A 56,199-nucleotide genomic window follows, 5' to 3' on the forward strand; every position below is an offset into this window, starting at 1 on the left:
CATTCTGAGCCGGGTCGAGCGCGACTTCGGCGGCCGCGTCATCGAGGTCGAACTCGAGCGCGACGACGGCGAACTTGTTTACGAGCTCGAACTTCTGCTGCCCGACGGCCGGGTCATCGAGCTCGAGTTCGACGCGCGCACCGGCGAACTCGTCAAGCTCGAAGGCGCGCGCCTGGAAACCGTCTTCAAGTTGCGCCCCGGCGCCGGAGCTGCGTCGCGATGAGGGTCCTGGTGGTCGAGGACGACGCTGCATTGCGCACGCAGATCGCCGACGCGCTGCGGGCCAGCGACCACGCGGTCGACAGCGCCGCCAGCGGCATCGACGGTGAGCATCTCGGCCGGGTGGAGCCCTTCGACGCGGTGGTGCTCGACCTGGGCCTGCCCGGCCGCGATGGCCTGGCGGTGCTGCGCGGCTGGCGTGCGGCCGGCGTGGCCACACCGGTGCTGCTGCTCACCGCGCGCAGCAGTTGGCAGGAGAAGGTGCTCGGCATCGACGCCGGTGCCGACGACTACCTCGCCAAGCCCTTCCAGATGGAGGAGCTGCTGGCTCGGTTGCGTGCGCTGATCCGCCGCTCGGGTGGCCATGCGCAGGCGGAACTCCGCTGCGGCCCCGTGCAGCTCGACACGCGTAGCTGTCAGGTCAGCGTGGCCGGCAGCGTCGTCAACCTGACCGGACATGAATACCGCGTGCTCGCATTCCTGATGCACCACGCCGAACGCGTGGTGTCGCGCACCGAGCTGGCCGAGCACCTGTACGCCCGGGACGCGGACCGCGACAGCAACACGATCGATGTCTTCATCGCCCGACTGCGCCGCAAGTTGCCCGAGAACTTCATCGTCACGGTGCGCGGCTTGGGCTTCCGTGTGGGAGGCAGCGCATGAAGGCCGGCTCGCTCCAACGGCGCTTGCTCCTGGCAGCGCTGGCGTGGATCGCAGCCGCGCTGGCCGCCGCGGCCTTCGTGCTCGGCGGGTTGTTCCGCGAGCATGTGGAGGCGGAGTTGGCCACGCGCATGCAAGGCCACCTCGAGGAGCTGATTGCCGCGCTGGTGCGCGGCGAAGATGGTGGGGTGAGTCTGGACCGCGAACTGTCCGAGCCGCTGTTCCGCCAACCGTACGGCGGCTTCTACTGGATCGTGCAGCGGGGCGACACGGTGCTGCTGCGATCGCGCTCGCTGTGGGATCACACGCTCGCGTTGCCCGCTGGCACCGCATCCACGACAGGCGTGCAGCGCATCGAAGCCGAGGGCCCGCGCGATCAGCCGCTGGTGCTGTGGTCGCGCAGCGTGCAGTTGCCGAATGACAGCGCGGCGCTGCGCGTGGCGGCGGGCGCGGACGTGAGCAACCTCGACGCCATGACACGCTCCTTCGCACGCACGCTGACCGTCTCGCTCGCCGTCGTGGCGGCGGCGCTCATGGCCGCGGCGGTGCTGCAGGTACGTCTGGGCCTTGCGCCACTCGGCCGCCTGCGCAAGGCTTTGCTCGCACTGCGCGCCAGCCGCGCGACGCGCGTCGAAGGGCGTTTCCCGAACGAGGTGCAGCCGCTGATCGACGACCTGCACGGGCTGCTCGACGAGAACACCGCCATCGTCGAACGCGCTCGCACCCAGACCGGCAACCTCGCGCATGCGCTGAAGACGCCGCTGGCGGTGATCACCAATGCGTCCGCGCAGCTGCCCGGCCCCGAGGGCGAACTGATCCGCGCGCAGGCCGGGCGCATGGCGCGCCAGGTCGAGCTGCAGCTGATGCGCGCCCGCGCCGCGGCCACGGCGCGCCAGCGCGGGCCGGGCAGCACGGTGCGGCTCGCCGTCGATGACCTGCAGCGCGCGCTCGAGCAGCTCTACCGCGAGCGAGGACTCGAGTTCACCGTGCGGCAGGAGGGGGCACCCGTGTTCAGCGGCGAGCAGCAGGACCTGCACGAGATGCTCGGCAACCTGCTCGACAACGCCGCGAAGTGGGCGCGCCGCCGCGTGCAGATCAGCTTGAGCGCGCCGCTGCGCCAGATCGTCTGCGAGATCGAGGACGACGGTCCGGGCATCGCAGCGGCCGAGCGTGCCGTGGTGCTGCAGCGTGGCAGGCGGCTCGACGAATCGCAGCCCGGCTCGGGCCTGGGGCTGACCATCGTCGACGACCTAGCGCGGCTGCACGGTGGCAGCCTGACTCTCGGCGAGAGCCGTCTCGGCGGCCTGCTCGCCCGCCTGGAACTGCCGGCGGCCGGCCACGCCAGTGCTTGACTTCATTTGCCGCTTTTCCCATCCTTTACTCATCCAGCAGGAGATACACCATGGCAAACACCGTTCGCATCGATACCGCATCACCGGACAGAGGAGGCGGTCTGTCGACGGCTGTCTGGGTCGCGGGGCTGGCCGTCTTGCTGCTGTGGTCGCTGACGGCCTGGGCGATGGCCCTGCTACTCACCGGCGGCGGTGAGTTCGCGGCGTCGCAAGCCGCGGCCTGGGCGCCGTTCTATCCGGAGGTCGAGCTCGCGCTCTCCACAACCTCGGCCTGGTTGAGCCAGTTCGGCACGGCGGCGCTGTGGATCGTGTGGGGGTTCGGTGCGGTGCTGATCGTCTTCGGCACATGGCTGGCGGCGCGCTGCGTGCGGGCACTGGAGCGAGGTTTCGACCGCTTGGCGCCGCAGGCTTCAGCCGCCTGGGGCGGCGCGCGCCATCGTCTCGAATCACGCACCGGTGCCGCTTCGTCCGCGCCATCGGCCGACGGGTCGCGGCCGGCCGGCTCATAGCACACCGGCACCGCGCCGCAGGGGCGGGGGCGCCGCACCCGCTCCCTAAAATGGCCGGATGAAACCCGCCTTCGTCCACCTGCGCAGCCACACCGAGTACTCCGTCGTCGATGGCACCTTGCGCATCGACGACATGGTGGCCGCGGCGGCGGCCGATGGTCAGCCGGCGCTGGCGATCACCGACCTCGGCAACCTGTTCGGGGCCGTCAAGTTCTACAGCGCGGCTCGCGGACAAGGTGTGCAGCCCCTCGTCGGTGCAGAGATCTGGCTGGAACCCGAAGTCGGCTCGACCCCCGGCGACCGGCAGGCCAGCCGCCTGCTGCTGCTCGCGCAGAACGGTAGCGGCTACTTGAACCTGTGCACGCTGATTTCGCATGCGTGGACGGAGAACGTGCAGCGCCACCAGGCCTGCGTCGCCTGGGCACGGCTGGCTGAACACAGCGAAGGTTTGATCGCGTTGTCAGGTGCTGATCTCGGCGGCATCGGACAGGCGCTGCTCGCCGGCGATGCGGCGCGCGCCGAGGCTTTGGCGCTGCGCCTGGCCGCCGTCTTTCCGCAGCGCTTTTATCTCGAACTCCACCGCGCCGGCCAGCCGGGCAACGAAGAGCAGGTCCGTGCCGCCGTGCCGCTGGCGGCCAAGCTCGGTCTGCCGGTGGTCGCCACGCATCCGCTGCAGTTCCTCGCACCCGACGATCACGAGGCGCACGAGGCGCGGGTCTGCATCGCGGAGGGCGAGTTGCTGTCCAACCCGAGGCGCATCAAGCGCTTCACGCGCGAGCAGTATTTCAAGAGCGCGGCGCAGATGCACGAGCTGTTCGCGGATCTGCCTTCGGCGCTGGCCAACACGCTGGCCATCGCGCGGCGCTGCCACCTCACGCTGACGCTGGGCAAGCCGCAACTGCCCGACTTCCCGATCCCCGAAGTGGGCGGCGAGCGCATGGCGCCCGAGGCCTACTTCCGGCATACCTCGCACGAGGGCCTGGAGCGCCGGCTGCGCCAGCTCTATGCCGACGAGGCGGCGCGCGAATGCGAACGCCCGCGCTATGCCGAGCGGCTGGAATTCGAAATCGCAACCATCGTGAAGATGGGCTTTCCCGGCTACTTCCTGATCGTGGGCGACTTCATCAACTGGGCTCGCGCCAATGGCTGCCCGGTGGGTCCGGGCCGCGGGTCGGGCGCCGGATCGCTGGTGGCCTATGCGCTGGGCATCACCGACCTCGACCCGCTCGCCTACAACCTGCTGTTCGAGCGGTTTCTCAACCCGGAGCGGGTGTCGATGCCCGACTTCGACATCGACTTCTGCCAGGCCAACCGCGACCGCGTGATCGACTACGTCAAGCAGAAATACGGCCGCGACGCCGTGAGCCAGATCGCCACCTTCGGCACCATGGCGGCGAAGGCAGCGCTGCGCGACGTGGGCCGTGTGCTCGGCATGGGCTACGGCCATGTGGACAGCATCGCAAAGCTGGTCCCGGCGCCGCCGGGCAAGAGCGTGACGCTCAAGCGCCCGCCGCCGGACTACAAGCCGGACGGGAGCGGCCCGATCTACGCGCGCCGCGAAGCGCCCGAGATCGAGGAGCGCGAGAAGCGGGAAGAAGAGGTCGCCGAGCTGCTGGCGTTGGCCGAGCGCCTGGAAGGTACGGTGCGCAACGTCGGCATGCACGCCGGCGGTGTGCTGATCGCGCCCGGGCGGATCACCGATTTCTGCCCGCTCTATCAGCAGCCCGGCAGTGTCGCGGCGGTGAGCCAGTTCGACAAGGACGACGTCGAGGCGATCGGCCTGGTCAAGTTCGACTTCCTGGGCCTGGCCACGCTGACCATCCTGGAAATGGCGAAGGACTTCATCGTCGCACGCCACCCGCACCGCGCCGACTTCAGCTACGAGGCCTTGCCGCTCGACGATCCGAAGGTTTACAAGCTCTTTTCCGACGGGCTGACCGAGTCGGTCTTCCAGTTCGAATCCGGCGGCATGCAGCGCATGCTGAAAGACGCCAAGCCGAGCCGCATCGAGGATCTGTTCGCACTCAACGCGATGTTCCGGCCGGGACCGATGGAGATGATCCCGACCTTCTGCGCGCGCAAGCACGGCCGCGAGGAGGTGACCTATCCGCATCCGCTGCTCGAGTCGGTGCTGGGCGAGACCTACGGCGTGATGGTCTACCAGGAACAGGTGATGCAGGCCGCGCAGGTGCTGGGCGGCTATTCGCTCGGCGGCGCCGACCTGTTGCGCCGCGCGATGGGCAAGAAGAAGGCCGAGGAGATGGCCAAGCACCGCGCCATCTTCCGCGAGGGTGCCGCGAAGAAGGGTATCGGGCAAGCCAAGGCCGATGAAGTGTTCGACCTGATGGAGAAGTTCGCCGGCTACGGCTTCAACAAGAGCCATGCCGCTGCCTACTCGCTGCTCGCGTACCACACCGCCTGGCTCAAGGTGCACCACCCGGCCGAGTTCTTCGCGGCCAACATGACGATCGAGATGGACGACGCCGACAAGCTGCGCGTCCTGATCCGCGACGCCCGGCAGTTCAGTATTGCCTTCGATGCGCCCGACATCAACGTGGGCGGCTGGCGTTTCGAGCCGACCTCCGACCGGCGCGTGCGCTACGGCCTGGGCGCCATCAAGGGCACGGGGCAGGGCGCGATCGAGGCCATCGTCGAAGCGCGCCGAGGCCACGAAGGCGGCCTGGACGATTCGGCAGGCCATCCCTTCAAGAGCCTGTTCGACTTCTGCGCCCGCGTGGACCGCAGCCGCGTCAACAAGCGCGTGGTGGATGCGCTGATCAAGGGCGGCGCCTTCGATGCGCTCGGCCCTGACCGCGCGCAGCTGATGGCCAGCGTGCAACTGGCCTTCGACTATGCCGACAGCCAGGCCGCGCATGCGGAGCAGAGCGGCCTGTTCGACTTCGGCGCCGACGACGAGGACCAGCATGCCGCCTCGACCAAGGAGCCTGAACTCATCGCGGCCGAGCCGTGGAGCATCCGGCAGCGGCTCATGCTGGAGAAGCAGGCGCTCGGCTTTTACCTGTCAGGACACCTGTTCGACGAGAGCGCAGAGGAGGTGCGGCGCTTTTGCAAGCGCCGCATCGACGACCTGCTCGACAGCCGCGAGCCGCAGTTGCTGGCCGGCATCGTCACCGAATTGCGCGTCGTCAACGGCCAGCGCGGCCGTGTGGCGATCTTCAAGCTCGACGACAAGAGCGACCAGATCGAGGCGGTGGTCGCCGAAGATCTGCTGAGCGCGAACCGCGAATTGCTGGCCGAGGACGAACTCGTCATCGTGCAGGGCAAGGTACAGCCCGACCGCTTCTCGGGCGGCGTGCGGCTCAACGTTCAGCAGGTGTGGAGCCTGGCGGCCGCACGCTGCAAGTTCGCGCGCTTCTTGCGTGTGGCAGTCAATGGCAGCGCGCCCGCATTGAGCGAGCTGCTGCGCGAGTTTCCGCCGCGCAGTGTTCGCACGGAGCAGGGTTCGCTCACCGAGGGCCTGGCCGTGCGCCTGCTGTTGCAGCGGCACAGTATCCAGGGCGAGGTCGACCTCGGCGACGACGGTCGGTTCTTTCCGTCCGATGCCGCTTTGGCTCGCTGGAAATCGAGCGCAGCGCAGGCGGTCGTGATCTACGACTGAATTTCGCGACTGCTTCGTCGCCTACGCCCCTAGAGCGAAGGCGCGCGCGGCACACTGGCCGCGCTTGTTTGCGTGCAGTCCGTCTGCCGCAACGGGGACTGCACCAACGGAGCTTGAACATGAAACATCTTTTCGTCGCCACGCTGATGGTTGCCTTTGCCGCTTCACCGGCCTTCGCCGCAGATGTCGGCGTGTCGGTCAGCATCGGTCAGCCGGGCTTTTACGGCCGCATCGACATCGGCAACGGATATCCGCCGCCGCGAGTGATCTATGCGGAGCCGGTCGTCGTGGTCGAGCGGCCGGTCGCGGTGATCCAGCGGCCGATCTATCTGCGTGTGCCGCCCGGTCATGCCCGGGACTGGCGCAAGCACTGCGGCCGCTACGACGCTTGCGGCCAACGCGTCTATTTCGTGCAGGACGGCTGGTACCAGCAGGAATACGCGTCGCGCCATCGCGGGGGTGACCGTGACCGCGATGACGACCGCGACTACGGCAAGCGGCACAAGCACGACCACAAGCACGCCGGCAAGCGCCGGGGGCGCGACCGCGACGACTGAAACAAGCGGCCTGCGAGCGGCCCGCCGCCGTTACGCTTGGACCGACCGATAAGCACTGCGCCCCCGCCGCGTTTGCGCAGATCGCAGACCGCACGCCGCCGACTATCCTGCCCCGCGTGGCACCCATCACTGGCCTCATCCTCACCGGCGGCGGCGCTCGCGCGGCCTATCAGGTGGGTGTGCTGGCCGGGCTGAGCCGCCTGCGCCGCGAGGCCGGCGAGCTGCCCGGCAACCCCTTTCCCGTGATTGCCGGAACCTCGGCCGGCGCGATCAATGCAGCGGCGCTGGCTTGCGGCGCCGACGACTTCGATACTGCGGTGGCCTTGCTCAACCGCGTGTGGCGCAACTTCCACGCCGAGCAGGTCTACCGCGCCGACGCTTTCGGCGTGATCCGCAGCGGCGCCCGCTGGCTGTCCTTGTTCACTCTGGGCTGGGCGCTGACGCGATGGCGCCGCGCTCGGCCGCGTTCGCTGCTCGACAACTCGCCGCTCGAAGACTTGCTGCGCGAGTTGCTGCCGCTCGATCGACTGCGAGGCCACCTGCAGGCCGGTCATTTGCGCGCCCTGGCCATCACCGGGTCAAGCTATAGCACCGGCGAGCACCTGACTTTCTACGAGGCGGTGGATGAGATCGCGCCCTGGACGCGCTCGCAACGCGTTGCCGTGCGCGCCCGTTTGACGCATGAGCACCTGATGGCCTCGTCGGCGATTCCCTTCATTTTCCCGGCGGTGCCCCTGTCGGTCCTGGGACGCCGCGATCACGTGGGCGACGGCTCGATGCGGCAGTCGGCACCAATCTCGCCCGCCGTGCACCTTGGCGCGGACCGCATCCTCGTCGTCGGCGCCGGGCGGCTGAACGAGCCGGTGGGCGCACGGGCGGCAGTCAGTGGCTATCCGAGCCTGGCGCAGATTGCCGGGCACGCGCTGTCGAACATCTTTCTGGATGCGCTGGCCGTTGACATCGAACGGCTGCAGCGCGTCAACCACACGCTGTCGCTGCTTGGACCCGAAGCACTCTCTCGCACTTCGCTGCGGCCGATCGAGCTGCTGGTGATCGCGCCGAGCCAGCGACTGGACGACATTGCCGCGCGCCACCTGCACTCGCTACCGACACCCGTGCGCGCCATGCTGCGAGCCGTTGGTGTTTCCGCCGGCGAGGTGCCATGCCAGAGCGGCGGCGATCGTGGCGCGGCGCTGGCCAGCTACCTGCTTTTCGAGGCGCCGTACACGCGCGAGCTGATTGCGCTGGGCGAGGCCGACACGCTGGCACGCCGAGAAGACGTGCTGCGCTTTTTCGGCTGGGGCCGCGCACGGAGCGGGCTGTCCGCGGCGGCGTAAGACGATCGACCGTTTCAGCGGGTGCTTGCTTGCGGTTTGGCGATTTTCTGTGCTGCCGTTGTCGCCTTGGGGGAAGCCGCCGTCTTGCTCGCCGTCTTGGCTGCGGTAGACGCAGCGCCGGCATAGCTCGCGTCGTTGACGGTCAGCCCTGCAGCCGAAAAGCGCGCCGCATTGCCTGAGCCCACACCGGAGACGCGGTCGATCAGATCGTTCCAGTCCTTGAAGTTGCCTTTCTTGCGTTCGTCGAGCAGCTTGGTGGCGAGTGCCGGACCGATGCCTTTGACGCTATCGAGCGCGGCCATGTCGGCCTTGTTGACATCGACCGCGGCGAAGGCAGCAGCGGCAAACAGCGCGAGCACGGCGCCGAACAAAGTCTTGAGCATGTTTTTCTCCTGGGGTTGAAGGACTGCAGCGCTTTCGAGCCTGCAGACAAATCCTAGGCGGCTGCGTCACGGCTGCCGACCCCAAGAGGAGGGCGTCACGATGGGGGCTGGGCAGCCGCGTTGCGGCGCGGCGGGCCTCGGCAAGCGCGACGACTGTTGCAAGCAAGGCGCCGGAGCAAGAGGAAGAGCGGGGCACGGGTGCCTCGCTTCACCACGGCCGCCGCGACTGCGACGCCTTCAGGATTCAGCGAAACAGCTCGTTGTAGCTCACGCTGGCCGTGCCGAACTTACCGACCACCAGCCCGCCGGCCCGATTGGCGATCGGCATGGCGTCGCGCGCCGTCATGCCGCAGGCCAGCAGCGTGGCCATGGCCGCAATCACGGTATCGCCGGCGCCGGTGACATCGAACACCTCGCGGGCCTGAGCCGGAACCGCGGCCGTGCCGGCTGTATCGAACAGCGTCATGCCTTCCTCGGAGCGGGTGAGCAGCACGGCTTGCAGGCCCAGCGTCTTGCGCAGGGCCTGCACGCGCTCAAGCAACTGCGCCTCGCCCGCCCATCCCCCGATGACCAGCGCAAGTTCGGCGCGGTTCGGTGTGACCAGGTCGGCGCCGGCATAGGAGCGATAGTCGCTGCCCTTGGGATCGACCAGCACCGGCTTGCCGGCGCGTCGCGCCGACTCGATCATGCGCGGGATGTGGGTGAGACCGCCCTTGCCGTAGTCGGAGAACAGCACCGCGTCGTGCTCCGGCAGCACGCGTTCGTAGTCGGCAAGCATCTGGGTGAGCACTTCGTGCTCCGGCTGGTTCTCGAAGTCGATGCGGATCAGCTGCTGCGAGCGGCCGATGACGCGCAGCTTCACGGTGGTGTAGAGCTTGGGGTCGCTGCCGAGCAGCGAGGTGATGCCTTCGCGTTCGAGGAGTCGGCGCAGCACGCGCGCCGGCTCGTCGTCGCCGACGGCGGTCAGCAGTGTGGCCTGCGCTCCCAGCGCCTTCACGTTGAGCGCCACGTTGGCCGCGCCGCCCAGGCGCTCCTCCTCGCGGTTCACGCGCACCACTGGCACAGGCGCCTCGGGCGAGATGCGCTCGACCGCGCCGAACCAATAGCGGTCGAGCATTGCGTCACCGACCACCAGCACGCGGGCTGCCGCCATGCGCTCCTTGCTCGGGACGCTGCTCACGGCGATTTTCCGGGCGCTGCGGTCGCCGGCCGGCACGAAGCGCCTGCTGCACAGCAGTGAGTCGGCGGCCGCCTCATTGATCCTCCTGGCGCCGGGGCGGATAACTGTCCCAGGTCTGGCAACCGGGACATTGCCAGAAGTAATGCTGGGCCTCGAAGCCGCAGGCCGCGCAGCGGTAGCGTTGGCCGGGTTTGGCGGCGGCGGCGGCGAGTAGCTGGAGTTGCTCGGCATCGGCCACCGACAGACTCTCGCCGCGCGCGAGTTGTTCCTTGAGCAGCACTACGGCGGCCGAGAGCGTCGGGTGAGCCTGCAGGTGCGCCCTCAACAGCGACTGGCGCTCGGCGGCGTCCGGCGTCAGGCGAAGCAGGGCGGTCAACAAATCGAGGCTGGGCTGGCGCTCGTACACCGCCTTCAGACGCGACGAAGCCGCAGCGTCGTCGTTGCAAGCGAGGGCGCTGGCGGCGTAATCCCCTGCGATCAGCGGGAACGTGGTCGGCTGCACTGCCAGCAAGTCGTCCCAGACGGCGAGCGCTTCACGATGGCGACCCGCCTGCACGTGACGATGCCCCTCCAGCACCCGCGGCCGCGCGGCTTGCGGCGCGGCCGTGCGGGCCTCATGCAGCGCTGCTTCGGCCTCGGCCGCGCGGCGGCACGTTTCGGCCTCGAGCGCGATCTCGCAGTGATAGTGGGCAACGCGTGTGGCGAACGAACCGGCACCGGCCGCCTCGAGCTGACGCGCGATTTCGATCGCGGCAGGCCAATCGCGGGTGCGCTCATAAAGCGTGAGCAGCTCGAGCTTGGCGTCGGTGCCGAAGGCGCTGCCTTCGAGCGCCTTGAAGGCCGCCTCGGCGCGGTCGAACAGGCCGGCCTTGAGAAAGTCCTGAGCGAGCGCGTGCTGGGCCCGGTCGCGTTCGGTGACCGACAAGTCGCCCCGGCCGAGCAGGTGCTGGTGCACGCGCACAGCGCGCTCGTACTCGCCGCGGCGGCGGAACAGGTTGCCCAGGCCGAAGTGCAGCTCCGAGGTTCCGGGGTCCTGTTGCACCGCTTCGATGAAGGCATCGATGGCCTTGTCGGGCTGTTCGCTGAGCAGCAAGTTCAGCCCCTTGTAATAGGCCTTGGGCGATTCCTGCTGTTCGCGCTTCCACTGCTTGAGATCGAAGCGCGAGGCGAGCCAGCCCAGCGCGAAGGCCACCATCAGGCCGAGCAGGCCCAGCGGAAGGGCTGTCTGAGGATCAAACTCCATCGCGCGGTGGATGTTCCAGCGGCGCTGGCTCGACGGCGCGCGCCGCTTCCACCTCGAGCATCGTCGTGGCGGTGTCGCTGCGCGGCACGCGCTGCGCTTGGGCGTCGCGGCGCAACCGCCACCAGCTCGGCAGCATCGCCATGATGCCTAGGGCACAGCCCAGGCCGAAGGCGGCAAGCACGATGAAAACCATCGGCGCACGCCATTCATGACCGAAAAACCACCTCACGGCGGCGTCGTGCTGGTTGTTCAACGCGAACGCGAACAGCGTGAAGAAAATCGCGGCTCGGAAGAGCCAGAGGACGATGCGCATGGTCGCGGGATTCTATCGACGCCCTCGGTCTGCGTCGCGAACGCGTTCAGGGCGCTGGTGTGTCGGCGGCTTGCGCGGCCTGGGCTTCGAGCGCGGCGGTGCGGGCGTCGACCGCCTCGCGCAGTGCCTTGCCAGGTTTGAAATGAGGCACCAGCTTTTCGGGAATCAGCACCTGCTCGCCGGAGCGCGGATTGCGGCCCATGCGCGGCGGGCGGCGATTGATCGAAAAGCTGCCGAAACCTCGTATTTCGATGCGGTGACCTCGCGCGAGGGCATCGCTCATCGCGTCGAGAATGGTCTTGACGGCGAACTCGGTGTCGCGCTGCGTCAGCTGGCTGAAGCGTTCACCGAGCAGGGCCACGAGATCGGAACGGGTCATCGGTCGGTGCGCTCGCGAGTGGCAGGACGGGCCTGCACGAATGCCCTCGCGCTGAGGCGTGAAGGCATGCGCGCAGGCTGGAAGCCGAGGGGCTTCCAGCCTGTGGATCGATCAGTTGTTGCCCTGGTCCAGCTTGGCCTTGAGCAACGCGCCCAGGCTGGTGGTGCCGGCGTTCTCGCGCTCGGAAGTCTGCGACAGGCGCTGCATCGCCTCCTGGTTGTCGACGTTGTCCTTGGCCTTGATCGACAACTGGATCGAGCGCGTCTTGCGATCGATGTTGATGATCAGCGTGGAGACTTCTTCGCCTTCCTTGAGCACGTTGCGCGCGTCTTCCACGCGGTCGCGAGAGATCTCGCTGGCGCGCAGGTAGCCGGTGACATCTTCCGTCAGCTGGATCTCGGCGCCCCGCGCGTCGACCGTCTTGACCGTGCCGGTCACCGTCATGCCGCGGTCATTGACCGAGGTGTAGGTGGTGAACGGGTCGGAGTCGAGCTGCTTGATGCCCAGCGAGATGCGCTCGCGTTCCACGTCGATGGCCAGCACGATCGCCTCGACCTCCTGGCCCTTCTTGTAGTTGCGCACCGCGGCCTCGCCCGGCTCGTGCCAGGACAGGTCGGACAGGTGCACCAAGCCGTCGATGCCGGCCGCCAGACCCACGAACACGCCGAAGTCGGTAATCGACTTGACCGGGCCCGTGAGCTTGTCGCCGCGCTTGTGCTCCTGGGCGAACTCGTCCCAGGGGTTGGCCTTGCACTGCTTCATGCCCAGGCTGATGCGGCGCTTGTCCTCGTCGATCTCGAGCACCATGACTTCGACCTCTTCGCCCAGAGTGACGAGCTTGGAGGGTGCGACGTTCTTGTTGGTCCAGTCCATCTCCGAGACGTGCACCAGGCCTTCGATGCCCGGTTCGATCTCGACGAACGCACCGTAGTCGGCAATGTTGGTGACCTTGCCGAACAGGCGGGTGCCTTGCGGGTAGCGGCGCGACACGCCGACCCAGGGATCGTCGCCCATTTGCTTGAGGCCGAGCGAGACGCGGTTCTTTTCGGCGTCGAACTTGAGCACCTTGGCGGTCAGTTCCTGGCCGACCTGCACCACCTCGCTCGGATGGCGCACACGGCGCCAGGCCATGTCGGTGATGTGCAGCAGGCCGTCGATGCCACCCAGGTCGACGAAGGCGCCGTACTCGGTGATGTTCTTGACCACGCCTTCGACGAAGGCGCCTTCGCGCAGCGTGGACAGCAGCTTGGCGCGCTCTTCGCCCATCGAAGCCTCGACCACGGCACGGCGCGACAACACGACGTTGTTGCGCTTGCGGTCGAGCTTGATGACCTTGAACTCCATCGTCTTGCCTTCGAACGGCGTCATGTCCTTGACCGGACGCGTGTCGAGCAGCGAGCCGGGCAGGAAGGCGCGGATGCCGTTGACGAGGACGGTGAGCCCGCCCTTGACCTTGCCGTTGACGGTGCCGGTGACGAAATCGCCCGACTCGAGCGAGGTTTCGAGCGACATCCAGGACGCCAGGCGCTTGGCCTTGTCGCGCGACAGGATGGTGTCGCCATAGCCGTTCTCGATCGCGTCGATGGCGACGGAGACGAAGTCGCCGACCTGGACTTCGAGTACGCCCTGGTCGGTCTTGAATTCCTCGATGGGGACGTAGGCTTCGCTCTTGAGGCCGGCATTGACGACCACGAAGCTGTGCTCGATGCGCACCACCTCGGCAGAGACGACTTCGCCGGTGCGCATGTCTGAGCGCTTGAGCGATTCCTCGAACAGGGCGGCGAACGATTCCATGCCTTGCGACGAGGCGGTTGCGAGTTCTGACATTGGGTTATTTCCTAGGGACCGGCGAACCGGTGCTGCTGCCACGGGCGTGGCGGGTTCAGTTGAAAAACCGACGTTTCCTTGTACCTGTGCTGCCGGATGGCGGCAGCGAAAGAGGCACTGCGAAGAAGCGTCGGGCCTGGGACTGTTCGGCGGGGCTCAATACGGCTCCGAGCCCCTACCGAACGGCTGCATCGCTGCCCACCAATCGAGCACCTGTTCGACCGAGGCATCGATCGAGAGTGCAGAGTTGTCGAGTAGCTTGGCCTCCGAAGGCGCCTTCAAAGGCGCGATGCTGCGGTTTTGGTCCCGTGCATCGCGCGCCTCGAGGTCGTCGCGAAGGGCTGAAAGATTAGCAGAAATTCCTTTTGAAATCAACTGCTTATGGCGTCTTTCCGCGCGCGTTGCGGCACTTGCGGTAAGGAACACCTTGAGCGCGGCATCCGGGAAAACGACGGAGCCCATGTCGCGGCCATCGGCCACGAGCCCCGGCAGGCGGCGAAAGCTCAATTGCAACTCGAGCAGCGCCTTGCGCACGGCGGGCAGCGCCGCGACCTGCGAGGCCAGGCTGCCGACCGCTTCTGCGCGCAGTGCGTCGGTCACGTCCTCGCCGCCCAGCAGTGCGCGAAGTTGGTCGAAGCGTAGCGGCAGTTGGCGCGCCAGGGCCGCAACGCGGCGCTCGTCGTTGGCATCGATGCCCGCACGCAAAGCGGCCAGCGCGGTGGCGCGATAGAGCGCGCCCGAGTCGAGATGGTGGTAGCCGAGCCGCAGCGCCAACTCGTTGCCAAGCGTGCCCTTGCCGGAGGCCGTCGGCCCGTCGACCGTGAGGACCGGGATCGTGTCGCGGTCTGCTCGGGCAATGGAGAAGAGGACGCTGAAATAGTCGGGAAAGGTCTTTCCGACGCAGCGCGGGTCGAGCACGCGAACCGGCACGCTTGGGCGCTTGGCATCGAGGACCGTTCCACCCGTGCGCTGGTCATCCAGCGCAAACACGCCGGCTGATTCCGGCGCACCGGCGGCCAGCGCATTGAACGCCGCAAGGGATGCGCACATGGCCATGCGGTGGTCGTCGTAGGTGTGGATCGACGCAGCCCGCCAGTGCGTGGGGGGACCGACTTCGATGAAGTCGGCACCCTCGACGACGCGGGCGCCGAACTTGCGCAATTCCGCCGCCATCGCGGCAATGCGGTCGGTTTCCTTGACCCGCCAGCTTGCGATGTTGGTAAGCCGCGTGGTGCCGTCGGCATAGAGCGCCATCATGGCCAGCGTCATTGCCGCATCGGGGATGTGGTTGCAGTCGAGCGTGATGGCTTTCAGCGGCCAGGCGCCGCGCCGGACCTGCAGCGCGTTGGCTTCCTCGACAATGTCGGCGCCCATCGCGCGCGCCGCCTCGATGAAGCGGATGTCGCCCTGGATGGAGCCGATTCCTGCGCCCTCGATGCGCAACGGGGCTTCGGTTGCCGCGATCGCGCCAGCAGCGATGAAGTAAGAGGCCGATGACGCATCGCCCTCGACGTGGATGTCGCCCGGCGAGCGGTAGACGCTTGAGGCCGGGAGGGTGAAGCGTTGCCAGCCCTCGCGCCGAACGTGAACGCCGAAGCGCTCCAGCAGCGCCAGCGTGATCTCGATGTAAGGCTTGGAGATCAGCTCGCCCTCCACCTCGATGACCCGCTCGTGTTCAGCAGCGACCAGCGGCAGAGCCATCAGCAGGGCTGTGAGGAATTGGCTGGAGACGTCGCCGCGCACGCAGATCGGGGTGCCCTGCCGTAGCTGGGTCGGACCCTCCAGGCGCAAGGGCGGATAGCCCGGCTGGCTCAGGCAGGTGATGCTGCAGCCGAGCGAGCGCAGGGCATCGATCAAATCGCCGATCGGTCGCTCGTGCATGCGCGCCACACCGCTCAGCTCGAAGCAACCGCCTTGCGTTGCCGCCAGCAGCGCGAGCGCCGCCGCAAGCGGGCGCATCGCGGTACCGGCGTTGCCGAGAAAGAGTTGCGCCTCGTGCACCGACAGCCGGCCGGCGAGGCCGGTGATGCAGATCGAGCCCCCGTGGGTTTCGACTGCGCAGCCCAGTGTGCGCAAGGCGTCGATCATCACCCGCGTGTCGTCGGAGTCGAGCAGGTCATGAATGCGTGTGCGGCCGGCGCTCAGGCCGGCGAGCAGCAGCACGCGGTTGGAGATGCTCTTGGAGCCCGGCAGACGCACGGTGCCGCTGACGCCGAGCAAAGGCGGCAGATCGAGAAACGCGGGCGCCATGGCGCGGCTGGCATCGGACATCGGAAAGCTCACAACCGCGGTCGCGCCTTCAGCGCGTGCCGCCCGGCTTAGGGTTGCTCATCTGCCAGCCGGCGCGCATGTCGGAGGCGCTGCGGATCAAGTCTTCGAGCGCCTCGTGGTTGCCGAGCTTCATCACGTGCTCGAGCGCGTCGAGCGTGTGGCGGAAGCGCTGTGATTGCTTGAGAACTTCTTCGCGGTTGCTGATCAGCACGTCGCGCCACATTACCGGGTCGCCCGCGGCGATGCGGGTGAAGTCGCGAAAGCCCGGGCCGGCCAGCGACAGGAAGTCGCGCCCCGCGGGCTGCTTGGCCACCGACGAAAAATAGGCGAAGGCCAGCAGGTGCGGCAGGTGGCTCACGGCGGCAAACGCCGCGTCGTGGTTTTCAGCGCTCATCTTCAGCACCTGGCAGCCGATCGCTGCCCAGACATCGGTCGCCTTTTGCAGCAGTACAGGATCGGTCTGCACCAACGGCGTAAGGATGACCTGGCGGCCCGCATAGAGCTGCGCATCGGCGTTCTCGATGCCGGCCACTTCCTTGCCGGCAATGGGGTGCGCCGGCACGAAGCAGCCGACCTTGTCTTTGAGCACGCGCCGGGCGGCATCGACGACATCGCGCTTGGTGCTGCCGACATCCATGAAGAGAACATCGGGCTCGACCAGGTGGCGCACGGCCTTGAGGGTGGCTTCCGTCGCAGCGACCGGCACTGCCAGCAGCACCAGGTCGGAGCCCGAGACAGCCAGCAACGCCGATTCAGCGGCAGTGTCGATCACACCGAGCTTCTTCGCTCGCTCGGTGGTCGATGGCGACTTGCTGTAGCCGACCACCCGCTTGACCAACCCGGCACGCTTGAGTGCGAGCGCGAACGAGCCGCCCATCAGGCCGCAGCCGATCACCCCGAGTTGATTGAACATGGGCAGCAGCGCTCGCGATCAGTGAACGTCCAGCGGGTAGGTGCCCAACAGCTTGAAGAACGAGCAAGCCGCGCGCAATTCGCCCAGGGCCGCAGCCAATGCCGGCTGCTCTGGATGGCCCTTGAGGTCGATGTAGAAGTAGTACTCCCACTGATCGGCGCTGCGCGCCGGGCGCGACTCGAAGCGCGTCATCGACACGCCGTGTTCCTTCAGCGGCACCAGCATGTCGTGCACCGCGCCCGGCCGGTTGGTGACCGAAACGACCAGGCTGGTGCAGTCGTGGCCCGAGGACTGCGGCTGCGGGTTGCGTTCGGGGTGGCTGACGATAACGAAGCGGGTGCGGTTGTGCGGGTCGTCCTGGATCGCGGGCGCCACGATATGCAAGCCGTACTCGCTGGCGGCACGTTCGCTCGCCACAGCCGCCAGTTTCGGGTCCAGCGAAGCCAGCCGCGCGCCTTCGGCGTTGCTCGCCACCGGCCGGCGTTCCACATCGGGCAGGTGATAGCTAAGCCATCCATGGCACTGAGCGAGCGCCTGCGGATGTGCGCACACGGCCTTGATGCCGGAGACGGCGTTGTCCCGGCGCAGCAGGTTGTGGCGAACGAACAGGCTCGTCTCGCCCACGATGAAGAGCGGCGTCGTCAGGAACAGGTCTAGCGAGCGTGCGACCACGCCTTCAGTGGAATTCTCGACTGGAACCACGCCGAAGTCGGCGGCGCCTGCGGTGGTGCTGCGGAACACCTCGTCGATGCTCGCACAGGGCACCTGCACGATCGAGGAGCCGAAATAGCCTAAAGCTGCGAGTTCGCTGAACGTGCCGGCGGGGCCGAGATAGGCGACGCGAGTGGGAATTTCCAGAGCCCGGCAGGCCGACATGATCTCGCGCCAGATCGGCGCCACGCTGTCGGTTTGCAAAGGACCACCATTGCGAAGCTTGAGCCCATCGATCACTTGCGCCTCGCGTTCGGGCCGGAACACCACCGAGCCCTCTCGCTTCTTGATGCCGCCGACCTGCAGCGCCAATGCGGCGCGGCGGTTCAACAGAGTCAGCAGGTCACGGTCGACCAAATCGATCTGCTCGCGCAGTCCGGCCAGGGCCGGATCACCGGGAGCATGTGGCGGCGCGTCGTCGGAGTCAGGCATGGCGTGCCGCAAATTCTCGCATGTAGCCCACCAGCGCCTGCACCCCTTCGAGCGGCATCGCGTTGTACAGCGACGCTCGCAGACCACCGACGCTTTTATGCCCTTTGAGCTGCAACAGACCTTGCGTCTCGGCGCCCGCAAGGAAAACCGGATCGAGCGAACTGTCGGGCATAAAGAAGGGCACGTTCATGCGCGAACGAGCCGAAGGCTCGACTCGGTTGACGTAAAAACCCGAGCGGTCGATGGCGTCGTAAAGAAGCGAGGCTTTCTCGATATTGCGCCGCTCCAGCTCCGCCACGCCACCCTGATCAGTCATCCACTCGAAGACGAGGCCGGCAACGTAGATGGCCCACGTCGGCGGCGTGTTGTACATCGAGTCATGTGCCGCAACCACCGAGTAATTGAACGCAGCGGGGCAAACTCGCAGCGCGTGACCGAGCAGGTCCTCGCGCACAAAAACCAGCGTCAACCCGGCCGGGCCGATATTCTTTTGCGCGCCGCCGTAAGCCAGGCCGACTCTCGACCAGTCGATCGGTCGCGAGGCCAGGTGCGAAGAGCAGTCGATCACCAGCGGCGCATCGCAGCCGAGCGCGTGCAAGTCGGGCAACTCGTGAAACTCGATGCCGTTGATCGTCTCGTTGCTGCACACGTGCACGTAGTTCGCGCGGGCGCTGAGCTGCCAGCCGGCCGGATTGGGCAGCCGCGTGTGGTTCGCTTCACCCGGTTGCACGTTGCTGGCGACGACGCGCGCCTCACCGTAGCGCAGCGCCTCCTGATGCGTCTTGAGCGACCACTGGCCCGTGACGACATGGTCGGTCACGCCGCCGCGCGACAGGTTGAGCGGCACAATCGAGTTCTCGGCGATTGCACCGCCCTGCATGAACAGAATCTTGAAGTGCGGAGGAACGGCAAGCAAGGCACGCAGCTGGTGCTCGGCGCTCGCGAAGATCTCGCCGAACTCGCGGCCCCTGTGGCTCATCTCCATGACACCGATGCCGCTGGATCGACCATCGGCGCAGCGCCAGTCCAGCATCTCGGCCGCAGCGCGCTCGAGCACCGACGGTGGGAGGGTGGCCGGTCCGGCCGAGAAGTTGTAGGGTCGCTCGGCCATCACCTCGCCGGAGCACTGCCTGCGCCACCGGCGCCGGAGGGGGGCTGAACGTTCAGGCGTTGCGCCATCGACTGCTCCAAGGCGCGCAGCTTCGGCTCGATGGTGCCCCGCGAGTCCGCGACGAGCTTGTCGGAGAGGGCACGCTGCATTTCAGCTCCGAGCGACTGGAACTTGCGGTTGACCGGCGACTCGAGGAGTCCAATCAGTTGGACGAGCTCCGCTTCGCTGAAATTCGCCTCGAGGACCGGGCCGATCGTCGCCGGCGCGAGTTCGACAGCGCGTTTTGCCAGGATGGGCACGGCCTCCTCGGCGTACTTCTTCGCATCGGCCTGAATTTCCTTGGCGACCGCCTCACGCCTGTCCGCCGGCAGATTGCTCTGAATGACCAGTGCGGCGCGTTGCATCATCTGAGCGGCGGGCTGTTCTGCAAGCACGCGCGCCGCGCCTTCGATACCGGGGCGTTGCAGCTGCAGCACCTTCGCGACCAGTTCCTTCTTCGCCTTGCTTGCCGCAGGAGCGGAAGCGGGCGCCGCAGCAGGAGCCTGAGCGAGTACGGGGCTGGCTAGGGCAATCGACGCGGCCAGCATGATCGTCTTGAGCTTCATTGAATCTCCTCCCCGGGGTCGCCGGTCGTTGTGTCGGTTTCCGCATCGGCAGCGTCGTTCTCGACGATGCGCTGCAGTCCGCTGAGCTGCGAGTCGGCGTCCAGGGCGATCAAGGTGACGCCCTGGGTGGCGCGGCCGAGTTCACGGATCTCGCTGACCCGCGTGCGCACCAGCACACCGCGGTCGGTGATGAGCATGATCTCGTCTGCCGGCCGGACCAACGTGGCCGCGACGACCTTGCCGTTGCGCTCGGTCTGCTGGATCGCGATCATGCCTTTGGTGCCACGGCCATGCCGTGTGTACTCGGTGATCGAGGTGCGCTTGCCGTAGCCGTTTTCCGTTGCGGTGAGCACGCTCTGGCTTTCGTCTTCTGCGACCAGCATCGCGATCACGTTCTGGCCTTCCTCCATCATCATGCCGCGCACGCCGCGCGCGTTGCGGCCCATGGGGCGGACATCGTTTTCGTTGAAGCGCACCGCCTTGCCGCCATCGGAGAACAGCATCACGTCGTGGCCGCCGTCGGTCAGTGCTGCACCGATGAGGTGGTCGCCCGGATCGAGGTCGACGGCGATGATGCCGGCCTTGCGCGGGTTGTTGAACTCGTCCAACGCGGTCTTCTTCACCGTGCCGAGCGCCGTGCCCATGAAGATGAAGTGATCGGCCGGAAAACTGCGGAATTCGCCGGTCAGCGGCAGCACGACAGTGATTTTTTCGCCGGCCTGCAGCGGAAACATGTTGACGATGGGCTTGCCGCGCGCATTGCGCGAGCCTTGCGGCACTTCCCAGACCTTGAGCCAGTAAACCCGGCCGCGGTCGCTGAAGCACAGCATCCAGTCGTGGGTGTTGGCAATGAAGAGCTGGTCGATCCAGTCGTCTTCCTTGGTCTGCGTGGCCTGCTTGCCGCGACCGCCGCGGCGCTGAGCCCGGTACTCTGCGAGCGGCTGGCTTTTCACGTAGCCGGTGTGGCTGAGCGTCACCACCATGTCGGTCGGCGTGATCAGGTCCTCGGTACCGAGTTCCTGCACGTTGTGTTCGATGCGGCTGCGCCGTGCGCCCAGCTTGGTCTGGCCGAACTCCTGCTTCAGCGCGATCAGTTCCTCGCCAATGATGACGGTCACACGCTCGGGTTTGGAGAGAATGTCCAGCAGATCGGCGATCTGCGCCATCACCTCCTTGTACTCGCCGATGATCTTGTCCTGCTCGAGGCCCGTCAGGCGCTGCAGGCGCATCTGCAGGATCTCGCCGGCCTGGTCATCCGACAGGCGGTACAAGCCGTCGGGCTGCATGCCGTAGCTGGCGGGCAAACCATCGGGCCGGTAAGCTTCCCGACCGCCGGGGGTATCGACCTCGGCACGCGCGAGCATCTCCCGCACCAATGACGATTCCCAGTTGTGTGCCATCAGCCCCTGCCTCGCCAGGGGCGGTGTCGGCGAATTCTTGATGATTTCGATGAAGCGGTCGATGTTGGCCAGCGCCACCGCCAGACCTTCGAGCACGTGGCCCCGTTCGCGCGCCTTGCGCAGCTCGAACACCGTGCGCCGTGTGACGACTTCGCGGCGGTGCTCGAGGAAGATAGCGACCAGTTCGCGCAAATTGCACAGCTTGGGCTGGCCGTCGATCAGCGCAACCATGTTGACGCCGAAGCTGTCCTGCAGCTGGGTCTGCTTGTACAGGTTGTTGAGCACCACCTCGGGCACTTCACCGCGCTTGAGTTCGATGACGACGCGCATGCCGGACTTGTCGGATTCGTCCTGGATATGGCTGATGCCTTCGAGCTTCTTCTCGTGAACGAGCTCGGCCATGCGCTCGAGCAGCGTCTTCTTGTTTACCTGATACGGGATTTCATCGACGATGATGGCCTGGCGTTGGCCGCGATCGATGTCTTCGAAGTGGCACTTGGCGCGCATCACCACCTTGCCGCGCCCGGTGCGATAACCCTCGCGCACGCCGACCAGGCCGTAGACGATGCCGGCGGTCGGGAAGTCGGGCGCCGGAATGATTTCCATCAACTCGTCGATGGAAGCGTCGGGGTTTCTCAATAAGTGCAGGCAGGCGTCGACCACCTCGTTCAAGTTGTGCGGCGGAATATTGGTCGCCATCCCGACAGCGATACCTGACGATCCGTTGACCAGCAGATTGGGAAGCCGTGTTGGCAGCACCAGCGGCTCTTTTTCCGAGCCGTCGTAGTTCGGCCCGAAGTCCACCGTTCCTTTGTCCAGATCGGCCAACATTTCGTGGGCAATCTTCGACAGACGGATTTCGGTGTAGCGCATCGCGGCGGCGTTGTCCCCGTCGACCGATCCGAAATTGCCTTGTCCGTCGACCAGCATGTGACGCAGCGAGAAATCTTGCGCCATCCGCACGATGGTGTCGTAGACCGCCGTGTCGCCGTGCGGATGGTATTTGCCGATCACGTCACCGACGATGCGAGCGCTTTTCTTGTAGGCGCGGTTCCAGTCGTTGTTCAGTTCGTGCATTGCAAACAGCACGCGCCGGTGGACTGGCTTGAGACCGTCGCGCGCGTCTGGGAGGGCGCGGCCGACGATCACGCTCATTGCGTAGTCGAGGTAGGAGCGCCGCATCTCCTCTTCGAGGCTGATCGGCAGGGTTTCCTTGGCGAATTGGCTCATGCGTGGGGCACTGGTCGGCGGTAAGGATCCGCAGACGACGCAGCGCGCAGGCACGCGCGCTGCTGTGATGGGCGGGGAAGGCCTGATTCTATGTGTGCCAGGGCTGTCGCCCTGGCGCAACAACCGTTCGCCTCCTCACACAGGCGACAGGCAAAGACTTGTCCCTTAGATGTCGTATGGCACAATGATTTGTCAGTTCTAAAGCGTGCAGAAGCCGGTAATAGCCGGCATCCGTTCGTTATTTGTTTATGGACACGTGCAGCTGTTGCTGCGGCCCATCCTGAGAGGAGAATCATGAATAAATTAAACAAGGTGGCGGTGCTCTTCGCCGTCGCTGCCCTCGCCGGTTGTGCGTCCACGGCGCCTGGCGGTTCGGCTTCCGGCACGAGCGACAACTGGAAAAACGTCGAAGGTAATGTCTGGAAGAACGGCACCAGCGAGCTGTGCTGGCGCGACAATTCTTGGTCCCCAGCGACTGCCGACCCGCGTTGCGATGGCGCACCGCCGCCGCCTGCTCCGCCGCCTGCTCCGGTGGCTGCACCGGCCCCGGCTCCTGTCGCGCCACCGCCCCCTGCTCCCGCTCCGATCGTTGTTCCGGCGCCGGTTAGCGAAAAGGTGACATTCGCTGCCGACACCTTCTTCGACTTCGACAAGGCCGTTCTCAAGCCGGCGGGTCGTGAGAAGATCGACGACTTGGTCAGCAAGATGGGTGGAATGAACCTCGAGGTGGTCATCGCCGTGGGTCACACCGACTCCATCGGCTCCGATGCTTATAACCAGCGTCTCTCGTTGCGCCGTGCCAATGCGGTCAAGGCTTACATCCAGTCCAAGGGTGTCGAGCAGAATCGGATTTACGTTGAAGGCAAGGGCGAGAAGCAGCCTGTGGCCGACAACAAGACCGCCGAAGGCCGAGCCAAGAATCGTCGGGTTGAAATCGAAGTGGTCGGTACGCGCACTCGATAAGCAGCAACTGCTGTCTCGACAACCCCGCTGCGGCGGGGTTTTCTTTTTTCAAAGCGTTGGGAAGTCGCCGTGCAACCCAAAACGGGTCGGGCTGTTTCGTTGCCGCTAACATCTATGGCATGACCAATGCCGATCCTCAGGAACTTGCCAAATTCAGCGAGCTCGCCCACCGGTGGTGGGACCCGGAGAGCGAGTTTCGACCACTGCATCAGATCAATCCGCTGCGGCTCGAATGGATCAACGGACTGGTATCGCTACGAGAACAGCGCGCACTCGACGTCGGCTGCGGCGGCGGAATTCTGAGTGAAGCGATGGCACGGCGAGGTGCCCACGTGCTGGGTATCGATCTTTCGACAAAGGCTTTGAAGGTCGCGCAGCTGCACGCTTTGGAAGCAGGATCGGTTGCGCCCGAGTACCGCGAAATATCGGCCGAAGGTTTGGCCGAAGAGCAGCCCGGTAGCTTTGATGTCGTCACTTGCATGGAAATGCTCGAACATGTGCCCGATCCTGTATCGATCGTGCATGCCTGTGCAGCACTGGCCAAGCCGGGCGGGTGGGTGTTCTTTTCGACACTCAACCGCAATCCAATGTCTTTCCTGTTCGCGATCGTCGGCGCCGAGTACCTGCTTCGATTGCTGCCTCGAGGGACCCACGAGTACGCGAGGTTCATACGGCCCAGCGAACTGGCCCGCTGGTGCCGGAACGTCAGGCTGGAGATCGTGGCCACACGGGGCATGACCTACAACCCGCTAACACGCCGCTATGCACTGAGCGAGGACACCCGCGTGAACTACCTCCTCGCCTGTCGCAAAACATGAAAGACGCCATGAAGATGCTTACGAAGGCGCGCTTCGAGGTTCAGGCTGTGCTGTTCGATCTTGACGGCACGCTTGCTGACACTGCGCCGGACTTGGGGGGCGCCGTGAACCGCATGCGCGAAAGGCGCGGCATGGCGGCGTTGCCGCTCGAACTGCTGCGCCCGGTTGCGTCTTCGGGCGCGCGCGGCATGCTTGGCGTTGGCTTCGAAGTGACGCCTGAAACGCCGGGCTACGATCTGCTGCGTGACGAATTCCTTGCCGAATACGCCTCGGCACTCGACCGCGATTCCCGCTTGTTCGACGGCATCACGGAGTGTCTTGCCGCGCTCCGAACGCAGGGGTTGCGTTGGGGCATCGTCACCAACAAGGCCGAACGTTTCACGACTCCCGTGGTGGCCGGGCTGGGGCTGGCGGCGCATGCTGCCGTGGTGATCGCCGGCGACACCACCGCATACGCCAAGCCTCATCCGGCGCCGCTGCTCGAGGCCTGTCGGCGGCTTGGCGTTGCACCGCATCAGACAGTGTATGTGGGCGACGATCTGCGAGACATGCAGGCTGCCCGCGCTGCAGGCATGCCGTGTATTGCCGCCGCCTATGGTTATCTCGGCGGAACCCCTGATCTGGAAGCATGGGAACCGGACGCAGTGATCGCGACGCCAGGCGCTTTGCCACCGCTGCTGCGCACTGTTTGAAACCGGCCGGCGCCGGGAGATGGCAAGCGCCACGACGCAAGGGGCTTGAAGCGCCGAGCGGCTACCCCACCTACAATGCATTAGGGGCCGACCTGGTTTCGACGTGGGTACGGACTCGGAGTGGGGCACGCCGAGCATCAGTGAGCTCGTAAATCCAGCTGAAAACAAACCAACTGCGAACGAAGAACGTTTCGCCCTCGCCGCTTAACACCGGTGAGCCTCTCAACGGCAGGCCGATGGGCCGGGCCCGCAAGGGCTGAGAGGTCATGCACATCGGCTGGTTCTGAGCTGCGTCACGCAGCGCTGAACGAGATCTAGTGACTGGCGCTGTCCGTAGCGTGCTCCTGCGCGACGGTAGCGTAAGACTCAAATCAGAGAGCTAAGCGTGTAGATCTGCCCGGGAATGGCTTGCGGACGGGGGTTCGATTCCCCCCGGCTCCACCAAGTTACTGTTCTACGAAGTTCACCAAAGACTAAGGCGCCAAGTAAATCAACGACTTGGCGCCTTTTTTTGTTCGCCGTGGACCGCCGAAGTCCGCAGTAACCGGCCGGTGCTACAGTAACTTACGCAGTAACTGCCTCAAACGGGTACTGCATCCGAAAAGTTGCTGCATCGGAAGGGCGCTCCCATGGGACGGCATCTGATTCCAGGCGACACAACGATCCGCAGCATCAAGCCGGGCGACGCGCGCAAGCGTCTGAGCGATGGCGACGGGTTGTATCTGCTGTTGTTCGTCAAAGGTGGCGCCCACGGCTGGCGGCTGGATTACGGCTTCGGCGGCAAGCGCAAAACACTGAGCCTGGGCACCTATCCCGATACCGGCCTGAGGCTGGCGCGCAAAAAGGCCGACGAGGCGCGCAAGCTGGTGAGCGAGGGCACCGACCCGAGCGACATTCGCAAGGCGGCGAAGTCGGTGCAGCAGGCCGCTGCGGAAGCGAAGGTGCGCGAGGATGATGGGTTGCTGCCGCTCGATAGCTTTGAGGCGGTGGCGCGCGAATGGATCGATACCGTGCATGGCTCCAAGGTGAGCGCCGGGCACGCCGAGCGCACGCGCATCCGCTTGGAGCAGGATGTTTTTCCCTGGCTCGGGGCGGTGCCGCTGGCCGGCATCAAGGCGCCCGACCTGCTGGCTTGCCTGCGCCGGGTGGAAGCGCGCGGCGCGATCGAAACCGCGCACCGCATCAAGCAAGCCTGCGGGCAGGTGTTTCGCTACGGCGTTGCAACCGGCCGCTGTGAGCGCGATCCCTCGGGCGACCTGCGCGACGCGCTGCGGCCGATCGAGACCCGCCACCATGCCGCGATCATCGAACCCGAGCGGGCCGGCGAGCTGCTGCGCGCGATGGCCGACTACCGGGGCCAGCCCGTCACGCGCGCGGCGCTGCAACTGGCGGCGCTGGTGTTCCAGCGGCCCGGCGAGATTCGTAAGGCGGAGTGGGCGGAGTTCGATCTAGACGCCGGCCTGTGGAGCATCCCGAGCGAGCGCATGAAGCGCACGCGGCAGGGCAAGGTGAGCGGGTCGGCGCATGTCGTGCCGCTGTCCACGCAAGCCGTTGCGGTGCTGCGCGACTTGCAGCCGCTCACCGGGCATGGGCGTTTCGTGTTCCCCAGCCTGCGCACAGGCGAGCGCTGCATGAGCGACAACGCGATCCTGTCGGCGCTGCGGCGCATGGGTTTCCCGAAGGACGAGATGACAGGCCACGGTTTCCGGGCTATGGCCCGCACGATGCTGGCCGAGCGGCTGGGCGTTGACGAGGCAGTGATCGAGGCGCAACTGGCGCATGCGGTGCGCGATAGTCTCGGGCGTGCGTACAACCGAACCGAGTTCGTGGAGCAGCGCCGCGCAATGATGCAGACATGGGCCGACTATCTCGACAAGCTGCGCGATGGCGCGGACGTGCTGGCGTTTCCGAACAAGGCCGCATGACGGGCTGATTCGTTTTCGCCGCGCCTAGGCTGATCCCCGAAAATCCGCAACCTTGGCGGGCCGGCGCGGCGATCCTTTCAGGCGTTGCGCGAGGGGCGCATTTGGAACTCAATCACGAACTGCAGCGGCGGAGGGTTGGGAAGCAGCTCAAGCAGTACATCGCCGAAGGATCATTCGTATCTCGTGTGTACAACGCGATAGGCTCACAGCTTCACTTCATTCTTGTGGAGTGGCCCGATGAAGATGAAGTGGCGTTCTCACTGCGTGACCCCATGAATTCACTGCAGGGGTCGCTCCTCAGTGGATGGACGTTTGACCATGGCTGGATCGCAAGTAACGACGGAAGCTACACGGACGACAACGGGGCAAAAATTCCAGATGATGTGCCCGCTTCGTGCTCATCCGTTGAACTACTGGCCGCTTACGGACTGTGGTTCGTTGAAACCGAGTTCTTCGCGTTAGGGCTGCTCCGAGACAGCGACTACAACGAACACGGGTTCACTTACGCGCAGGTTCAGCAGCATCAATGCGCCTGTTTGCTGCTTGCGCATGAAGCAGTTCTCTACGCAAAAGAGTTCATTGACGGGAGTCAGCTTAGTCCGGCTGATATTGAGGAGGCGATTAGCCGGCGCAGAACCCCAAGGCCCGGCATGTCGGTCGCCGGGATAGGAAGCTTGTAAACGGCATCGCTGCGGGCGTAACTCATGCGGCCTGTCCGGCTCGACGCAGCCACTCGCGCACCTGGCCAGCGCGCCAGCGCGAGCCGCGGCCACTTAGGCGAACCGCATGGGCGGACGTGCCGGCCTTCATGCGCGCGTAGATCGCGGTCTTCCGGAACCCGTCATCGCCATGACGGTCGGAAGGACGGCCAGCATCAGTCCTATCCATGACCGGGTACGTAGCTTGCTGCAGCCGGTTGCGATGTTCGTGTTCGACGGCTCGCGAAATCGTCCGATGGACTTCTAGGAAACCCGAGGAGAAATCATGAGAGCGCTATCAATCTTGTCCGCGCTGGCAATCGCCAGTGTTTGTGCGCCCGCACTTTCCCAAACCGCTACGGAGCGAGGCAGTGCCGGCTCGACCACAGGCACGACAACGTCCCAGGAAGAGATGAACCGTGGAGTGCCGGGAGTGGATGTGGATGCCGGTCGCAACGCCAAAGGTGCGATCGATGTCGATCGAGACCAGAACACCAACGTCCGAAACGCACCGGGTGCGCGGGACTTGGATCGCCGAACTGGTGACAAGCCGACCGGGACTGATGGAGCACGGGCGCCACGCGCGGACCGCGGGTAACGGCAGGGCACTCTCGCGACCAGGGCCGCCGTCGTGAGGCCGCTGGTCGCCCCGCGGGTGAGTGACTCGCGGGAGACCCGCTGCTAGTGTGAGCCCGGCTCGGCCCCACGCTTGCAGGGCTGTAGCCGGTTGATGCAGTGTGTCAGCGCACCGTCGACCGGTTGCAGGTGCCTGATGCTTGGTGCAGAGGCGGCGGGTTGTGTTGCCTGCGGCATGCAGGAAACAGCAGTTTTCTTGATCGTTCTGCGCGGCTGTCCGTCGTGCTGTCGCTAACCAATCGTCAAACGAAAGCATAGGAGCCCCGATGAAGAAGAGTGATCATCCCGAAGCGTTCGGCGTCTTCAAGCCCGTGGGTAATGTTGTGGTTTCCTTCCCCGAAGAGAAGGACATGAAAGGCGCTGCCGATGCGCTCGCCAAAGCCGGTTTTGGGGGCAGCGACGTTGTGCGTTACACGCCGCAGGAAATGCTCACCCAGATCGACGAGGACATGGCGAATGCGAGCGTGCTCGCGTCCATCGGTCAGGAAATGAACTTGGTAAAGGCGCATCGCGCGCTGGCCGAGAAGGGCTTTCACTGGCTGGTGGTCAAGGCCTCGGCGGACGATCAGGCCCGCCGCGTCGCAGATGTGGTCCGGCCTTTCAACGCTGAGCGGGCTCAGAAGTACGGACGGCTGCTCATCGAGGAGCTCATTGAACATCGGGACGATGAGCGCCAGATGCCCGAATCACCTTCTCGCGGACTCGACGCACAGACTCCTTCGGGCCGAGAAAACGAGCGCTGAGGAACTCAGCGGGCGCCGCGGTAAGTCCACCAAGGCAAGACCTTGGTGAGTGCCAGCACAGCGCCGGGTTCGGTGGCTTGGTAGCCCGGCAGCTCGTTCAGCGTTCGTGCCCACGCCGGTGAGCCGAGCAAGGCGACCAAGCGTTTGATCGCACGCTGGTTTAGCGTACTTTTCAAGGTGACGAGGAAATAGCGCTCCCGCGCGAGCGCAATGAAGTCGAGTCCGCTGGCGTGGGCTGCAGCCTGCAGGCCGAATGCGCCATCGGCCGCGCCGCTGGCCACAGCCTGAGCGGCGGCCACATGCGAGGGTTCCAGTAGCGCAAAACTCAGCGGCGAGGCGAGGCCGGCCTGCTCGAGCAACTCGTTCAGCAGAACTTGCGTGCCGGTAGATTCCGCGCGGCCGACCCACCGCAATTCACGGCGCGCCATGTCGTGCAGCGACCTGACGCCGTGCGGATTGCCACGTGGGAGCATCAATCCCTGCACGCGCTGTGCATAGCCGATCAGCTTGTGGCGGCCCGGCTTGAGCCGTGCCCTGTAGGCGCGTGCACTGACCGAGCCGCGCGCCGCGCCATCGAGCACATGAAAGCCCGCCAATTGCGCGCGCCCCGCGTCGAGCGCTCGCAGCGCCTCCAAGCTGCCGGCGAACTCCAGATCGATGTGCAGTTGTTCGGCCAACGCGAGCTCGCGCAGCAGCGGCAAGGAATGGTCGTGGCTGGCGCAGAGGGAGAGCACGTCGATGCGGTCGTCGAATGCGTCGGCGAGTGCCCGCTCCAACTCCATGCGCAAGGCTTCGATCTGCGGCGCCAAGCGGGCCTGCGCACGCCGCTCGGCCCAGAGCAGCTTTTCGCCGAACGGCGTGAGTGCCGCCGGCTGACCCTTCTTCCAGACGATCAATGAGCGGCCTAGCTGAGCCTCCCACCGCCGCAGCTCACCCCAGACGTGGCGATAGGACAGGCCCAAGGCTCCGGCCGCCGACTGGACCGAGCCGTGCCGGTGCAGCGCGTCGATCAGGGCGAACAACGGGTGGTGCACCGCGCCGAGCGGGCGCTCGGTGCCCAAGGTGTATGTGAGTTCCACGCGTTGCGGCAGTCGCAAAACCGCGTCGGGCATGGGAAAGGCACGCGCCGATGCGCCCCCGCCCTGCGCAGCGCCCGATACGGAGGCATCGCCTTTTTGCGTGTGCTGTGGCTCGAAAGGTTCGCTGGCGTCGCCTTCGGTGTCTTTCGGGGCTCGGGAATGTTCGCTATGCATCGTCGTTCATATCGCCACCGCGGAGAACCGTCCCTAGCATCGCAGGCGTTGCAGTGTGCCGTACCGGCGCTGAGCTTCAGGTCCGAACGTCACATGAACACTTTTGTCGAAAGCCTGCATACCGCGGTTGTCCTGATCGTGCAGGCCGAGGCGCGATTGTGGGAGGTCGTGGCGCTGTCGCTCGGCGTGAGCGGCACTGCCTGCTTGCTGGCCGCTGGCATCGGCTTGGCCGGAGGTGCCGCCTTGGCCGTAGCGCGCTTTCCCGGCCGACGCGCCCTGCTGGTGTTGTTGAACACCTCGCTGGCTCTGCCGGCCGTGGTCGTGGGGCTGGTGATCTACTTGTTGCTGTCGCGCTCCGGACCGCTCGGTGCCTGGGGGTTGCTCTTCACCCCGACCGCGATGGTGATCGCTCAGACCGTGCTCGTCTTGCCGATCGTCACCGCGCTGACGCGCGAGGCTGTCGAGTCGAGCTGGCAGCTCAATGGCGAGCAGCTGCGCTCCCTCGGGGCAGGGCGCTGGATGAGCGGCGCGCTGTTGCTGTGGGACGAACGGATGGCGCTCTTGACGGTGCTGCTGGCCGCTTTCGGCCGGGCCATAGCCGAAGTGGGCGCAGTGATGATCGTCGGCGGCAACATCGACGGTCACACCCGGGTAATGACGACCGCCATCGCCCTGGAAACCAGCAAGGGCGACCTCCCTCTGGCGCTCGCGCTGGGCATGGTGCTGCTCGGTGTGGTGCTGCTGCTGAACGTACTGATCGCGGTGCTGCGCGGCTGGTCCGCGCGGGTGCATGGGCAAGCAGAAGGCGCCGCTCCGGGCGCAATGCCACCCGGGGCAGTGGCGGTGGGAGCAGCGCGTGGCTGAGCCCCTGATCACACTGGAAGGCGTTGGCCTGAGTTATGGCGCCCATGTGGCCTTGCGCAGCATCGATCTGAGCATTGCCGCCGGCGAATGCGTCGCCCTTGTCGGCGCGAACGGTTCGGGCAAGAGCACCTTGCTGCGTGTCTTGCATGGGCTGTTGAAGCCCAATGTCGGACTTCGTCGGGAAGGGGCGGTGTCGGCCGGCGGCGTCCGGCTCCGGGAGTCAGCGGGACAGGCGAGCGCTGGGATCGCGGGCAGAGCGGCCGCTGCGCCGCGGAGCGTGATCCTGGGCGCCGCCGAGCCCCGTCGCGCGGTTCGGTTCGCAATGCTGTTCCAGCGTCCCTTCCTGTTGCGCCTTTCGGTTCAGGGCAACGTGCGCTTGGGTCTGTGGCTGGCGGGCGTGCGCGGCGCGAATGGGCGCGCGCGATGTGCCGAGGCCCTGCACCGGGTCGGCCTCGTGTCCGAGGCGCGGCGTCCCGCCCGCGCGCTGTCGGGCGGGCAACAACAGCGCCTCGCGCTGGCACGCGCTTGGGCGCTGCAGCCCGACGTGCTGCTGGTCGACGAGCCGACTGCGAGTCTCGATCCGAGTGCCAGGCGGGAGGTGGAGGCCCTGCTTGCAGAGTTTGCCGCGCATGGCATGACGCTCCTCATCGCCTCTCACAACCTCGGCCAGGTCAAGCGTCTGGCGGGGCGCGTTATCTACCTCGAGCATGGCCGCGTGCTGGCCGATCTTTCCGCGGCGCAGTTCTTCGACGGCGAGGTGCCGCCGGAAGCTCGTTTGTTCCTCAAGGGCGAACTGCCGTGGTGAGCGGCTTCGAAGTTAGATGGAGCCGCGAACCCGACCGGTGAGTGCTCCACGTTTTTTGCTCGCCGGTCTCCGCCGTACGGCATGCCGCGCTGCGCCGCGCAGTGTTGCCTAGAGCGGCTCCAGCCCGAGCGGGCGGCTTTCTGCGAACACGGTGTTGCCGTTGCGTTGATGTGCCTGGACGGCGCGCCGCCGCCCCTGGCGCTTGGCCTCGTACAGGGCCAAGTCGGCGCGGTGCTGCGCTGACTCGAGTGTTTCGCCGGCGGTGACGTCGACCACACCGAAGCTCAGGCTCAGGTGAAGCGGGATGCGCCCGCTGCGGTGCTCTTCGTCGATGCGGGTCGTCACGCGGTCGGCGACCAGCAAGGCTTCATCGACGTTGGTGCCGGGCAGCAACAGCATGAACTCGTCGCCACCGACGCGGCCGAGCACGTCGTGCGTGCGCAGCGTTTCGCGCGTGCAGCGCGCCACCAGCCGCAAGGCCTCGTCGCCGAGAGCGTGGCCGAGGCTGTCGTTGATGCGCTTGAAATGGTCGATGTCGAACAGCATCAGGACCGCACGTGCCGCGGCGCCGCCGATGGCCGCACCGGCCAGTTCCTCGAAATGGCGGCGGTTGGGCACCTGGGTCAGCATGTCGATGTCGGCGAGTATGCGGAGCTGGCGCTGCGTTTCGCGCAGGTCGCGTTCCGTGCGCTCGTGGGTCAGCACAAGACACAGGTGCACGGTGAACAACATCGCCACCATGGTCGAAAGGACCACCCAGGGTGTCAGCAGAGTATGTCCCGGCACAGCGATTGCGCCCGTGATCAGCGGCTGCGCTGCGGCCAGCAGCGGCACCAGCGCCTGAGCGATCATCACCAGGGCCAGCGCCTTGAGCGTGCGGCTGCCGCCGAAGTCCTCCAGTCGTGCAATGAACCAGGCGGCATACGAGTGCAAGGCCAGCAAGGCTGTCGCGAACGTGATCGAGCGCCCAAGCTGGAAGGCCGGGCTGGCCCAGGCCGCCAACCAGGGCAGGTAGCACAGGCTCAGAGTCAGCAGGTCCACGGCGACCGATGCAGGCAGGCGGTCCCGGTTGTAGAAGCGCCGCAGGCCGGTCACGACCAGCACGGGCCACGCCAGCACGAGCAGGTTGGCACCGACCACTGCACCCGGCCAAACCGGTCGCAGCCACTGCAACGCGCCGCCGGCCGCCGCGAGCCACATCGCCGCCACCCACCATCCATAGCCTCGGTACACGCGCTGGTTGGCGCCGAAAAAACTCATGAGGGCGGCGGCCGAGCCCATCACCAGCACCGACAGCATCAGGACGGTGGGGAAATGGACGGTGAACGAATCGCCAGCAAACATCGGTGCCTCTTCGAGTGCCGAAGGATTCTTGCAGAGGGAATCTTTTCGAATCCTCCCCCAAGAGGGGGTGGCGGCTGCTGAAGTCGGCCCGGTGCCGCAGCGGTCAAACGCTAGCATGGGCCTCGTGCGATGAACGTTTGCTCACAGGAGGGCTGGGAGATGGCGATGGATGTGGTCGATTACGAGATCAAGGGCGCAGAAATGCAGTTCGTGGAGATCGAACTCGATCCCGGCGAGGCGGCTATCGGCGAAGCGGGCAGCTTGATGTTCATGGACGCCGGCATCGGCATGGACACGGTATTCGGCGACGCTTCGGCGCAACAAGCAGGCTTGTTCGGCAAGTTGCTGGGTGCCGGCAAGCGCTTGGTGACTGGCGAATCGTTGTTCACCACGGTCTATACCAATCAAGCCACGGTAAAGCAGCGTGTCGCGTTTGCCGCGCCTTACCCGGGCAAGATTCTGGCGATGGATCTGCACCGTCTGGGCGGCAGCCTGATCTGCCAGAAGGATGCCTTCCTGTGCGCTGCTCGCGGCGTGAGTCTGGGCATTGCCTTTCAGCGCCGGCTGTCGGCCGGCTTCTTCGGCGGCGAGGGCTTCATCATGCAAAAGCTCGACGGCGACGGCCTGGCTTTCGTGCATGCCGGCGGCACCGTGCTCAAGCGCGAGCTGCAGGCGGGCGAAACGCTGCTGATCGATACCGGCTGCGTGGTCGCCTATTTGCCGACGGTGGCCTTCGAGGTCCAGTACGTCGGGAAGATCAAGACCGCGTTGTTCGGCGGGGAGGGCCTGTTCCTGGCGAAGGTCACCGGCCCGGGTAGCGTATGGCTGCAAAGCCTGCCGTTCTCGCGGCTGGCATCGCGCGTGTTCGCCGCCGCGCCGCAAACAGGAGGCGGCGGCCGGGGCGAAGGTTCGGTGCTGGGCGGCTTCGGCGCGGGCGGGCTGCTGGGCGGCGTTCTCGGCGGCGACAGGCAATAGCAGCACGCCGACCCGGGAAACAGTCTGCGTGCGGGCGGATTGTTCTGGCGGCGACGGATCAGCGCAGGCCGATGTTGTTGCCGGTCAGCCGAGTGCCTGCGTACGCGCCTGAAGCCAAGCCAGTACCTCTCCTTCGACAAGCGGTGAAAGCCGCTCCCTCACCACGGCGTGGTAATCGTTCAGCCACTCCACTTCGTCGCTGCGCAACAGCGAACGCTCGATGCAGCGCGTGTCGATCGGGCACAGCGTCAGCGTCTCGAAGCGCAGGAACTCGCCGAACTCGTCGCTCGGCGCCGGCACGGTCAGCACGAGGTTCTCGATCCGCACGCCCCAGCGGCCGGGGCGGTACAGGCCCGGCTCGACCGAGGTGATCATCCCGGGCTGCATTGCCATCTCGGGCGTGACCACCGCCTTGCTGATGCTCTGCGGTCCCTCGTGCACATTGAGGAAATAGCCGACGCCGTGTCCGGTGCCGTGCCCGAATTCGCAGCTGGCGGCCCACAGCGGCGCGCGCGCGATCGCATCGAGCATCGGCCCGGGCGTGCCGAGGGGAAAGCGGGCTTGGGACAACGCGATCGTGCCCTTGAGCACCAGCGTGTAGTCGCGCTTCATGGCCGCGCTGGGCATGCCGATGGGCCAGACGCGCGTGACGTCGGTCGTGCCGCCGAGGTACTGCGCGCCCGAGTCGATCAGTAGCAGACCGTTGGCCTCCACGCCGCCCTGGCGCGAGATGTGCGCGGGTGCTTTCTCGGTGGCGCGGTAATGCGGCATCGCGCCGTTCGCGTTGAAGCCGGCGATGACCGGAAAACTCAGGCCGACATAGCCGGGCTGCCTGGCGCGCTCGGCGCTCAGCCGCTGTGCGACCGTCAATTCGGTGATCGCCTCATGGCCCAGTGCGCGCTCGAACCAGGCATAAAAGGTGCACATCGCCGCACCGTCGTGCGCCATGGCTTCGCGCACGAAGGCGGCCTCGGCATCGTTCTTGCGGCTCTTGAAGAGCGTCGTCGGATTGATCGACTCGATCAGGTGCACGCCGTGGGCGACGGACTCTCGCAAGGCGAGCGTCACGCGCTTCGGATCGATGAGCAGCGTGCTGCCGGCGGGCAAGGCGGCGAGCGCCGGGCGGGCCTGTTCGTAGGGCCGCAGGCGCACGCCGTCAGCGGCCAAGGTCGCGGCCAGCGCCGAATCGACCTTGCCTGCACCGACGAAAAGCTGCGCCTCGCCATCGCGCTCGACCATCGCGTGCGCCAAAAATACCGGGTTGTATTCGACGTCGGCGCCGCGCAGATTGAAGAGCCAGGCGATGTCGTCGAGGGTCGAGATCAGGTGATGCGTGGCGCCCTGCCTGGCCATGGCTTCGCGCAGGCGAGAGAGCTTGGCATTTCGCGCGGTGGCTGCATGCGGTGCGAGGTGTTCGTACAGCGCCGCGGCGGGCAGGGCAGGGCGTTCAGGCCAAGCGCCTGCGAGCGGATCCTCGCCGGTGTGCAACGCGATGCCGGCGGCCGCCAGCGTGCTGCTCAGTTGCTCGGCGGCGGCCAGACCGAGCACCGCGCCGTCAACCGCGACCGTGCCACCCGATGCAAGCTGCGAAATCAGCCAATGCACGTGCGCATTCGACTGCGCCGTGGCGATCTTCACCAGCTCGATCCCGCTGCCGATCAGCTCGGCCTCGGCCTGTTCCCAGTAGCGGCTGTCGGCGAACAGGGCCGCGCGGCTGTCGGCCAGCACGGCCAGCGTGCCCATCGACCCGGTGAAGCCGGAGAACCATTCACGAGCCTGCCAGTGACCCGGCAGGTACTCGGAGAGATGCGGATCGCTCGACGGCAGCAGCACCGCGTCGAATCCCTTCGCGCGCATCGCCTCGCGCAGTCGCTCGAGGCGCAGGCGGATCGCTGAGAGGCGGGTGTCCAAAGCGCTTCTCCTTGCTGGCTGAAAAGCGGCGCGGCGGTGCATATGCCGACCGCGCCGGGCGACGCGGCTGCACCGCCGATCGCTGCCGCAATTTTAGGCGCTGCGCTCGGCGGTGGGGCGGGGCGCCAAGTCCGGGTCGGCCACCACGCGGGCCTGACGCTCGAAGCTGAAATAGGCCCACGCCCAATCGGTCAGCACCACCATCCGGTTGCGAAAGCCGATCAGGAAGTAGATGTGCACGAACAGCCAGAACAGCCAGGCCAGACCGCCGCTGAACTGCACAGGGCCGAGCACCGGCATGTCGACCGCCGCAACGGCTGCCCGCCGTCCGATCGTGGCCAGCGAGCCGTAGTCGGCATAGCGAAACGGCTTCGTCGGCTCGCCCTGCAGGCGAGCGAGCAGGTTGTTGGCCGCTGTGCGGCCCATCTGCTTGGCGGCGGGGCTGACGCCCGGCACGGGCTGCGGCGTGCCGGTCTTGTCGGGGCTGGTGGCGGCCGCCAGATCGCCGACAACGAACACCTCGGGGTGGTCGTTCACGCTCAGGTCCGCATTGACCACCACGCGCCCGGCGCGATCGAGCACGCAGCCGGTGGTCGCAGCGAGAGAGGCGCCGAGCGGCGAAGCGGCCACACCGGCCGCCCACACCACGGTCTGCGCATCGAGCCTGCGGGTGCTGCCGTCGAGCGCCTCGTAAGTCAGCCCGTCGGCATCGATCGTGCTGACCTTGGCGTTGGTCAGCACTTCCACTCCGAGCGAGCGCAGTTGCTCCAGCGCCTTCTGCGACAGCTTGTCGCTGAAAGCGCTGAGCACGCGCGGCCCGCCCTCGACCAGCACGACGCGCGTGCGCTTGGAGTCGATGCGGCGGAACTCCTCGGGCAGCGTGTGCTGCGCGATCTCGGCCAGCATGCCGGCCATCTCCACGCCGGTCGGTCCGGCGCCGACCACCGCGAAGGTCAGGCAGGCGTTGCGCCGCGCCATCTCGGCCTCGCGCTCCGCACGCTCGAAGGCCAGAAGCACGCGGCGTCGAATGTTGAAGGCATCGGCCAGCGTCTTGAGCCCCGGCGCGTGAGCCGCCCAGCCGTCGTTGCCGAAATAGCTGTGGGTGGCACCGGCGGCGACGATGAGGTAGTCGTAGTCGATGCGCTCCGGGCCGCCGTCGGCCATGCCGCGATCTTCGAGCAGCACGCTTCTCGCGCTGGCGTCGATGCGGCTCACCTCGCCGAGCAGGATGGTGAGGTTGCCGCGCCGCATCTCGCTGCGCAGGATGTGGCGTATCGGCCCCGAGATGGCCGGTGCGGACAGCCCCGCGGTGGCCACCTGGTACAGCAGCGGCTGGAACAGGTGATGGTTGGTGCGGTCGATCAGCGTGATCTCGACGGCCGCCTTGGACAACACGCGCACCGCCTCGATGCCGCCAAAGCCGCAACCGACGATGACGACACGAGGCTTGGAGGGCGCGGCGGACGAGGAAGTGGCAGGCGAAGGTGTGGTCATGAGGCCGTCGGGTTGAGAGTTTGGGCGCCCAGTGCGCGCAGTTTCTTGCGCACCAGGTCGATGTGGCTGCGCAGCGCGTACAGCTCGTCGGCATGCGAGAGCGGCACCTGCAGCTGCTTGACCCTGGAGTCGAGTTCGTCGAGGTCGTTCATGAGCGGCTGCGCGCCCTGCGGGCCGTCGGCGAGGCCTTCCTCGATCTGGCGCAGCCGCGCATACCAGCGGAACACGCGCGAGCGAACCCGCAATTCGTAAAGCGGTGGCAGTACGCGCGAGAGCGGAATCAGCACCACGATCACGCCGGCCAGCACCACCCACATGCGGTCGATCAGGTTGGCCAGCCAGAACGGCAGGTAGCGCTGAAGGAAAGGCGGGCCCGACTGGAAAAAGCGCTCGGCCTCTTTGGCCAGCGGCAGCTCGCTGCCGAGCAGGCTCGGGAACTCACCCCGCCTTTGGAACCAGCCGGCACCGCTGTGGATGGCGCTTGCCGCCTGCACGAAAAGCTGCTGCAGGGCCGGGTGAGCGTCTTCGCGCGCGACGAGCATCGCGGTGGGTGCGAGCAGGCGGATGTCTTGCGCCGGCACGTCTTCGCCGAGCTTGACCACGCCGCGCGGCAGCAGCACGGGCGAGACGACGGGCAGGCGCCGCGAATAGGCCTCGGCCTGGGCGAAATCCATCAACCCGATGCCGGGTGTGAGCAGCAGCATCTGCACCAGGGGCGACTCCGGCGCCGAGGTGTAGACGAGCGCATCGGTATCGCCCGCGAACAGGCTCACCACGGCCGGCGTGTTGCCCAGGCGCTGCACGACCAGATCTTCCGGCGCTAGGCCGTTGGCGTCGAACAGCCGCAGCATCAGGTTGGTCACGCCGCTGCCGGGGGCGCCGATGTTCACGCGCCAGCCCTTCAGTTGAGCCAGGCTTTCGAGTTGCTCTCTGCCGAGCTTTTGCTTCGCAGCGGCCTCGCGATAGAACAACCACACCGGCTCGTAGAACAGGCTGCCAAGCGACATTAGATCCGGCGGTGGCCCCTCGTCGTTGCGCCGCAGCCGGCCGGCGCCGCCTTGCACGAAGGCGAAATCGACGCCCGATTCCGGATCCTGCAGCAGCTTGAGGTTCTCCGAAGAACCCTGTGTCGGACGCAGTTCCACTTCGATGCCGAAGCGCTGCAGATGGGCCTTGTAGCGCTGGCCGAACTCGGCATAGGCGCCTTGTTCGGGGCCCGTGGCCAGCGTGACTTTCGTCGGTGGCGTGGGGTCGAGCGCCCAGTAGGCCAGCACCAGCAGGGCCAGCGCGATCAGCACGAAAGGACCGCCCGTGACGAGCAGGTCGCGCGTATTGATCAGGGTGTCGCGGAACTTCGGCAAACGGGGCATCGGCGGGGGCAATGACAGGAGGCGGCTCAGCGGTGATTCTCGTTCAGCGCCGCGATCACGCCCTTGCCCCGCTGCGCCGGCTGCGCCACAAGCTCTCGGCGCTGTAAAGCGCCAGTGCCGCCCATATCGCTCCGAACCCGATCGCGCGCCGCGCATCGAAGCGTTCGTCGAAGATCAGCACACCCAACAGCAATTGCAGGGTCGGCCCGATGTACTGCAGCAGGCCGAGCAGTGCGAACGGAATGCGCCGCGCACCGGCGGCAAACAGCAGCAGCGGTATCGCGGTAATCGGTCCGGCGGCGATTAGCAGCCATCGCGTGGCGCCGCCGCTGTCAGTGAACGCGGCCTGACCTTGCAGCGCGAGCCAGGCCAGCACGGCGAGCGCGATCGGCCCCAACATGAGCGTCTCCATGGCCAGCCCTTCGAGCGCACCGAGCGGCGCGGTCTTGCGCAGCAGGCCGTAGCCCGCGAACGACACCGCAATCGCCAGTGCGATCCAAGGCGGCGCGCCGGCTTGCACGGTGAGCCACGCGACACCCGCCGCAGCCAGCGCCACGGCCACCCACTGACCGCGCCGCAGTCGCTCGCCGAGAACGAGCGCGGCGAACAGCACGTTGACCAGCGGATTGATGAAATAACCCAGGCTCGCCTCGACAATGCGGTCGCTGGACACCGCCCAGATGTAGAAAAACCAGTTGATCGCGATCAGCAGCGAACTGGCCGCGCAACTGCGCAGCACGCGCGGATCGCGCAGTGCCGCGCCGAGCCACGTCCAACGCCGTTGCGCGGCCAGCAATGCGGCCACGAAGAGCAGCGACCAGGTCACGCGGTGCGCCAGCAGCTCCAGCGGCGGCACTGCCTGCAGCGCCTTGAAGTACAGCGGGAAAAGTCCCCAGCATGCATAGGCGAGGCTGGCCTGCAGGATGCCGCGGTTGATGTTGGAGGGCACGGTGGTCGCGATGCGGGCCGGCTCGCATGCCGGCCGGGGCGGGGGTGTCAGTCCACGCCGAGCAGGTCGACTTCGAACAGCAGCGTCGCGTTCGGCGGGATCACGCCGCCGGCGCCGCGTGCGCCGTAGCCCAGCGCAGCGGGGATGACGAGTCGGCGCGACCCGCCGACCTGCATGCCGGCCACGCCTTCGTCCCAGCCCCGGATCACCATGCCGGCGCCGAGCTCGAACTCGAAGGCTTGGCCGCGGTCCTTGCTGGAGTCGAACTTGGCGCCTGCCTTGCCGTCGTCGTAGAGCCAGCCGGTGTAGTGCACGCTGACCTTCTGCCCTGCAGCGGCGGTGGCGCCGCTGCCAACGGTGGTGTCTTCGTACTGCAAGCCCGAGGGAGTGGTGTGCATGGCAATCCTTTATGGAATGAGAACGGGAATGGGTCGGGCAGCCAGCATAACGGCCGGCGCAAGCGTTGCCGTGCGGCCGTGGCCGTTGCGCTTCGTGGGAACACGGCGACAAGCGTGCAGTTCTCTGTGAGGTTCGACACGCTTCGTGCTGCGGTGGACGCGGCATCACGCCAGCGAGGCGCGTTGCGGCGTCCAATGCGGAACTGAAACTGTTTGTCACGTTTGCCCGTCCTGCCTGGAATGAGCGCTTCCCTCGCTGAGATCGACCCCGACGCACTCGCGCCGGGCACTCGCCTGTCCGAGTTCGAGATCGAGCGGGTGCTGGGGATCGGCGGGTTCGGCATCGTCTACCTGGCGTTCGACCATGCGCTCGAACGTCATGTGGCCTTGAAGGAATACATGCCGGCGGCGCTCGCGGCCCGGCGCGGCGGCACACAGATCGCCGTGCGCTCGGAAGCGCACGTCAAGACCTTCGGCATCGGGCTGCGCTCTTTCGTGAACGAGGCGCGGCTGCTGGCGCGCTTCGACCATCCGGCGCTGGTCAAGGTCTACAGATTCTGGGAAGAAAACGGCACCGCCTACATGGTGATGCCTTACTACGAAGGCCAGACGCTGAGCATCGCGCGCACCGCGATGGCGTCGCCGCCGAACGAGGACTGGCTGCTGGCATTGGCCGACGCGATGCTCGGCGCGTTGGAGGCGCTTCACCGCGAGCAGGTCTATCACCGCGACGTCGCGCCCGACAACATCCTGCTGCAGCCGGACGGCGCGGCCGTGCTGCTCGACTTCGGCGCGGCGCGGCTCGTGATCAGCGACCGCACGCAATCGCTCACCGCCATCCTCAAGCCGAATTTCGCGCCGATCGAGCAGTACGGCGAATCTTCGCAGCTGCTTCAGGGCCCCTGGACCGACCTCTACAGCCTGGCTGCGGTACTGCACTTCTGCCTCATCGGCCGTGCGCCCGTGCCGGCGGCACTGCGCATGCTGCACGACGAACTGCCCTCGTTGCTCGCGCTTGGCGATGAGCTGACCGCGGCCGACGGCTCGCGCTACAGCGCCGCCTTCCTTGGCGCCATCGACGCGGCGCTGGCCGTGCGGCCGCAAGCCAGACCGCAGCATGCGGCGGCCTTTCGGGCCGCTCTTCACGGCGAGCCGGCGCCGCCGGTCGGGGCGGAACTCATCGCCTTGCCGGCCAAGCCACAGAGCGGTCTTTCACGGGCGCCTTTTGCGCCGACCGAGGCACGGCTGCGGCGCTCGGGCGGCGAGGCCGCCGTGACCACGGCCTGGGCGACGATCGGCCCGAGAACCGATTCATCGGCCCGAGCTTCGGCCGCGAAGGCGGCACGAGCACCGGGCAAGCGCTCCGTGCAGGCCGCAGCGGCGGTGCTGGCGCCGTTCGTGACGATGCCGCCGCGGCGCCTGGCGATGCTTGGCCTGGCGCCTGTAGTCCTTGCAGCGCTGATGGGGTACTCGGCGATGCGGCCGGAAACACCGGCGGCCGAGTTCGTCGAAAGCCGCGCGCCCTTGTCGCCGGCCATGCGGGCGCCGAGCGTTGCAGAGCCGCCCCCGTCGGTGCAGATCGTCACCGAACTCATCGTGGAACCTGCGCAGACTGCTGCCGCCCCGGCGCTTGTCTCTCCATCGCCGCCCGTGTCGGCAGCGCCTGTCGCGCAACGCAAGGCGCCGGCCACCACCATCTCTTCCGGTGAAAGCCCGCCTTCTGCACTGGAGACGACGCGGCAGGCAGCTACCGACGAGGCCGTCGCCGCGGCGGCCGACAGTTCTTCGGCGCGCACGCAACGCGCGCGTCCGGTGCGCGCTCCCGCAGCAGCGGCGCAGACGGCACGGCAGTCCTGCGGCGACCGCAATTTCTTTTCGATGCAGTTCTGCCTGCAGCGCCAGTGCAGAAAGCCGGAGTTCGCGCGAGACGCCGAATGCCTCGATCTCCTGGAACGGCAAGGCCAACAGACCCGGCCCTCGTTCTGAGGTGATGCGGGCCGGGGCCCTGCGCGGAGCCGGAGCGGCGGCTCGGACGGGTCCAATGTTCCAGGCGCAACAAGTTCTACGGCGCAGCCCCAGTGCCCACGCTCCGACTCGCGGGGTATACCGGTTGCTTCCGGCACAAGCCGTCCGCCGTCCGCCGACATGAGCACCGTTCCCGCCGATCGACCGCACCTCGCGCACTGGCCCAAGCGCCTGCCGCGCGAACTGGTGGTGCCCGACACCACGCTGTGGTTCAACCTGGAAGTCGCAGCGCGCCGCTACCCTGACAAGCCCGCCTACGTGTTCTTCGGCCGAGAACTCGGTTACGGCGAACTGCAGCGCCAGGCCGAGGCGCTGGCCGGTTGGCTGCAACAGGTGGCCGGTGTGAAGCGTGGCGATCGGGTCGCGCTGTATCTGCAGAACTGCCCGCAGTTCGTTGTCGCCTGCTATGCAGTGTTGCGGGCCGATGCCGTGGTGGTGCCGGTCAACCCGATGAACAAGGCCGAGGAGTTCGGCCACTACATCACCGATCCCGAAACGCGGGTCGTCGTGTGCAGCGCCGATCTCGCCGCGAACGTGGCGCAGGCCGATGCCGCGCTGCCTTCCGGGCAGCATCTCGCGCACCTCCTGGTCACGCGCTACGACGACGCGCTGCCCGAGCGCTTCGATCCCGATCTGCCGGTGCCGCAAACAATGGCGCAATGGCTGCGCGCCGATCCGCCGCTGCCGCAAGGCTTGCCGGTCACGCGCTGGAACGATGCGCTCGCCGCAGGCCATGCGCCCCGCCCGCACACCGCTGGGCCCGACGATCTGGCGCTGCTGCCCTACACCTCTGGCACCACGGGGCTGCCCAAGGGCTGCATGCATACGCACCGCACGTTGATGCACAACACGGTCGGCGGTGGGCAGTTCGGCTTCGGCGGGCCGGAGGCGGTGAGTCTGGGGGTGGTGCCGCTCTTTCACATCACGGGCATGGTCTACAGCGTGCTCGGGTCCGTCTATCTCGGTGGAACCGTCGTGCTCATGCCGCGCTGGGACCGCGAGCTGGCGGGCGTGCTGATGTCGCGCCATCGGGTCACGCACTGGACTTGCATCCCGACGATGATCATCGACCTGTTCGCGAGCCCGAACTACCGCTCTTTCGATCTGTCTCGGCTGCGCTACCTGAGCGGCGGTGGCGCGGCGATGCCGCAGGCCGTGGCGCAACGGCTGCTCGACGAGTTCGGCGTCGCCTTCGCCGAAGGCTACGGCCTGACAGAGACCGCTGCCCCCACGCACGCCAATCCGCCTGAACGCGCCAAGCTGCAATGCCTGGGCATGCCGATCTACGGCACCGACTCGCGCGTGATCGATCCGCTGACGCTGGAGGAGTTGCCGCCCGGCGAGGTGGGCGAGATCGTCACGCACGGGCCGATGGTCTTCACGGGCTACTGGCGCCATCCCGAAGCGACGGCTGAGGCCTTCGTGAGGATCAACGGCGACGACAAGCTGTTCTTCCGCACCGGCGATCTCGGTCGCATGGACGAGGAAGGCTACTTCTTCCTCACCGACCGACTCAAACGCATGATCAACGCGAGCGGCTTCAAGGTCTGGCCGGCCGAGGTCGAGTTGATGCTCTACAAGCACCCCGCCGTTCAGGAAGCCTGCATCATCGCCAGTCGCGATGCCTACCGCGGCGAATCGGTCAAGGCGGTGATCGTGCGGCGCGACGACCACGCCGCCGCCACTGCCGAAGAGATCATCGACTGGGCGCGCGAGCAGATGGCGGCCTACAAGTACCCCCGTGTCGTCGAGTTCGTCGATGTGCTGCCGAAGTCGGGCGCCGGCAAGGTGCTGTGGCGGGTGCTGCAGGAACGCGAGAACCGCCGGAGTGCCGGTTAGCGCCGGGCGGTGCGCCTTCCAGTGTTTCTGCTCCGGGCCGGCCTGCGCAAGAACCGATGGGCGCGATGCTGCGGCGTCGTCGGCGCCGGATAGAGCGCATTTCTCAGCGCTGCGCCAGCAGGTCCTGCGTCTCGGGATGGCGGCGCATGTAGAGCGCCACGTAGGAGCACAGCGGCTCGACTTTCAGGCCCTCGGCGCGTGCCCATTCCAGCGCGACCCGCACCAGCGCGGCGGCAATGCCACGGCCCTGCAGCGCCGAGGGCACGACGGTATGGGGCATCACCATCACGTCGCCGTGCAGGCGGTAGTCGGCGATGCACACGTGCCCATCGACAGTCGCCTCGAAGCGCGAGGCGGTCTCGTTTCGGATCACGTCGGTCGTCATGCGGATGCGGCTCCTTGTTCCACGGGATTTAGTGTGCACGCCAATGGGTCGGGCGGTGGTCCGGGTGGCCGGCCGCCCCTCGTCGGTTGGGGGTCGAATCAGCAGACCGCGGCCATGAATCGTGAGGGCACTGCAGGTGGCCGTCGTCCGCGACTGCAAGCCTGTCGCACACCCGCCAAATTCACACCCAGCCCATCATGCCGAGCACCGCACCGCCCGTGATCAGCCACAACAAGTGCAGCCGCGTGCGCCACACGAGCAGCGCGGCAGCGGCGGTGACCAGGAGCGCACGCCATTCGGTGAGCGGTGCAGTGAGCAGCCAGCCGGTGGCCGCGATCAGTGCCAGCGTGACCGGCGCCATGCCCAGCTTGAAGGCGCGCACGGCGCGCCAGTCCTGCCGTGCATGGCCCCAGCGCGAAGCAAGCAGCGCCAGGGTGGCCGAAGGCAGCAGGATGCCCACCAAGGTGACGGCGGCGCCTGGCAAGCCGGCCGCCTGGTAGCCGAGTATGGCGACGAACAGCACGTTCGGGCCCGGAGCGGCCTGCGCGATGGCGATCGACGATGTGAACTGGGCGTCGTTCAGCAACTGCTGCTCTACCACCATCCAGCGGTGCATGTCGGGCGCCACCGTGATCGCCCCGCCGATCGACAGCAGCGACAACAGCAGGAAGTGACCGAACAGGCTGAGCAGTAGCTCGGTGTTCATCGAAGCACCCCGGCGCTTCGTCTCGAGTCGGCGCGCGGAGATTCGTCGCCGAACTCGACAGGGGCACGTTCGCGGTCCTGTCGGCGCTGCCGCTTCATGCGCCGGCCTGACTGCGGGCGAGTCTGTGCCACGCCAGCGCGCAAGCGACTGCACCGAGACCGAGCAGCACCCACACCAGCGGCCAACGCAACACCGCGATCGCCACGAAGCAGGCCGCCCCCAGGCCGATCGTCAGCGGCAAGCCGAGCGCGTTGCCTCGCAGCGAAGCGGCGAGCTTGAATGCGGTGCCGAGAATCATGCCCGCCGCCACCGCGCCCATCCCGCGCAGCGCGCCGGCCACCATGGGCTGCGCCTCGAAGCGGGTATACAGCGCCGCGGCCGCGAGCACGAGGGCCAGCGGCACGGCCATCATGCCGGCCAGCGCGATGAACGCGCCGCGCGTGCCGAAGAAGCGGTCGCCGACCATGATGGCAAGGTTGCACACATTCGGCCCTGGCATCACCTGGGCGAGGGCCAGCATCTCGACGAATTCGGCTTCGCTGAGCCAGCGCCTGTTCTCGCACAACACACGCTGGGCGACGGCAAGCACGCCGCCGAAACCCTGCAGCGCCAGGCCGGTGAAGGCGATGAACAGTTCGGTGCAGGAAGCGGGGCGCGACAGGGGCAGGGGGTCAAGGGCCTTCATTCGGCGTGATTCTCTGCGTGTTGCAGGGCCGCGTTGTCCCCGGCATGACCGGCGGGCCGGGCGGTGAATGAGACAGGTCGAAGTCGCACGGCAGGGGAAACGGCCGTCCCCGGACTGCAATGCGGACTGCAATGAAAAACGCGGCCGAAGCCGCGATGCAATGAAAAACGCGGCCGGAGCCGCGTCTTGTCTGTAGCGTCGATCCGCCGCTGATTACAGCGGGCGGATGTTCGCAGCCTGCGGGCCCTTCTGGCCTTGCTTCACTTCGAACTCGACACGCTGGTTCTCGAGCAGGGTCTTGAAGCCCGAGCCCTGGATGTCGCGGAAATGCGCGAACACGTCGGCGCCGCCGCCGTCCTGGGCGATGAAGCCGAAGCCCTTGCTTTCGTTGAACCACTTGACGGTGCCGGTTTGCATGCTCATAAAACGTTCCTATCGGTCAAAAGATTAAGGCACAGCAACATGCCGCGCTCGTGCAGAGACACTCAAGAAACGCTACCTGGGGGGTACGAGCCAGACGGCCATCGAGCGATGACCGGATTGAACAAACCTCTAGAACCACGGTCTTGCGTATATCTACAAGCGAATTGTATCTCACCGGCTCGACGCATTGAAGCAAGCGTCCCCGCAGAATGCGAGGCCATTGCAACGGCCTTCAACCGAGGAAACACCATGAGCGACTCCCCCTTACCTGAAGAATCCGGCGCACGCTGGATGCACGATGGCGTGCGCGTGATCGCGGCCGGTCAGCTTGATGCCAACACGGCACAGACGCCCGGCATGGACCGCAAGGCGGCGATCAATTTCGCGCGCGTCGGGGCGCAGAAGTTGTGGGCCGGAACCGTGCACATCCATCCGGATGCGAAGACCGGCGCGCACCACCACGGGCCGCTGGAGAGCGTGATCTTCGTGGTCAAAGGCCGCGCACGCATGCGCTGGGGCGAGCAGCTCGAGTTCACCGCCGAAGCCGGACCGGGCGACTTCATCTACGTGCCGCCCTTCGTGCCGCACCAGGAGATCAACGCCAGCGCCGACGAGACGCTCGAATGCGTGCTGGTCAGAAGCGATGGCGAAGCGGTGGCGGTCAACCTCGACATCGAACCCGTGGAAAAGCCGCAGACGGTGTTGTGGATCGACCCGATTCACCGTGGCTGAGCCGGATGCGGGCCGGAACGAGGTGCCGCGCGTGAGCACACGCCTGCAACAGATCGACTTTGCACTGCGGGGCGAGTTCATCACCCTCGACGCGTTGCTCAAGGCCACCGGGCTGGCCGGCAGCGGCGGTGCAGCCAAGGCGTTGATCGCCTCGGGTCGCGTGCAGGTCGACGGCCAGGACGAACTGCGCAAGACCGCCAAGCTGCGCGCCGGCCAGGTCGTCGCCGTTCAAGGCGCGCGAGTGCGAGTGTTGAGCGAGGCGTCACCGGCGAGCGAGTCACCCGAACGTCAGCAATCACCACCCTGACATGCGGCGGTCATCAACGCTGCACTACCGTGCGGAGCTGTCTGCACTGGCGAAGAACTCCTATGAAAACGCTTGCGCTGCTGTTCGCCGGTTTCGCCCTCGTCGCGGGCACGGCCCGCTCGCCGGCCGAGGGGCGAGGTTCGACAGGGAAGACCGCACCGACGGCAGCACCGCTGGTCATCAGCCACCGCGGCGCGAGCGGCTATATGCCGGAACACACGCTGGCCGCGTACTGGATGGCGATCGAGCAGGGCGCTGATTACATCGAGCCCGACCTGGTCAGCACCAAGGACGGCGTGCTGGTCGCGCGCCACGAGAACGCGATCGCCATCCTCAATGCGGACGGCAGCCTGCGAGAGGCCACCACGAACGTTGCCGAGCGCCCCGAATTCGCGGACCGCAAGTCGACGAAGCGCATCGACGGTGACAGCATCACCGGGTGGTTCACCGAGGACTTCACCTTGGCCGAACTCAAGACCTTGCGCGCCCGCGAACGCCTGCCCGCGCTGCGCGCGGCCAACACGCGTTTCGACGACATGTTCGAGGTGCCGACCTTCGAGGAAGTGCTCCTCCTCGTCGCCCGGACCAACGAGCGCCGACGCGCCGAGGCGACATCGGGGCGCGGCAAGAGCAAGGGCTTCACACCGGTCGGCATCTATCCCGAAACAAAGCACCCCAGTTACTTCGAGGGCATCGGCCTGGCGCTCGAGGAGCCGCTGGTGCGCTCGCTTGAACGCTACGGCTACCGCCGTGCCGATGCGCCGGTGTTCGTGCAGTCCTTCGAGACCGCGAACCTGAGAAAACTCGCGCGCATGACACGCGTGCCGCTCGTGCAATTGCTGTCCAACGGCGGCAAGCCCTGGGATTTCGTGCTGAGCGGCGATCCGCGCGGCTACCTCGACCTCGTGACACCCGCCGGTCTGACCGAGATCGCGCGGTATGCGCATGGCATCGGTCCATCCACGCCGATGATCATTCCGCTGGTGGGCGGCCGGCTCGGCACGCCGACCTCGCTGATCGCCGATGCGCATGCCGCCGGCCTGCTGGTGCACGGCCATACCTTCCGCGCCGAAAACGCCTTCTTGCCGGACGAGTTCAATGCCGGCAGCGACCCCGCCGCGCTCGGCGACCTGGCCGGTCAGCTGCGTGCCTTTCTGCAACTCGGCATGGACGGCTTCTTCACCGACCATCCCTTCCTCGGCAAGCAGGCGCGCGACGCCTTCGTCATGCAGCCTCGAGGAGGCACACGGCCGTAGAGAGCGCAGAGCGGTGCACAGTCCACTGTGCATATACAAGCACAAGCGGCGAGCGTGGCGTCGCGTTCCAAGCGGGCCACGCCGATGCGCAGCGTGTGTGCTTCAGGCGCCGCGCACGTCGGCCACCGGCTCGCGGCCGAAGTCGCTGCCTTGCAGGCAGCGCAGGACCTTGGCGGCCGCCTCGGCCGGCGTGTCGAGCCGGCCCTGCGACTTGAGTTCGACGAAGCGATCGCGATCCGGAAAGCCGGCCGGATCGCTCTCGCGCAATTGAGTCTGCATGTCGGTGTCGACCACGCCGGGCGCCAGTGACACCACCTTGACGCCGCGCGCTTGGCCTGCAGCATCGAGGGCGATCACGCGCGAGGCGTGGTCGAGGCCGGCCTTTACCGCGCAATACGCCGCCTGGCCGGCCATCGCGTAGCGGCCCAGGCCAGAGGAGATGTTGAGCAGCCGGCGCTCGGCACGCCAGTTCTGTGTGCCGCGCAGGAAGGCCGCGGTCAGAAGCAATGGTGCCTCGAGTCCGACGCGCAGTGCACGCGACAGGTCCTCGGGGTCGCTCGCCTCCAGCGGGCCGGCGCGAGCCAGCGCGGCGGCGTTGTTGATCAAGGTTGCCGTGGCGAAGCGCTGGGCATCGAACGCGCCGAGCCATGCGTCGAGGGCCGCCGCCGCGAGCGGCTCGGCCAGGTCGACAGACCATTGCTCGCACGAAGCGCCGGCAGCACTTGCCAGTTCGGCCAGCCGCGGATGCTCACGGCGCGAGAGTGCAAGCAGGGTCACGCCGGGCGCGAGCAGTTGCTCGGCCAGGGCCGCGCCCAGGCCGCGCGAGGCGCCGGTGAGGATGCAGAGGGTCTCGTTCATCGCAGGCCTTTCTTCGGTGGTTTTCTTCAGGGGGGCTCGGCGCGCAGCCGCTCGCGCCGCGCGAGATCGGGGAAGAGTTTCATCCACGTACCGGCGATCAGCAGCGTGCCCACGCCGCCCAGCACCACCGAGCCGACCGGCCCGAGCAGCGCCGCCGTGGCGCCCGACTCGAACTCGCCGAGCTGGTTGCTCGCGCCGATGAAGATCGAGTTGACCGCGCTGACCCGTCCGCGCATGGCGTTGGGCGTTTCCAGTTGCACCAGCGATTGGCGGATCACCACGCTGACCATGTCGGCCGCGCCCGCCACCGCTAGCGCCGCCATCGAGAGCCAGAACAAGGTCGACAAGCCGAAGACCAGCATCGACACGCCGTACACGGCGACGGCAGCGAACATGCGCCGGCCGACGCGGCGCTGGAACGGCCACAGCGAAAGCGCCACCGACATCGCCAGCGCGCCGGCCGCCGGCGCACCGCGGAGCAGGCCCAGGCCCCAGGGACCGACGTGCAGGACGTCCTTCGCGAACATTGGCAGGAGCGCCGTCGCGCCGCCGAGCAGCACCGCGAAGAGGTCGAGCGAGATCGCGCCCAGCACCACCGGCCGGTGACGGATGAAGCGAAAGCCGGCCAGCACCGTCTCCAGGCTCATCGGCTCCCGGAGTGGCGCAATGTGCGTGTAGCGCACGCCGGCGAACAGCACGCTGGCGGCGGCGAAGAGCAGCATGCACACGCCGTAGGTCGCGCTGGCGCCGGCCACGAACAGGAAGCCGCCGATGGCCGGCCCGCCGATGACGGCCGCCTGCATGCCGGCCGAGTTGAAGGCCATCGCCCGCGGCAGCACCGCATCGGGCACGAGCAGCGGCAGCAAAGCCTGCTGCGCCGGCATCTGGAACGCCTTGGCGCAGCCGATCGCCACCGACAGTCCCAGCAGCAACTCGCGGCTGGCCCAGCCGCCCAGCGCGGCGGCGACCAGCAGCACGGACACCAGCGCCTGCGACGCCATGGCAAGGCCCACGATGCGACGCCGGTCGAGCTGGTCGGCGGCATGGCCTGCAATCAGCACCAACGCCAGTGCCGGCGCGAACTGGAACAGCCCGACCAAGCCCAGGTCCCAGGCGCTGCCCGTCAGCGTGTACATCTGCCAGCCGATGGCCACCATCAGCATCTGGTTGGCCATCGTCGCGGCCACGCGGCCGGCGAAAAAGCGCATGAGCGCGGGGTAGTGGCGCAGCGGCGTGGTGTCGTCGTCGGCGATCGTTTCTGCGTTCATGGAAGGGCCGGCGCTGGGTTGGCGCTGACCTTAGCGCAACACCGGGCGGGCGCAGTGGGACGCCCCTTCCCACGCATTCGCAGCACGGAAGCCTCGCCGCCAACGACATGCCGGGCATCGTGTGCCATCGCCAAGCACGCGCTTAATATTGCCGCCATGCCCCGCGTCGAGTTCACGCCGCAGCTCAAGCGATTCACCGAAACACCGCGCATCGATGTGCCGGCCGCGACCTTGCGCGAGGCGCTCGACGCCGCCTTCGAGCGCAACCCGCGTCTGCGCGGCTACGTGCTCGACGATCAGGGTCATGTGCGCGCCAACGTCGTCATCTACATCGACGGGCAGGCCAGCCGGGACCGGCTGGCGCAGGGCGATCCGCTGCGGCCCGACAGCAGCGTCTATGTGCTACAGGCGCTGTCCGGGGGCTAGAGTCGGATCGCTCGCTTTGCAACGGGGGAGGTTTGGATGAGCACCAATGCCGTCAACGATCGCGCCTGGGTGGCCACGCGCAAGGGCTTGTTCGAGCTGAGCCGCCACGGCGCCGTCTGGCGCATCGAGCGCGTCAGTTTCCTCGGCGAGCCCGTCACGGCCGTGCTGCCGCCGGATGGGCAGGGCCGCATGCTGGCGGCGCTCAACCTGGGGCACTTCGGCGTCAAGGTGCATGCCTCGGCCGACAGCGGCGCGAGCTGGACGGAAGTGGCGGCGCCGGCCTATCCGCCGCAGCCCGAAGACGCGGCCGGACCGGCCTGGAAAACCGTGCTGATCTGGGTGCTGGAGCAGGCGCACGGCACCGTCTGGGCCGGCACCTTGCCGGGCGGCCTGTTCCGCTCGGCCGACTTCGGCCGCTCCTGGCAACTGGTCGAGCCGCTGTGGCAGCAGCCGGGGCGGCTCGAGTGGTTCGGTGGCGGCTACGACGTGCCGGGCATCCATTCGATCTGCCCGCATCCGCAGCGCGAGCGCGAGCTGCTGATCGGCGTGAGCTGCGGCGGCGTGTGGGTGACGCGCGACGACGGCGCGAGCTGGGCGCTGCAGGCGCGCGGCATGAGCGCGGCCTACATGCCGCCGGAGCGCGCTGCCGACGAGAACATTCAGGACGCGCACCGCATCGCGCGCTGCGACGGTAGCCCCGACACGTTGTGGTGCCAGCATCACAACGGCATGTGGAGCAGCAGCGACAACGCCGCAAGCTGGCAGCCCATCACCGAAGTGCCGGTGTCGAGTTTCGGCTTCGCGGTCGCCGCGCACCCACGCGATCCGCTCACGGCCTGGTTCGCGCCGGCGCAGGCCGACGAGCGGCGCGTGCCTTCGGGCGGCGCGATGGTGGTCAACCGCACGCGCGATGGCGGCGCCAGCTTCGAGACCTTGCGCGAGGGCCTGCCGCAGCGCGATTGCTACGACCTGGTCTATCGCCACGGCCTGGCGGTGGCCGACGATGGCGTCAACTTGCTGATGGGCAGCACCACCGGCAACCTCTGGTCGAGCAGCGATGCGGGCGAGCTCTGGCATTCGGTTTCCGCGACGCTGCCGCCGATACACGCAGTGTGCTTCGGCTGAGGCCTGCCGTCTGCGGCCACAGGCCACAGGCCAGAATCGTCCCTTCGGCCGATGCCGGGCGCCGGCCTGCCGCCCACACTGGCCCTCCGGGTTTCAACGTCCAAGGCGCTCATGCACATCCTCCTCGTCGATGACCACGCGCTGTTCCGCGAAGGCATGGAACTCGTGCTCAGCGCATCGACCCCGGCATTCGCGCAAGCCACGCGGGCACGGTGGACGCGGGCGTTCGCCTGCTGCAGCAGGCGCCCTTGCCGCAACTCGTGCTGCCGAGGAACACGACCGCCATCGCTGCGGCACAGGCCGCGTAGGACCCCCAGCCGACGCCCGGCACGATGAGTAGCCCGAGGATCCCGGTGGCGGCGATCGCCATCCGGGTGCCGACCTTCACCTGCTGCGCCAGCGTCCGAATGCGCTCGACCCGGCAGCGCTCCTCCGCCTGTGACTGGAGCATCGCGTGCCCTTTGTGTTTTTTGCAACGGGCAGCTTACGCAAGTTCGGTGCGGCGGACCAGTCATTCCAACGGCGGAGCCGGCCTGCAGGCGCGGCGTGGGCGCGCGGCATCCCGCTGCGGTCGAGAAAGTCCAGCGTCCTCGGGGGCCGGCGGAAGGACTGCTTTTGCTGCGCCGATTGCTCTAGAACGGCACGGTCGACGCGAAGCGATGTGGCTCTTCCGTTGCCGGATGCGCCAGCTCCAGTTCGCTCGCGTGCAGCAGCAGCCGCGGAGCACGGCGCTGGATCTCCGGCGGCGCGTACAGCAAGTCGCCGAGGATGGGATGGCCGATGGCGCCGAGGTGCACGCGCAACTGGTGGCTACGGCCGGTCAGTGGTTCGAGCTCGAGGCGACTGCAGTCGCGCTCGGCTTGAACGGTCAGCACGCGCCAGCAGGTCAGCGAGGCTTTGCCGTGGACGTGATCGACTTGCTGGCGCGGGCGCCTTGGCCAGTCGGCCGCGAGCGGCAGATCGATGCGGCCGCTGGCTTGCACCGGGCAGCCGGCCACCACGGCCATGTAGCGCTTGCCCACCTCGCGCTGTTCGAAGGCGCGGGAGAGTCGGCGCTGCGCGTCGAGGCCGCGCGCGAACACCATGAGTCCTGAAGTCGCTTGATCGAGCCGGTGCACGATCAGCGCGTCGGCGAACGCGTCTTGCACACGCGCGGCCAGGCAGTCGCGCTTGGCCTCGCCGCGGCCGGGCACGGCCAGCAAGCCGGCGGGCTTGTCGATGATGAGCAGGTGCGCATCGGCGTAGACGACCTGCAGCTCGGTGCAGGGCGCCGGGGGCGGTGGAGCGAGGCCCGCGTTCGCATTCGCGATTTCGGGTTCGTTGCCGATCGATGCTGCATTCACGTCGGGTTCACGCGGCCACGATGATCGGAAACTCGGCCCGCAAGCCGCCTTCGCCGGGAAGGAACGCCACCGTCAGCGCCGCTCGCTCGGCCTCGCCGTCCAGGCGACGCCAGAGGAAGTCGCGCGCATTTCGCGGCTCACCCTCCACGTAGACCTGCGTCGTCAGCAGTTCGCGCCGGCCGAGCCGGACCTTCACATGGATGTGCGGCGTGCGCCCGCTGTAGGGCGCCGGGCGCAAGGTGCGGAAACGGTACCGTCCCTGCGCGTCGACGCTCACGCGGCCGAAGCCCTGGAAGGTCAGGTCGGCTTTACCGCCGTCGGCCGGGTGGTGGTAGTGGCCGTTGTCGTCGCACTGCCAGATCTCGACCTGTGCGCCGCTCACCGGCCGGCCCCCGGCATCGCGCACGGTGCCGCTGAGCCAGGCCGGCTGGCCGCGGGTGTAGGCCTGCTTGCCGGTTCGCAGCAGATCGAAGTCGTTGTCCGTGGGCAAGGCGACCGGGTAGAACGGACCTTCGGTCTGTGCCGGCGTAAGGAGAAGCGGCGCGGGTTCTGCGGCCCGGGCGCGCAGCCAGAGCGTGGGCAGGGCGAGGGCCGCGGCGCCGGTCAAAGTGCTGCGCAGTAGGCGGCGGCGCGGGGCGGTAAACGGGGCGGTGTTCGGCATGTGCTGAATCTCGTTCTGGCGCGCAAAGCGGGCCGCGCCCTCACCCCAACTCTCTCCCAAAGGGAGAGGGGGACTATAAAAACTCGGCTCTCAGGAGCATCGAAAACGTCAGGGGGGCGGCGCACCGGTGGCGAGTCGATCATGCCCCTCTGCCTTCAGCAGCGTTTCCTGCAAAAACAGCACCGTCGCGTAGAACTGGTAGTCGGCGTTCTCCTTGCGCGCGAAGCCGTGGCCTTCGTTCTCGGCGCGCAGGTACCAGACCGGCACGCCGTTGGCGCGCACCTTCTCGACGATCTGCTCGGCTTCGGTCCAGGGCACGCGCGGATCGTTGCGGCCCTGCACCACGAACAGCGGCTTTTCGATCTTCTCGGCGTTGTTCAGCGGCGAGATGCGTTGCAAGAACTTGCGCATCTGCGGATCGCGTTCATCGCCATATTCGACACGGCGCAGATCACGTCGGTAGCTCTCCGTGTTGTTGAGGAAAGTCACGAAGTCGGAGATGCCGACGATGTCGATCGCCCCGGCGATGCGCTCGGCGTAGTGCACGCTGGCCGCCAGGCTCATGTAGCCGCCATAGCTGCCGCCGGCGACCAGTACGCGCGAGGCGTCGAGGCCGCTCTGGCCGGCGATCCAGTCGAGCAAGTTGCCCAGGTCCTTGACGGCGTCCTCGCGCTGAAAGCCGTTGTCCAGGGTGAGGAAGGTCTTGCCGTAGCCCGCAGAGCCGCGCACGTTGGGCTCGATGATGGCGACGCCCAGTTCGTTGATCAGGTAATTCCAGCGGCCCAGAAAACCCAGGCTGGCCTGGCCCTCGGGCCCGCCATGCACCAGCACCACCACCGGTCGCTTGCCGGTGAAGCGGGCGGGCGGCGGGCTCAGCACGCCGGAGATTTCGCGGCCGTCGAAGCTTGTCCAACGCACGATGCGCTGTGGCAGGAAGCTCGCGGCGTCCAGGCCCGGCGGCACGTAGGGGCGCGTCCAGGGCTGCACCGTGCGGTCAGCCGCATCGAGCGCGTAGAGCTGGTTGGGGCCCTGCGCGCTGTCGATCGCGAAAGCGAGCCGGTTCGTTGCCGGGTGAAAGCCCACGCTGTTGACGCTGCCCGGCGGCAGCGGCGGCACCGGCCGCTCGCGCAGGCTGTCGGCGTCGAAGATTCGCAGCTCGGTGCGGCCATCGACGTTCATGCGCACAGCGATCTGCGCGCCGTCGTCGCTGAGGGCGACGCCGCTCGCGTCCCACGGGATGTGCGCGGTGATGCGCTGCAAGCCGCCGCTGGCGAAGTCGTGGAGCATCAGCTCGCGAAATTCGCCGGCGCGGTCGCTCACCACGAAGAGGCCCGAGCCGTCGCGCTTGAAGCCGATCGGGAAATGCGTCGCCTTGACCGCCTCGCCCTTGGCCGGCAGCAATTGCGTGGGCGTGCCGGTGGCCAGGTCGATCAGCCAGACCTGCGATTCGGTGGCCGAGCGGTAGCGCGTGATGGCGAGCCGGCGGTCATCCCGCGACACCGCGCCGCCGAACCAGCCGGGCCCCGGCAGCTCGGCCAGCTTGCGCCGGGCTTCGGGGCGCAGCGGATCGATCAGCCACAGCGTCGTGCCCGGGTTCGCGCGGGTGCCCTCCTGCGCGGTGCGGTCGAGCGGCACCGAGGTGACGAGCAGCTCCGAGCGGCCGTGCAGCCAGTCGACGATGCCGTGGCGCTCGTCGGGATCGGTCAGCAGGCTGACCTTGCGGGTGTCGAGGTCGAGCCGGTAGAGCTGGTTGGCCTCGTTGCCGTCGGCGCTGCGCGAGAACACCAGGTAGCGGCCATCGGTGGGCTCGTAAGTCGCCTCGCGGACCGGATCGGCGAAGTCGGTGAGCTGCTCGAGCGGCGCCAGCGGTGCCGTCGCGCGGAACAACTGCGCTGTGTTGGCGCCGGCCTTGCGGTGGGTGACCAGCATCTCGCTCTTCTGCGGATGCCACTCGACGAAGCCGTGGCCGCGGAAGTTGGTGTACTGCTCGACCTGGCGCACCAGTGACATCGGAATCGGCGGAATGCCCTGCACGAAGAGGTTCTCGTTGGGCAGCAGGGTGCCGGCACTC

The 56,199-nt window shown here is 67.1% G+C and carries 52 protein-coding genes and 1 other RNA gene (1 of these 53 only partly in view); 24 read left to right on the top strand and 29 right to left on the bottom strand.

What is annotated here, in order from left to right; all coding sequences use genetic code 11:
* From H0W40_RS01370 to H0W40_RS01400, 7 genes are all read left to right on the top strand, one after another.
* The coding region (locus H0W40_RS01370) for a PepSY domain-containing protein (RefSeq protein ID WP_292442269.1) at positions 1-223 on the top strand (223 nt) is incomplete at its 5' end.
* The gene (locus H0W40_RS01375) at positions 220-882 is read left to right on the top strand and encodes a response regulator transcription factor (RefSeq protein WP_292442271.1); all 663 of its coding nucleotides are present in this window, start codon (positions 220-222) and stop codon (positions 880-882) included. The genes H0W40_RS01370 and H0W40_RS01375, both read left to right, overlap by 4 nt.
* On the top strand, positions 879-2,231 hold the full coding sequence (locus H0W40_RS01380) for a sensor histidine kinase (protein WP_292442273.1): 1,353 nt from the start codon (positions 879-881) through the stop codon (positions 2,229-2,231). Before H0W40_RS01375 ends, H0W40_RS01380 begins: the two co-directional genes overlap by 4 nt.
* A gap of 50 nt (positions 2,232-2,281) precedes the next feature.
* On the top strand, positions 2,282-2,740 hold the full coding sequence (locus tag H0W40_RS01385; protein ID WP_292442276.1) for a hypothetical protein: 459 nt from the start codon (positions 2,282-2,284) through the stop codon (positions 2,738-2,740).
* Between the two features lie 58 nt (positions 2,741-2,798).
* Complete coding sequence (gene dnaE / locus H0W40_RS01390) at positions 2,799-6,359, top strand: DNA polymerase III subunit alpha (protein ID WP_292442278.1); 3,561 nt, start codon at positions 2,799-2,801, stop codon at positions 6,357-6,359.
* A gap of 119 nt (positions 6,360-6,478) precedes the next feature.
* Entirely contained in the window at positions 6,479-6,916 is a 438-nt protein-coding gene (locus tag H0W40_RS01395) for a hypothetical protein (protein ID WP_292442280.1), read from the top strand.
* Between the two features lie 116 nt (positions 6,917-7,032).
* Positions 7,033-8,253 (top strand): patatin-like phospholipase family protein, encoded by a 1,221-nt coding sequence (locus H0W40_RS01400; RefSeq protein ID WP_292442282.1) that lies wholly within the window; start codon positions 7,033-7,035, stop codon positions 8,251-8,253.
* Positions 8,254-8,267: 14 nt separating this feature from the next.
* On the opposite strand, the gene H0W40_RS01405 is transcribed toward H0W40_RS01400, so the two are convergent.
* The 12 genes from H0W40_RS01405 to gyrA all read right to left on the bottom strand — a co-directional run bounded on the left by H0W40_RS01405 (position 8,268) and on the right by gyrA (position 22,251).
* Positions 8,268-8,636 (bottom strand): helix-hairpin-helix domain-containing protein, encoded by a 369-nt coding sequence (locus tag H0W40_RS01405; protein WP_292442285.1) that lies wholly within the window; start codon positions 8,634-8,636, stop codon positions 8,268-8,270.
* Between the two features lie 244 nt (positions 8,637-8,880).
* Entirely contained in the window at positions 8,881-9,789 is a 909-nt protein-coding gene (rfaE1, locus tag H0W40_RS01410) for a D-glycero-beta-D-manno-heptose-7-phosphate kinase (protein ID WP_292442418.1), read from the bottom strand.
* A 100-nt stretch (positions 9,790-9,889) separates the two neighbouring features.
* Positions 9,890-11,059: a lipopolysaccharide assembly protein LapB gene (lapB, locus tag H0W40_RS01415; RefSeq protein ID WP_292442287.1), complete on the bottom strand. Its 1,170-nt coding sequence runs from the start codon at positions 11,057-11,059 to the stop codon at positions 9,890-9,892.
* Positions 11,049-11,372 carry a lipopolysaccharide assembly LapA domain-containing protein gene (locus H0W40_RS01420; protein ID WP_292442289.1) on the bottom strand — a complete coding sequence of 108 codons (324 nt, stop codon included), beginning with the start codon at positions 11,370-11,372 and terminating at the stop codon, positions 11,049-11,051. The genes lapB and H0W40_RS01420 overlap by 11 nt, the downstream gene beginning before the upstream one ends.
* Before the next feature lie 46 nt (positions 11,373-11,418).
* A complete protein-coding gene (locus H0W40_RS01425; protein ID WP_292442291.1) occupies positions 11,419-11,751 on the bottom strand; it encodes an integration host factor subunit beta in 333 nt (110 codons plus the stop codon).
* A 111-nt stretch (positions 11,752-11,862) separates the two neighbouring features.
* A complete protein-coding gene (gene rpsA, locus H0W40_RS01430; RefSeq protein WP_292442293.1) occupies positions 11,863-13,578 on the bottom strand; it encodes a 30S ribosomal protein S1 in 1,716 nt (571 codons plus the stop codon).
* A gap of 156 nt (positions 13,579-13,734) precedes the next feature.
* Positions 13,735-15,849, bottom strand: a complete 2,115-nt coding sequence (locus H0W40_RS01435) for a bifunctional 3-phosphoshikimate 1-carboxyvinyltransferase/cytidylate kinase (protein WP_292442295.1) — start codon at positions 15,847-15,849, stop codon at positions 13,735-13,737.
* A 28-nt stretch (positions 15,850-15,877) separates the two neighbouring features.
* Entirely contained in the window at positions 15,878-16,762 is an 885-nt protein-coding gene (locus H0W40_RS01440; protein ID WP_292442296.1) for a prephenate dehydrogenase/arogenate dehydrogenase family protein, read from the bottom strand.
* Between the two features lie 18 nt (positions 16,763-16,780).
* Positions 16,781-17,905 carry a prephenate dehydratase gene (pheA, locus tag H0W40_RS01445; protein WP_292442301.1) on the bottom strand — a complete coding sequence of 375 codons (1,125 nt, stop codon included), beginning with the start codon at positions 17,903-17,905 and terminating at the stop codon, positions 16,781-16,783.
* On the bottom strand, positions 17,898-19,016 hold the full coding sequence (gene serC / locus H0W40_RS01450) for a 3-phosphoserine/phosphohydroxythreonine transaminase (RefSeq protein WP_292442304.1): 1,119 nt from the start codon (positions 19,014-19,016) through the stop codon (positions 17,898-17,900). Before serC ends, pheA begins: the two co-directional genes overlap by 8 nt.
* On the bottom strand, positions 19,016-19,621 hold the full coding sequence (locus H0W40_RS01455; protein ID WP_292442307.1) for a hypothetical protein: 606 nt from the start codon (positions 19,619-19,621) through the stop codon (positions 19,016-19,018). The genes serC and H0W40_RS01455 overlap by 1 nt, the downstream gene beginning before the upstream one ends.
* Positions 19,618-22,251, bottom strand: coding sequence for a DNA gyrase subunit A (gene gyrA, locus H0W40_RS01460; protein WP_292442310.1), 2,634 nt, complete (start codon positions 22,249-22,251; stop codon positions 19,618-19,620). Before gyrA ends, H0W40_RS01455 begins: the two co-directional genes overlap by 4 nt.
* A gap of 294 nt (positions 22,252-22,545) precedes the next feature.
* Here gyrA and ompA point away from each other — a divergent pair, with 294 nt between their 5' ends.
* The 7 genes from ompA to H0W40_RS01495 all read left to right on the top strand — a co-directional run bounded on the left by ompA (position 22,546) and on the right by H0W40_RS01495 (position 28,726).
* Entirely contained in the window at positions 22,546-23,214 is a 669-nt protein-coding gene (gene ompA, locus H0W40_RS01465; protein WP_292442313.1) for an outer membrane protein OmpA, read from the top strand.
* 119 nt (positions 23,215-23,333) lie between these two features.
* Positions 23,334-24,032 (top strand): bifunctional 2-polyprenyl-6-hydroxyphenol methylase/3-demethylubiquinol 3-O-methyltransferase UbiG, encoded by a 699-nt coding sequence (ubiG, locus tag H0W40_RS01470; protein WP_292442316.1) that lies wholly within the window; start codon positions 23,334-23,336, stop codon positions 24,030-24,032.
* The gene (gene gph, locus H0W40_RS01475; protein ID WP_292442319.1) at positions 24,029-24,724 is read left to right on the top strand and encodes a phosphoglycolate phosphatase; all 696 of its coding nucleotides are present in this window, start codon (positions 24,029-24,031) and stop codon (positions 24,722-24,724) included. The genes ubiG and gph overlap by 4 nt, the downstream gene beginning before the upstream one ends.
* 83 nt (positions 24,725-24,807) lie before the next feature.
* Positions 24,808-25,168, top strand: a transfer-messenger RNA (tmRNA) gene (gene ssrA / locus H0W40_RS01480).
* 185 nt (positions 25,169-25,353) lie between these two features.
* Positions 25,354-26,649 carry an integrase arm-type DNA-binding domain-containing protein gene (locus H0W40_RS01485; protein WP_292442322.1) on the top strand — a complete coding sequence of 432 codons (1,296 nt, stop codon included), beginning with the start codon at positions 25,354-25,356 and terminating at the stop codon, positions 26,647-26,649.
* Positions 26,650-26,750: 101 nt separating this feature from the next.
* The gene (locus H0W40_RS01490) at positions 26,751-27,329 is read left to right on the top strand and encodes a hypothetical protein (RefSeq protein ID WP_292442325.1); all 579 of its coding nucleotides are present in this window, start codon (positions 26,751-26,753) and stop codon (positions 27,327-27,329) included.
* Between the two features lie 920 nt (positions 27,330-28,249).
* Complete coding sequence (locus H0W40_RS01495) at positions 28,250-28,726, top strand: hypothetical protein (protein ID WP_292442328.1); 477 nt, start codon at positions 28,250-28,252, stop codon at positions 28,724-28,726.
* 5 nt (positions 28,727-28,731) lie between these two features.
* On the opposite strand, the gene H0W40_RS01500 is transcribed toward H0W40_RS01495, so the two are convergent.
* A complete protein-coding gene (locus tag H0W40_RS01500; protein ID WP_292442330.1) occupies positions 28,732-29,838 on the bottom strand; it encodes a substrate-binding domain-containing protein in 1,107 nt (368 codons plus the stop codon).
* 234 nt (positions 29,839-30,072) lie between these two features.
* On the opposite strand from H0W40_RS01500, the gene H0W40_RS01505 reads away from it, so the two are divergent.
* Together H0W40_RS01505 and H0W40_RS01510 are read left to right on the top strand one after the other, a co-directional pair.
* The gene (locus tag H0W40_RS01505) at positions 30,073-30,843 is read left to right on the top strand and encodes an ABC transporter permease (RefSeq protein ID WP_292442333.1); all 771 of its coding nucleotides are present in this window, start codon (positions 30,073-30,075) and stop codon (positions 30,841-30,843) included.
* Positions 30,770-31,648 (top strand): phosphate ABC transporter ATP-binding protein, encoded by an 879-nt coding sequence (locus H0W40_RS01510; protein WP_292442335.1) that lies wholly within the window; start codon positions 30,770-30,772, stop codon positions 31,646-31,648. Before H0W40_RS01505 ends, H0W40_RS01510 begins: the two co-directional genes overlap by 74 nt.
* A gap of 108 nt (positions 31,649-31,756) precedes the next feature.
* Here the strand turns inward: H0W40_RS01510 and H0W40_RS01515 are convergent, their stop codons facing one another.
* Positions 31,757-32,992 (bottom strand): diguanylate cyclase, encoded by a 1,236-nt coding sequence (locus H0W40_RS01515; protein ID WP_292442338.1) that lies wholly within the window; start codon positions 32,990-32,992, stop codon positions 31,757-31,759.
* A 159-nt stretch (positions 32,993-33,151) separates the two neighbouring features.
* Here H0W40_RS01515 and H0W40_RS01520 point away from each other — a divergent pair, with 159 nt between their 5' ends.
* Positions 33,152-33,967 carry a TIGR00266 family protein gene (locus H0W40_RS01520; RefSeq protein WP_292442422.1) on the top strand — a complete coding sequence of 272 codons (816 nt, stop codon included), beginning with the start codon at positions 33,152-33,154 and terminating at the stop codon, positions 33,965-33,967.
* Between the two features lie 84 nt (positions 33,968-34,051).
* Here the strand turns inward: H0W40_RS01520 and H0W40_RS01525 are convergent, their stop codons facing one another.
* The 5 genes from H0W40_RS01525 to H0W40_RS01545 all read right to left on the bottom strand — a co-directional run bounded on the left by H0W40_RS01525 (position 34,052) and on the right by H0W40_RS01545 (position 40,089).
* Positions 34,052-35,878, bottom strand: a complete 1,827-nt coding sequence (locus tag H0W40_RS01525; RefSeq protein WP_292442341.1) for an aminopeptidase P family protein — start codon at positions 35,876-35,878, stop codon at positions 34,052-34,054.
* 93 nt (positions 35,879-35,971) lie between these two features.
* Positions 35,972-37,372, bottom strand: coding sequence for an NAD(P)/FAD-dependent oxidoreductase (locus H0W40_RS01530; RefSeq protein WP_292442344.1), 1,401 nt, complete (start codon positions 37,370-37,372; stop codon positions 35,972-35,974).
* Positions 37,369-38,742 (bottom strand): TAXI family TRAP transporter solute-binding subunit, encoded by a 1,374-nt coding sequence (locus H0W40_RS01535; protein WP_292442347.1) that lies wholly within the window; start codon positions 38,740-38,742, stop codon positions 37,369-37,371. Before H0W40_RS01535 ends, H0W40_RS01530 begins: the two co-directional genes overlap by 4 nt.
* A 55-nt stretch (positions 38,743-38,797) precedes the next feature.
* Positions 38,798-39,679 carry an EamA family transporter RarD gene (gene rarD, locus H0W40_RS01540; RefSeq protein ID WP_292442425.1) on the bottom strand — a complete coding sequence of 294 codons (882 nt, stop codon included), beginning with the start codon at positions 39,677-39,679 and terminating at the stop codon, positions 38,798-38,800.
* Between the two features lie 59 nt (positions 39,680-39,738).
* Positions 39,739-40,089: an FKBP-type peptidyl-prolyl cis-trans isomerase gene (locus H0W40_RS01545; RefSeq protein WP_292442350.1), complete on the bottom strand. Its 351-nt coding sequence runs from the start codon at positions 40,087-40,089 to the stop codon at positions 39,739-39,741.
* A gap of 240 nt (positions 40,090-40,329) precedes the next feature.
* On the opposite strand from H0W40_RS01545, the gene H0W40_RS01550 reads away from it, so the two are divergent.
* Complete coding sequence (locus H0W40_RS01550) at positions 40,330-42,075, top strand: protein kinase (protein WP_292442353.1); 1,746 nt, start codon at positions 40,330-40,332, stop codon at positions 42,073-42,075.
* 159 nt (positions 42,076-42,234) lie between these two features.
* On the top strand, positions 42,235-43,953 hold the full coding sequence (locus H0W40_RS01555; RefSeq protein WP_292442356.1) for a long-chain fatty acid--CoA ligase: 1,719 nt from the start codon (positions 42,235-42,237) through the stop codon (positions 43,951-43,953).
* 103 nt (positions 43,954-44,056) lie between these two features.
* Here the strand turns inward: H0W40_RS01555 and H0W40_RS01560 are convergent, their stop codons facing one another.
* The 4 genes from H0W40_RS01560 to H0W40_RS01575 all read right to left on the bottom strand — a co-directional run bounded on the left by H0W40_RS01560 (position 44,057) and on the right by H0W40_RS01575 (position 46,152).
* Positions 44,057-44,338 (bottom strand): GNAT family N-acetyltransferase, encoded by a 282-nt coding sequence (locus tag H0W40_RS01560; protein WP_292442360.1) that lies wholly within the window; start codon positions 44,336-44,338, stop codon positions 44,057-44,059.
* Positions 44,339-44,519: 181 nt separating this feature from the next.
* Positions 44,520-45,044 carry a chromate transporter gene (locus tag H0W40_RS01565; protein WP_292442363.1) on the bottom strand — a complete coding sequence of 175 codons (525 nt, stop codon included), beginning with the start codon at positions 45,042-45,044 and terminating at the stop codon, positions 44,520-44,522.
* Between the two features lie 94 nt (positions 45,045-45,138).
* Positions 45,139-45,729, bottom strand: a complete 591-nt coding sequence (locus tag H0W40_RS01570; RefSeq protein ID WP_292442366.1) for a chromate transporter — start codon at positions 45,727-45,729, stop codon at positions 45,139-45,141.
* A 213-nt stretch (positions 45,730-45,942) separates the two neighbouring features.
* Positions 45,943-46,152: a cold-shock protein gene (locus H0W40_RS01575; RefSeq protein ID WP_292442369.1), complete on the bottom strand. Its 210-nt coding sequence runs from the start codon at positions 46,150-46,152 to the stop codon at positions 45,943-45,945.
* A 249-nt stretch (positions 46,153-46,401) separates the two neighbouring features.
* Between H0W40_RS01575 and H0W40_RS01580 the strand changes: the two genes are divergently transcribed.
* From H0W40_RS01580 to H0W40_RS01590, 3 genes are all read left to right on the top strand, one after another.
* Positions 46,402-46,884, top strand: a complete 483-nt coding sequence (locus tag H0W40_RS01580) for a cupin domain-containing protein (protein ID WP_292442371.1) — start codon at positions 46,402-46,404, stop codon at positions 46,882-46,884.
* 43 nt (positions 46,885-46,927) lie between these two features.
* Entirely contained in the window at positions 46,928-47,191 is a 264-nt protein-coding gene (locus H0W40_RS01585) for an RNA-binding S4 domain-containing protein (RefSeq protein WP_292442427.1), read from the top strand.
* A 62-nt stretch (positions 47,192-47,253) separates the two neighbouring features.
* On the top strand, positions 47,254-48,447 hold the full coding sequence (locus H0W40_RS01590; RefSeq protein ID WP_292442374.1) for a glycerophosphodiester phosphodiesterase: 1,194 nt from the start codon (positions 47,254-47,256) through the stop codon (positions 48,445-48,447).
* A 102-nt stretch (positions 48,448-48,549) separates the two neighbouring features.
* Here H0W40_RS01590 and H0W40_RS01595 read toward each other — a convergent pair whose 3' ends face one another.
* A complete protein-coding gene (locus tag H0W40_RS01595) occupies positions 48,550-49,305 on the bottom strand; it encodes an SDR family NAD(P)-dependent oxidoreductase (RefSeq protein WP_292442376.1) in 756 nt (251 codons plus the stop codon).
* A gap of 26 nt (positions 49,306-49,331) precedes the next feature.
* Positions 49,332-50,513 carry an MFS transporter gene (locus tag H0W40_RS01600; RefSeq protein WP_292442430.1) on the bottom strand — a complete coding sequence of 394 codons (1,182 nt, stop codon included), beginning with the start codon at positions 50,511-50,513 and terminating at the stop codon, positions 49,332-49,334.
* A gap of 216 nt (positions 50,514-50,729) precedes the next feature.
* Between H0W40_RS01600 and H0W40_RS01605 the strand changes: the two genes are divergently transcribed.
* Positions 50,730-50,999: a MoaD/ThiS family protein gene (locus tag H0W40_RS01605; RefSeq protein ID WP_292442379.1), complete on the top strand. Its 270-nt coding sequence runs from the start codon at positions 50,730-50,732 to the stop codon at positions 50,997-50,999.
* 36 nt (positions 51,000-51,035) lie between these two features.
* Complete coding sequence (locus H0W40_RS01610) at positions 51,036-52,124, top strand: exo-alpha-sialidase (RefSeq protein WP_292442382.1); 1,089 nt, start codon at positions 51,036-51,038, stop codon at positions 52,122-52,124.
* Between the two features lie 169 nt (positions 52,125-52,293).
* Here H0W40_RS01610 and H0W40_RS01615 read toward each other — a convergent pair whose 3' ends face one another.
* The 4 genes from H0W40_RS01615 to H0W40_RS01630 form a co-directional block, all read right to left on the bottom strand.
* A complete protein-coding gene (locus tag H0W40_RS01615) occupies positions 52,294-52,575 on the bottom strand; it encodes a hypothetical protein (protein WP_292442385.1) in 282 nt (93 codons plus the stop codon).
* Positions 52,576-52,756: 181 nt separating this feature from the next.
* Positions 52,757-53,380, bottom strand: a complete 624-nt coding sequence (locus H0W40_RS01620; RefSeq protein ID WP_292442433.1) for a pseudouridine synthase — start codon at positions 53,378-53,380, stop codon at positions 52,757-52,759.
* A 94-nt stretch (positions 53,381-53,474) separates the two neighbouring features.
* The gene (locus tag H0W40_RS01625; RefSeq protein WP_292442436.1) at positions 53,475-54,050 is read right to left on the bottom strand and encodes a protocatechuate 3,4-dioxygenase; all 576 of its coding nucleotides are present in this window, start codon (positions 54,048-54,050) and stop codon (positions 53,475-53,477) included.
* 186 nt (positions 54,051-54,236) lie between these two features.
* Positions 54,237-56,199: the 3' portion of a prolyl oligopeptidase family serine peptidase gene (locus H0W40_RS01630; RefSeq protein ID WP_292442387.1), read on the bottom strand. 56 nt of this gene lie beyond the right edge of the window; 1,963 of the gene's 2,019 nt are visible here — the last part of the coding sequence; its start codon lies beyond the right edge, outside the window — the gene reads right to left on this strand; the stop codon is at positions 54,237-54,239.

Origin of the sequence: Methylibium sp. (assembly GCF_013817345.1) — a bacterium.
Taxonomy (GTDB): domain Bacteria; phylum Pseudomonadota; class Gammaproteobacteria; order Burkholderiales; family Burkholderiaceae_C; genus Methylibium.

Excerpts from the sequence above, each read along its gene's own strand:
- H0W40_RS01375 (WP_292442271.1), top strand. The coding sequence starts at position 220 with ATGAGGGTCCTGGTGGTCGAGGACGACGCTGCATTGCGCACGCAGATC.
- H0W40_RS01380 (WP_292442273.1), top strand. The coding sequence starts at position 879 with ATGAAGGCCGGCTCGCTCCAACGGCGCTTGCTCCTGGCAGCGCTGGCG.
- H0W40_RS01385 (WP_292442276.1), top strand. The coding sequence starts at position 2,282 with ATGGCAAACACCGTTCGCATCGATACCGCATCACCGGACAGAGGAGGC.
- dnaE (WP_292442278.1), top strand. The coding sequence starts at position 2,799 with ATGAAACCCGCCTTCGTCCACCTGCGCAGCCACACCGAGTACTCCGTC.
- H0W40_RS01395 (WP_292442280.1), top strand. The coding sequence starts at position 6,479 with ATGAAACATCTTTTCGTCGCCACGCTGATGGTTGCCTTTGCCGCTTCA.
- H0W40_RS01405 (WP_292442285.1), bottom strand. The coding sequence starts at position 8,636 with ATGCTCAAGACTTTGTTCGGCGCCGTGCTCGCGCTGTTTGCCGCTGCT.
- rfaE1 (WP_292442418.1), bottom strand. The coding sequence starts at position 9,789 with ATGGCGGCAGCCCGCGTGCTGGTGGTCGGTGACGCAATGCTCGACCGC.
- lapB (WP_292442287.1), bottom strand. The coding sequence starts at position 11,059 with ATGGAGTTTGATCCTCAGACAGCCCTTCCGCTGGGCCTGCTCGGCCTG.
- H0W40_RS01420 (WP_292442289.1), bottom strand. The coding sequence starts at position 11,372 with ATGCGCATCGTCCTCTGGCTCTTCCGAGCCGCGATTTTCTTCACGCTG.
- H0W40_RS01425 (WP_292442291.1), bottom strand. The coding sequence starts at position 11,751 with ATGACCCGTTCCGATCTCGTGGCCCTGCTCGGTGAACGCTTCAGCCAG.
- rpsA (WP_292442293.1), bottom strand. The coding sequence starts at position 13,578 with ATGTCAGAACTCGCAACCGCCTCGTCGCAAGGCATGGAATCGTTCGCC.
- H0W40_RS01435 (WP_292442295.1), bottom strand. The coding sequence starts at position 15,849 with ATGTCCGATGCCAGCCGCGCCATGGCGCCCGCGTTTCTCGATCTGCCG.
- H0W40_RS01440 (WP_292442296.1), bottom strand. The coding sequence starts at position 16,762 with ATGTTCAATCAACTCGGGGTGATCGGCTGCGGCCTGATGGGCGGCTCG.
- pheA (WP_292442301.1), bottom strand. The coding sequence starts at position 17,905 with ATGCCTGACTCCGACGACGCGCCGCCACATGCTCCCGGTGATCCGGCC.
- serC (WP_292442304.1), bottom strand. The coding sequence starts at position 19,016 with ATGGCCGAGCGACCCTACAACTTCTCGGCCGGACCGGCCACCCTCCCA.
- H0W40_RS01455 (WP_292442307.1), bottom strand. The coding sequence starts at position 19,621 with ATGAAGCTCAAGACGATCATGCTGGCCGCGTCGATTGCCCTAGCCAGC.
- gyrA (WP_292442310.1), bottom strand. The coding sequence starts at position 22,251 with ATGAGCCAATTCGCCAAGGAAACCCTGCCGATCAGCCTCGAAGAGGAG.
- ompA (WP_292442313.1), top strand. The coding sequence starts at position 22,546 with ATGAATAAATTAAACAAGGTGGCGGTGCTCTTCGCCGTCGCTGCCCTC.
- ubiG (WP_292442316.1), top strand. The coding sequence starts at position 23,334 with ATGACCAATGCCGATCCTCAGGAACTTGCCAAATTCAGCGAGCTCGCC.
- gph (WP_292442319.1), top strand. The coding sequence starts at position 24,029 with ATGAAAGACGCCATGAAGATGCTTACGAAGGCGCGCTTCGAGGTTCAG.
- H0W40_RS01485 (WP_292442322.1), top strand. The coding sequence starts at position 25,354 with ATGGGACGGCATCTGATTCCAGGCGACACAACGATCCGCAGCATCAAG.
- H0W40_RS01495 (WP_292442328.1), top strand. The coding sequence starts at position 28,250 with ATGAAGAAGAGTGATCATCCCGAAGCGTTCGGCGTCTTCAAGCCCGTG.
- H0W40_RS01500 (WP_292442330.1), bottom strand. The coding sequence starts at position 29,838 with ATGCCCGACGCGGTTTTGCGACTGCCGCAACGCGTGGAACTCACATAC.
- H0W40_RS01505 (WP_292442333.1), top strand. The coding sequence starts at position 30,073 with ATGAACACTTTTGTCGAAAGCCTGCATACCGCGGTTGTCCTGATCGTG.
- H0W40_RS01510 (WP_292442335.1), top strand. The coding sequence starts at position 30,770 with ATGGGCAAGCAGAAGGCGCCGCTCCGGGCGCAATGCCACCCGGGGCAG.
- H0W40_RS01515 (WP_292442338.1), bottom strand. The coding sequence starts at position 32,992 with ATGTTTGCTGGCGATTCGTTCACCGTCCATTTCCCCACCGTCCTGATG.
- H0W40_RS01520 (WP_292442422.1), top strand. The coding sequence starts at position 33,152 with ATGGCGATGGATGTGGTCGATTACGAGATCAAGGGCGCAGAAATGCAG.
- H0W40_RS01530 (WP_292442344.1), bottom strand. The coding sequence starts at position 37,372 with ATGACCACACCTTCGCCTGCCACTTCCTCGTCCGCCGCGCCCTCCAAG.
- H0W40_RS01535 (WP_292442347.1), bottom strand. The coding sequence starts at position 38,742 with ATGCCCCGTTTGCCGAAGTTCCGCGACACCCTGATCAATACGCGCGAC.
- H0W40_RS01545 (WP_292442350.1), bottom strand. The coding sequence starts at position 40,089 with ATGCACACCACTCCCTCGGGCTTGCAGTACGAAGACACCACCGTTGGC.
- H0W40_RS01550 (WP_292442353.1), top strand. The coding sequence starts at position 40,330 with ATGAGCGCTTCCCTCGCTGAGATCGACCCCGACGCACTCGCGCCGGGC.
- H0W40_RS01555 (WP_292442356.1), top strand. The coding sequence starts at position 42,235 with ATGAGCACCGTTCCCGCCGATCGACCGCACCTCGCGCACTGGCCCAAG.
- H0W40_RS01560 (WP_292442360.1), bottom strand. The coding sequence starts at position 44,338 with ATGACGACCGACGTGATCCGAAACGAGACCGCCTCGCGCTTCGAGGCG.
- H0W40_RS01565 (WP_292442363.1), bottom strand. The coding sequence starts at position 45,044 with ATGAACACCGAGCTACTGCTCAGCCTGTTCGGTCACTTCCTGCTGTTG.
- H0W40_RS01570 (WP_292442366.1), bottom strand. The coding sequence starts at position 45,729 with ATGAAGGCCCTTGACCCCCTGCCCCTGTCGCGCCCCGCTTCCTGCACC.
- H0W40_RS01575 (WP_292442369.1), bottom strand. The coding sequence starts at position 46,152 with ATGAGCATGCAAACCGGCACCGTCAAGTGGTTCAACGAAAGCAAGGGC.
- H0W40_RS01580 (WP_292442371.1), top strand. The coding sequence starts at position 46,402 with ATGAGCGACTCCCCCTTACCTGAAGAATCCGGCGCACGCTGGATGCAC.
- H0W40_RS01590 (WP_292442374.1), top strand. The coding sequence starts at position 47,254 with ATGAAAACGCTTGCGCTGCTGTTCGCCGGTTTCGCCCTCGTCGCGGGC.
- H0W40_RS01595 (WP_292442376.1), bottom strand. The coding sequence starts at position 49,305 with ATGAACGAGACCCTCTGCATCCTCACCGGCGCCTCGCGCGGCCTGGGC.
- H0W40_RS01600 (WP_292442430.1), bottom strand. The coding sequence starts at position 50,513 with ATGCGCTTTTTCGCCGGCCGCGTGGCCGCGACGATGGCCAACCAGATG.
- H0W40_RS01605 (WP_292442379.1), top strand. The coding sequence starts at position 50,730 with ATGCCCCGCGTCGAGTTCACGCCGCAGCTCAAGCGATTCACCGAAACA.
- H0W40_RS01610 (WP_292442382.1), top strand. The coding sequence starts at position 51,036 with ATGAGCACCAATGCCGTCAACGATCGCGCCTGGGTGGCCACGCGCAAG.
- H0W40_RS01615 (WP_292442385.1), bottom strand. The coding sequence starts at position 52,575 with ATGCTCCAGTCACAGGCGGAGGAGCGCTGCCGGGTCGAGCGCATTCGG.